We start from the raw sequence: 56,600 nt of genomic DNA on the forward strand, positions 1-56,600 counted from the left end.
CCGCCGCGATCGTAACCCCCAAGGCGGCGGATATTCGCCGCTGGCATTCCCCCCGGGACCAGCGGCCATTCTTTTCGCCTCGCCGGCGGCCGTGTCGGGCGGATGCGACGGCGATTGCGGGCGCGCGGACGCGGCCCGCGGCCGGCGACGAGTTTCGCCGGCGCCGATGAGTGGAGGCAAGATGCGAAGCGGTAACGAGTCCGAGCCCGTCGGCTCGGGCAGGCAGGATCACCAGGGCAGCAGCCGGTGGATCGCGCTGTCCGACGCCGAATGGGCGCGAGTGGCCCAGGTCGTCGCGCAAGTCAGCGCCAAGAGCGACAGCGAGCGGGCGCAGGCGCGCAGGTTCGTGGATGCGGCGCTGTCGGTGATGATCGGAAACTGCGTCTGGAGCCGGCTGCCGGCGGAACGGTTCGGCGATTGGCGGGTGGCTTACAACCGCAACGAACGCTGGATCGAGCGCGGCGTGTGGACGGTGTTGGCGAACAGCGGGGTGATGACCGAGGCGTGGTCGCTGCGGATCGCGCGCTGCGTCGAACACCGGGTTCGCGAAAAGCGCTTCCGCGCCAAGCGCGGACGGCGCGGGTCTGTCGCCGGCAGCGTGCGCGCGACGGACCTCGAGGAGGGGCCGGCCGATGTCGGCGCCGGGCGATGAGCGCGCATCGCCCGGCACGCCGCGGCGCGCGCCGCCCACGCGCAACGGTCGGGCTAGAACTGGCGCTGTACCGAGAACGTGCAATAACGCCCGGCCACATCGGCATCGACGACGCTGTAGCCGCGGCCGTTGAAGTCGGCGTTGGCCGGCGCGCGATCGGCGATGTTGTCCATGTTCAACGCCAGCACCCAGCCGCGAAAGCCGGCATAGGCGACGTCGATGCCGGACAAGGTCGAACTGGGCACGCGGCGTTGTTGGTCTATCTGCGTTTCGACCAGGAACGTAGCGGTTTTGGCCGGGACCAATACGGTGCTGCTGCCGCTATGGCGCAGATTGAACGTCACCGTCCAGTCGTCGCGCTTCCAGCGCAGGCTCCCGGTGAGCGCGAGTTTGGGCACGCCGGCGACAAGCACGTCGGCATCCGTCTCGCCGCGCCGTTGCCGTCGTCTGAGCAGATCTTGGTAGTGGCCGGCCAGCCGGGCGGTGAAACTGCCCCAGGACGCGCTGTCGAAACCGCTTTGGACATCCAGCTGCCAGCCGCCGGCTTCGGTCGAGCCGATGTTGTCGAAGTAACGATCGACGCCGGTCACATAGCCTTGTTTGTCTTTCACCAGCGCTTCGGGATAGTCCGCCAGCGAGGCGATCGGATCGACTTCCAGAATCTCGTTGCGGCGACGGATGCGATAGCGGTCCAGCGCCACGCTGAGGCGGCGCGACGGCGTCCAGGTCAGGCCGAAGTTGCGGCTGCTCGAGGTTTCCGGGCGCAGTTGCTCGTTCACGCGCACGCCCAACCAGACCAGGCATCTGTTCTCGCGCTCGAAAGGCAGGCGGCAAGGCGCTGGAAGCTCGCTCAACGGCAGCAAGGCGTAACCGCGCGAACCGGGATGGATGAGCGGTTCGCGCAATTCGGCCAATGCCGGCGCGCGAAATCCCTTGCCGAAGGAACTACGAAGCACCAACGCCGGCCACGGCTGCCAGCGCATTCCGAGCATCGGCGAGGCCTCGCGTTCGTAGCCGCTGCTGCGGTCCAGCCGCCACGCCGCATTCGCCCACAGATTCTTGCGCAACGGCATGTCGATTTCGGCGAATACCGAGGCGATGTCCCGCGACAGATCGCTGGCGCGGAAGTTGTGGGCCAGGGCGACGTTGCCGTTGATCAGCGCCGAGTCCGGGGCGCTGTGGGCGTGTTCGTGGCGGGCCTCGAAGCCGGCCGCCATCCGCGCCGAACCGCTGGCAAGCGCGAACAGATCGGTTTCGACATTGCCCGACAGCGCGTAGATGCTCATGCCGCCATCCAGGCCGATCCGCGGCGACAGCGAATCGAGCACCTCGCGGGAGTTGCGGTCGATGCCGTTGAACCGATAGCTGCGCTTTTCGATGATCTTGTCGATGGCGTCCAATCCGATCAGCCCGTCGATCCGATTGCCGACCCGGTTGCGGCCGAACGACGCGTCGAGGGTCCACTCCAGCGCCGGCCGGCTGCCGCGCAAGCCGATGGCGTAATCCTGAGCGTGGGTATCGATTCTGTTGCGGACAGGACCCACGTCGTAAAACCAGTAACTCAACAGATGCTCGCCGGTGGGTTCGAAGCTGGGGCCGGTGGCGTCGGGATGATCGGGCGGCAGTTGCATCACGCCGTGGCTGGGCGCGGCGCTCATGTTCAGTTCGGTGCGGGTGTTGCGCACCTGCGCGTAGAACTCGGTGTGCGCGCTCAAGGAATGGCGGTAGAACGCGTACAGCGCGTTGCTGCGCAGCCCGGGCTGCAAACTGGTCCAGCGGCTGCTGTCGAAGCCGCAGTCCATGCCGCCGGGGGTGGTGTCGTCGATGCTGGCGCAGGCCGGAACCAACTCGGCGCGGTCGATGTTTTCCACAAAGCCGAACGGCACGCGATGGTCCGCGCCGCCGTAACGGCGTTGGTTCATCGAACTCCAGGATCGCTGGCGGCCGAGCAGGGCGGAGCGGTCGAAGCGTTCCAGGCCCAGATGCAGTTGGCCGCGGCTCGCGATCGGCACGCCCCAACTGGCGGATTGGCGCTGGGTTTCGCCGTCGCCGTGCGAGGACACGCCGTAACTCATGCCCACTTCACCGCCGAGGTAGTCTTTCTTGAGAATGACGTTGACCACGCCGGCCATCGCATCGGCGCCGTAAATCGCCGAGGCGCCGCCGCGAACGATCTCGATCCGATCGACCATGCTCAGCGGAATGCCGTTGAGATCGGCCAGGCCGCCCAGCGCGGAGGAGACCAGGCCGTAACTGGCCACGCGCCGACCGTCGACCAGGAACAACGTCGCCCGCGGTCCGAGCGAGTACAGGCTGGTCGATGCCGCGGCCGCCACCGGCACCTGGCTGGCGCCCTGTTCGGTGGCCACATCGAACGGGTGATGTCCGGCCATGCCGGGCAAATGGCGCAGCACGTCGAACAGGGTCTGGTAGCCGCTGGCGCGAATCTGCTCTTGGTCGATCACCGTGGTGGGCAAGGCGCTTTCCAGTTGCGCGCGCCCGATCCGGCTGCCGGTGACGTGGATCGGGTCCAGCTCGAACGGCGTCGTCGCCGGATTGCGATCGCCGGCCGGGGTTTTGCCGACGCGCGTCTTGGCGGCGGGGCGCGGCGCGGGCGTCAGCAGAAAGACGCCGGGACTGACCGCCACCGCGGCCAGGCCGCTGCCGCTCAGCAACTGCGCCAGGCCGCTGCGCGCGTCGGCGGCGCCGCTGAGTCCGGCGGTGCGCAGGCCGGCGACCTGGGCCGGCGTGTACATGATCTGCAAGCGGTAGTGCAGCGCGAATGCGGTCAGTGCGGCGTCCAGTTCGCCGGGCGCGAGACGGTAACCATCGCCGGAAGCCTCCGCGCCGATCGCTTCGCCTGCTGGAGCAATCCAGAGCGCTCCGACGATGGCAACGGCAAGGACGCGGATGAACGGGTGCATGCGGTGTCTGTCGCGAGTGAAGGCGTGCGGGCTGTGAACACGCTTGGTTTGCCGATTATGGCATCTCGCGCGCGTGCGGCGGGAGCCGCGGGATCGGTCCGGATGCGGGTCGATCGTTCATCGCGTTCAGACATGAACCATGCATGCCAAAGCAGCGATTTGTTTGCCGTGGGCGCGTGCGTGGGCGCGCCGTTTTTTTGCGATGGCGCATGGCCGCGCGCGGATTGCGCGGCGCAGGCCGCTGTCTGAGCTCGCACCGGCCGCCGCGCGACATCGCTGGTACGCGGTGTGACTGCCGAAGCGGGCATGGGCCGCGATCGGGGTAGGGGGTTCGGCGAATGGATCAAGAACGGGAGGACGCGATGCAATCGATTCAGACCGTCGAAAGACCTCTGGCCGGAACGCCGGTATCGGTCAGCGACGATCAATGGGCGGCGATCCGAGCGCTGGCGAATCGGTGGGTTCCGTTGCGGGCCGGCCGCGATGAGATCGATCGCCGGTTCGTCGAGGCCGCGCTGTCGGTGATGGTCGGCGATTGCCACTGGGTGTTGCTGGCCGAGGACCGGTTCGGCAACTGGCGGGTGAACTGGGCGCGCAACGCGCGCTGGGTGGAACTGGGGGTGTGGTCGCGGGTGGCCGCGGGCGGCGTGTTGAATGAGGATGCGGCGCGCCGGGTGCTCGATTACGTCGAGCGGCACCGCCGCAAGAAACGCCGGCGCGCGGCGCGCAGGGTCGAATGGATCCTGCATGAGGATCGTTGAATACGATCTTGGATTTGCGGCGGCCATCGCGCCGACGCCTGCGCTGCGCAGAATCGATTCGCGGGCGCGCATCGAATCCTTGCCCGCGCTTTCGACGCTGAGGCGCCGCGCCCTCGCACTGTGAAGGTTTGTTCGCAAAGTGTGAGTTTGTTCGAAGCTGTGCCGCAGGTCCGCAATGGGCCTGGCCGGACTATCGGCTTCCTTCTCCCGGCAATGGCATCAAGCAAGCGCAGCCGCGCGTGCGCGGCGGCCGAATCGATGCGCTCCCACAGCCGCGAAGCAGGCGCCAATCCGCGCAAAAACGTCCGGACGGCCTGGATTCGTTGCTGTCCTGCGCGGCGCCCGCGCCAGCGGCATGTTGCGCCATCGCAACAGCGACGCCGGAAACTGTGCGCGGGTTGGTGGATCGAGGGGTCGGAAACGACAGCCTGACGACAGGTTGTCGTTACCGATGTCACCGCGGGTATGCCCTATGTTGACGACGCGACGGCATGCGTTTTTAAGTGGTTGCCAACAGCCCGGCAGCAGCGCTCAGGCGCGCCGGGCTCCAGGCACTCTCCACTTAACGAGGCGGTCATGACGGACATCAGAAGTGCCAACGATGCGGTACGCGTGCTGTGGCAGCAGTTCGATACCATCGACGGCGCCAAGCAAGGCGTCAACGACGTCGCCGCGCAGGCCAAGCAAGACGCCCTGCTGGAAGCGATCAAGCAACACCAGGACGGCAAGATCAGCCACGAGGATCTGCGCGCGGTCGCCGGCGACAGCCGTTTCAGCGCCGAGCAGCGCGAAGCCGCGCAGTACTTGCTGGACAACCGCGACACCCTCGACGCCATCGACGGCGCCGACCGCGGCGGCGACACCGATCAGATCATCGGCCGCGAGGCGGCGGTGGCCTTCATAGGCCAGCACCGCGACGGCCTGCCGTACGACGTGACCGCCGCCGCCGACGCCGCGGATCTGCTCAAGGTCGGCGCGCGTTCGGGCCAGACCGACGACTACGATGCGCGCCTGACCGCGTTCGCCGACAAGCTGCAGGGCCTGCCCGAAGCCGACCGCGGCGCGCTGATGCGCGAGGTGTTGCGCCAGGACGAAGGCGCGCCGAAATCGTGGCTGGAAAGCAGCCGCCTGGACAAGCTCAAGGGCGATGAAATCACCCCCGAGGCCCACCGCACGGTCAGCGACGCCTTCGCCGCCACGCCGCAGGGCGTGAAGCAGTTCGTCGAAGGCACCGTCACCAAGGACGTCGACAAATACACCAAGCACGCCGAAGAGCTGAACTGGCTGATCGCCAACGAAGGCCCGGCGATGACGCCGCAGCAGTTGCAGAAGGCCATCGACGATTTCAGCAAGGACAAGGGTCCGGAATGGACCGGCAAGCTGGAGGAATATCAGGGCAAGGCCGCCGAACACGGCCGCGAGATCCTGCAGCGCCTGGGCCAGGACGACATCGGCAAGCTCAGCCCCGAAGAGAAGCAGGAGCTGCTCGACACTCTTGGTGAAGACAACCCGCAGGCGCAGACCGCGGTCGCCCTGGCGCTCGGCGAGAACGGCGGCGCGACCCAGGCCGAGATCAACGAGGCGATGGGCTTCTTCGACGGCGTCAAGGTCACCGGCAGCTCGGCCGACTTCGCCGGCAAGCTCGGCCAGAGTTATCTGAGCAATGTGCAGAAGGTGATCCAGGAGGTCGATCCCAACCAGCCGCAGACCATCCGCGACGCGCAGGCCGAGATCGGGAAATTCCGCGACTCCAACTACGCCAAGGCGATGGGGTTGCCGGCCGACAAGTTCGACAGCGTGCTCGATACCCTGGCGCGGACCTTGCCCGAAAGCGGCAACCGCATTTCGGTCACCGAGATGAGCAACCGCCTGGAAGCCTTCGGCACCCAGGTCGATGAGCTCAGCCGCACCAGCACCAACGCCGGCGCCGTGCAAGGCATTCGCTTGCTCGGTCTGAGCGCGGGCGCGATCGGCATGTATCAATCGGGCAGCGAACTGCTGGCCGATCCGGACCCGGAAAAGGCGATGCGCGGGCTGGCCGATCTGGTCGGTCTGTCCAGCGGCACCACCGAAGCGCTGGTCAGCGCCGGCGCGTTGGCGCCGGAAAGCAAGTTGGCCACGACCTTGGGCAATCCGGTGTTGGGCAAGGTGCTCGGCGGCGCCGGTCTGGTGTTCGGCGGCGTGGATCTGTATCGCAACATCCGCGACGGCGACGCCAGCCAGGCGACCCTGACCGGGATCGGCCTGGCCGGCGCCGCGCTGGCCACCTTCGGCACCACCGCCTGGGCCGGACCGGTCGGCGTCGCGGTCGGCGCGTTGGCGGCGATCGGCAGCATCGGCTTGAATCAGTGGCGGCGCGTGGACGCTTCCAACGAACACATGAATTCGACGTCGAAGGAATTCCTGCAACACGCCGGATTGAAGGAAGACGTGGCCGGCGCCTTGGTCGACCAAAGCGGCGAGGGCCACAGCCCGGTGCCGTTCCTGTTCGAATTCGCCGCCAGCCGCGATCTGACTCCGCAGCAAACGGTGCAATGGCTCAACGGCCTGAGCAAGGGCGATCTGGAATCGATCCGCGACCGCGCCCACGAGGCGCTGGACAAGGCCGGCGGCGATCTGAACAAGTTCGAAGGCAAGACCGATCAGGACAAGGTCGATTTCCTGAATTCGTTCGCGCGGATGCGCGAAGGCGGCAACCCGATGGTCAACGACGACGGTGCCGACTTCCGCGTCGGCCGCAGCAGCCGCGAAGTCGTCGCCGGCACCTGGGATGAGTTCGCGGCCTTGTTGCAGGCCAAGGGCCGGCCGTTGCCGAGCGCGGGCTGATCGCATCGACCCGCCGCGAATGCGGACGCGCATTGCGTTCGCATTCGCATGCGCGCCGCGGTCGCGGCGCGCGGATCAACGATCCAGGTAACGCACCTCGTAGGCGGCCAGCGCAACCTGCTTGCCGATCACCGCGACGTTCTGCGCCCGGTCGGTCTGATTGATCAGCGCCACGCAGCGGGCGCTGGCGTACGCGGCGACATCGGCGCTGGATACGCGGGTCGTATACAACAGCGCGCCGGGCGCGAAGCAGCGGCGGAACTCGCGCACGCTGGCGGCGAACGGGAACGGCGTGCCGCCGCTGCCGTCTTCCAGCAACGTATCGCGCCAGGTGCTTTCCTGATTGCCGCCGGGCGCGCGCGCGGCGTTGCCGTCCGGTGCCCAACGCAAGCTCACCGCGACATCCGGCGCCATCGTCAGCAGCGCCTTGCTCATCAACGCGTTCTGGTTCTTGTCGTTGAAATAGCCCGGCAAATAAGGCTTGTCGGCGAAGGTGTCGGTGACGTACCACTCCGCCCACCAGATCGGCAGGCTGCTGCGGTTGCGCAGCCAACGGTTGACGTCGGCGTAGTACTGCATCATCGCGAACGGGCTGGCCCGGGTCGGCACGGTTTCCTGTGAAGTGTTGTACAGGCCGCCGTCGACGGTCAGGAAATCGGCGCCGTGTTTGTTGGCGAGCCAATAGTCGATGGCGTCCAGCACCCGCTGATCGACATAGCCGTAAGGGCCGCGCAGTTCGGATTTATGGCCGACGTCGATCAGATTGAACGCGGTCACGCTGGTGTACGGGCCGCCGACCTTGATCGCCGGATTCACGCCCTTGAGCGCGGCGTAGACCAGGTTGTACAGGCGGGTATAACCCTCGTAATCCCAGCGGTTTTCGGCTTCGTTCCAGAAACCCTTGAACTCGTTCCAGACCTGATAGTGCTTGACCTGCGGGTAACGCAGCGCGACTTGCCGCGCCAGTTCGGCGAAATCGGCGAAGTGCTCGGGGATCGGCGCGTTGGTGAAGCGGCTCCAATCGGTCTGGCCGGCGGGATCGCCGCGCATCCAGTCCGGCGCGCAGCACAAGGTGATCACCGGTGTGCCGCCGGCGGCGCGGATCTGGGCGACGCGTTGGTCCAGCGTTTCCCAGCGGTAATCGCCGGGCGAGGGCTGCGGGTTGTCGGTGCCCCAGCCCATGAGGTGCACGTTCTTGTACGGATACAGCTGCTTGAGCAAGGCGGTGCCGCGCGCCAGCGCGTCCGGGTCGCCCCAATCGCGCAAACTGTTTTGCACCAGGGTGGCGCCGGGCGTCATTCGCACCTTGCCGTTCTGCGCGCCGATCTCCACCTGCACGGTGGCGGCGTGCGCGCTGGCGCAGGCGAGGGCGAAGGTCAGCAAGGCCGCGGCGCCGCGGCGCAGGCCGGACGACAGCGGCAAGGTCGGTTTGGATCGCATGGACGGTCTCTGCAAACGGAAAGGGCCTGCAGTGTGTTTTCGCCTCGGCCGCGCGGTTGTGCGCGCGTTGGCAGTGTGCGGCCGGCGCAGCGGTGCGGTTTTGTGCGAATGCGCAGTCGGTCGGAAAAGCCGGCGACAGCTTTTCGACAGAATCCGGTTGCGCGCGCGTGGCGCCAGGGGCTAGCGTGTGGCCGGTCCGCGCCGTGCGCGCGTCCGAGTCCCCGAGTCCGCCATGACCTCTCGCCGTCGTTTCCTGCAAAGCTCGCTGTTCGCCGCGGGCGCCGCCGCGTTGCCGTCGTTCGCCGCCGAATCGGCCTCAGCGGCCTCAGCGGCCGCGCCGCCGGCGCCCAAGGCTATCGAAGGTGCGCGGGTGGTGTCGACCTGGGACTTCGGCGTCGGCGCCAACCAGGCGGCGTGGCCGGTGTTGCAGGCCGGCGGTTCGGCCCTGGACGCGGTCGAGGCCGGCGCGCGCTGGGCCGAGGCCGATCTGTGCAACAGCACGGTCGGCCGCTGCGGCAATCCCGATCGCGACGGCGTGCTGACCCTGGACGCCAGCATCATGGACGGCGACGGCCGCTGCGGCGCGGTCGCCGCGCTGGAAGACATCGCCCATCCGGTGACGGTGGCGCGGCGGGTGATGGAGCGCACCCCGCACGTGTTGCTGGTCGGCGCCGGTGCGCAGCAGTTCGCGATCGAACAGGGTTTCAAGAAAGAGCCGCTGTTGACCGACAAGGCCCGCGCGGCCTGGAACGAATGGCGCAAGACCTCCAAGTACCAGCCGCAGATCAACGCCGAGCGGCTCGACAACGCCAAGCCCGGCGACAAATCCAATCACGACACCTTGGGCATTCTGGCCATCGACCGCAGCGGCAAACTGGCCGGCGCCTGCACCACCAGCGGCATGGCCTGGAAGCTGCACGGCCGAGTCGGCGACAGCCCGATCGTCGGCGCGGGGCTGTATGTCGACAACGAGGTGGGCGCCGCCACCGCTTCGGGCGTGGGCGAAGAAATGCTGCGCAATGCCGCCAGTTTCCTGGTGGTCGAACTGATGCGCCAAGGCCGCAGCCCGGACGAAGCCTGCCGCGAGGCGATCGACCGGCTGGTGCGCAAGCGGCCGCAGGCCAGCAAGACCTTGCAGGTGTGTTTCCTGGCGATCAACAAACACGGCGAAGTCGGCGCGCATGCGCTGCATCGCGGGTTCGTATACGCGGTATGCGATGCGAACAAGCGCGACGCCTTGCTCGATTCGCGTTCGGTCTACACGACCGAACAAACCTGAGTGCGGCGATGAGCGAAAAACTGCTGGAAATCTCGGCCAATTCCCTGGGTTCGGCGCTGGCCGCGCAGGCCGGCGGCGCCGACCGGGTGGAACTGTGCGAGAACCTGGGCGAGGGCGGCACCACGCCGTCGTACGGCACCCTGGCGGTCGCGCGCGATCGCCTGCGCATACCGCTGTACGTGTTGATCCGCCCGCGCGCCGGCGATTTTCTCTACGACCGCGACGAACTGGCGGCGATGCGCGCGGATGTCGAAGTGTGCGTGCGGCTGGGCTGCGACGGCGTGGTGATCGGCGCGCTGGATGCCGACGGCGATGTCGATGTCGCGCTGTGCCGGGAACTGATCGCGGCGGCCGGGTCGCTGGGCGTGACCTTCCATCGCGCCTTCGATGCCGCGCGCGACCAATCCGCGGCGCTGGAAGCGGCGATCGGCCTGGGCTGCGAACGCATCCTCACCTCCGGCGGCGCCGCCGACGCGTGGCAAGGCGCGGACCGGATCGCCGCGCTGGTGCGGCAAGCGGCCGGGCGGATCGAACTGATGGCCGGCGCGGGCGCGACCGCGCAGAACATCGCCGCGCTGGCGCAGCGCGCGCAAGTGCGCGAACTGCACGCCTCGGCCAAGCAAGCGCGGCTTTCGGCGATGCGCTATCGCAATCCGGAGCTGACGGGTTTGCCCGCGGACTGGATTCAGAGCGACGCCGACACGGTGCGGGCGTTGGTGCAGGCGCTGCGCGGCTGAGCCGAGCGCCGACGAATACCGAGCGTCCCCGCCGATACCGCCGCGGCCGCACCCCGACCGTTTGTCGCCGACCGGCGTCGCGCCGATCCGCGCCAAAACGTTTGACGGCCGCGGAAAAAACCAGAATCCTATAGCCATCACACCTGACGCCCCGCTTGGGGCCACCGTTCGATCATGGATGCATCGACGCCGCGCCGGATAGCGCGCACTGCCTGAACTCCCAGGCGCTCACACCCTTCGCCGCCACCACCGGCGGCTTGCTGCCAATCCTCTGCGTTCACTCGCTCAGCCCGGCCATGCCGTGCGCTGCGGCGGGTGTCGATTTCACCCGACGCGTCTGACGACGATCAATCCCATGCAAAACACTCCCGGCTGGACCCAAGACCGTTACATCACCCTGCACGACGACGACGACGCCCCGTTCGAGGGCGTGACCGAACTGCTGCGCCGCTGTATCGGCTTCGGCAAGGACAACGCGCGCGGCTGGGCGCGCCACATCGCGCGCAACGGCACTGCCCAACTCGGGCCGTGGGCGCCGGCCATCGCCGAATCGATTCGCGACGAAATGGTGCGGCTGGCGCCCGAATACGGCTGCCGCACGTTGCGCATCGTGCTGGAAGAGCAGACCCAAGCCGAGCCGCCGGCCAAGCCGAAACTGGCGCGCAAGGCGCATCACTTGCTCGGCGAATTGTTCGCCGCGTGGAGCACCGATGCGCTGGTGATCGTCAAGCGCGAGTTCCCCAACTACCTGCGCACCGATGTGCAGACCGCGGTGGATGCCTTGATGGCGGGCGCGCGCCGGGTCGGCGTGCATGCGCGCCACAGCTACGAAACCACCGACATGGCCACGCTGGTTGCCGAGCGCGACCAAGCCAAGCTGATCGGCGCGCTGCAATACGAAGACGTCGACATCGGCGAGGCGCGGCCGGCGCGATTGGCGACCAATTGCTTGTCGTTGCTCGACGATGAACGCACGCCGCTGGCGGTGTGGGTCAACCAGCGCTCGCCGTTCCACGGCGAATCCCAGCTCAGCGTGGAGATCATGGCGCCTCCCGGCGAAGAAGCCGCAGCCCGGACCAGCGCCATGCTCGAAGCGATCGAGGCCGCCGTCGCTCAGGGCCGCAGCTACCGCGGCAAGGTGTTGTCGCTGGAAAGCGGCGACAACTACCGCGGCACCGCCAACGGGCTGACCGTGCACTTCCGCACGCCGGTGGCCGAACACGAGCTGATCCTGCCGCAGCGGGTCAAACAGGCCTTGGACCGTCACGTCATCGGGTTCGCGGCGGAGCGCGATGCGTTGAAGGCGATGGGCCAATCCGGCCGCAAGGGGCTGTTGTTGTACGGCCCGCCCGGCACCGGCAAGACCCACACCATCCGCTACCTGGCCCAGCGTCTGCACGATCACACCACCTTTCTGGTCACCGCCGAGCAGATCGGCATGATCGGCGTGTATTTCCGGCTGGCGCGTTTGTTCGCGCCGTCGATCATCGTGATCGAGGACGCCGATCTGATCGCCCGTCAGCGCGACGACATGAACTCGGGTTGCGAGGAGGTCATGCTCAATCGCCTGTTGAACGAGATGGACGGTCTGCGCCCGGACACCGATGTGTTCGTGATCATGACCACCAACCGTCCGCAAACGCTGGAAGCGGCATTGGTCCAGCGTCCGGGCCGCATCGATCACGCGATCGAAGTGCCGGTGCCGGATGCCGATGGCCGCGCGCGATTGCTGCAGTTGTATTGCGGCGCCCTGAGCATCGACCCGCAGGCGCAGGCCGCGCTGATCGAACGCACCGACGGCGTCAGCGCTGCGTTCATCAAGGAGATTTCGCGACGCCTGGCCCAGCAATCGATCAGCGCCGGGCACGCCGGACGGATCGGGCCGGACGATCTGAAAACCGTGCTCGACGAAATGCTCAGCGAACACGACGGCTTGAACTTGCGTCTGCTCGGCGGCGCGACGGACGCGTTGTCCGATCCGGACGCGCGCTCCGGCGGCTGATCGAAGCCTGCGCGATGCGCCATCCAGGGCTGCGAAGAGCAGGTGGCCTCGCACCGGTGTCGTTCGCACGCCGGCCAGGCCATGGGCGGCAGCGGCGGCGCTCTGGCTGCCTGTCCGGGTAAACGCGGGCCCGGGCAGGTTTGTCGGCGCGGTTCGCGGGAACCGCGCTCGACGCCGGCCGCCGGGCCGAAACCGGCGGCCGCGCTGTGTTTTGGGGGGGGCGCCATGCGCTCGTGCGCTCACCCCGGCCGATGCGATGGCCGGCCACCAGGCCGCGCTGCCGCCCCGATCCGCGCGGCCATCGTGCGTTGCAGCGCCCGCAGCCTTCCTCAGCGCAGGCCGCCACGGCCCCGACCCTGCGGGCAGACTCGGCAAAACAAGCACTTGCCGCAATCGGGCGCCAGCCGGCGCCCCTAACACAGCTCCATTGCTGCGCCGCGTCATGCATGCCGGCGGTTGATTGTGGTTAATTTAGATCGATCCAATTTGGGGATTGGACCAGCTTGAGCGGTATTCCACGCCCGCTCAGGCCATTGCTTAGATCGAGAGAAATGTGTTTCGAGACAGTTTCGGGACCACGGATCGGTCGCCATTGCAGTCCACTTTTCCACTGGGGAGCACCGCGAGATGAGCCATTCCACTTTCAGACGCAGCGCGCTGACATGCGCTTTGTTGTCGGTCCTGTTCGCGCCGCTGGCGCAGGCCGCGCCCGAACAGGCGCAAGCGTCGGCGGGGGCCGACGCCGAGCCTGCCGCCGCCGCGACCGGCAAACCGACCGATATCGACAAGGTCACCGTGACCGGTTCGCGCATCAAGCGCGCCGAGATCGAAGGCCCGGCGCCGGTGTTCACCATCACCGCCGCGCAGATCGAAAAAGAAGGCTTCAACACCGTCTACGACGCGCTGACCACTTTGACCGAGGCCATGGGCACGGTCGAGTCCGACATCGCCTGGGGCCAGCACACAGTCAACGCCAGCCCGCTGAACCTGCGCAACATGGGCCCGGGCCGCAGCCTGCTGCTGATCAACGGCCGCCGCGTGGTCGATTACCCGCTGCCGTACCAGGGCAAGAGCAACTTCGCCAACTACAACAACATTCCCACCGCGATCGTCGAGCGCATCGAAGTGCTGGCCAGCGGCGCCTCGGCGATCTACGGCTCCGACGCCGTCGCCGGCGTGATCAACGTGATCTTGAAGAAGGAATTCCAGGGCGATCAGATCAAGGTCCGCGGCGGCACCGCCACCCGCGGCGGCCGCGACGCCATCGACCTGTCCTGGGCCGGCGGCCGCAGCGGCGACAACTGGAGCCTCACCTACGCGCTGCAGTACTTCAAGCGCGAAGCGATGCCGGCCAGCGCCCGCGAGTTCATGGATTCGGAGTTCGACGCGCCGCCGCTGTCGCTCAATCCGCAGGACCGCGCCGTCGGCATCCTGCCTTCGGTCGGCATCCGCATGCTCAACGCCGGCACCGGCCAGCGCATGATGCCGCCGCCGGGCGCCTGCGATCAGTACGGCGATGAGTTCTTCCTGCAGAACCGCCGCACCTTCAACCGCAACACCGGCGCGATCACCAACACCGGTTGGCAGTGCGGCCAGAACGCGGCCTTCCAGCACTGGACCCTGCGCAACGGCAGCGAAGACCGCTCCGGCTATCTGTACGCCAATTACGACTTCGCCAACGGCATGAAGGGCTGGGCGAGCCTGGGCGTGTGGAGCTCGCGCGGCACCAACATGACCTTCATGCCGGGCTGGAGCTCCAACGGCACCTATCACGACGTCGGCCTCAACGCCGATCTGGACCTGTTCAAGCGCTTCACCCCGAAGGAAATCGGCGGGGTCGAGAACGGCTATACCCGTTCGGACGAATTGTCCTGGGATCTGTCGGCCGGTTTGAGCGGCAAGTTCGGCGATCGCTTCGACTGGGATTTCAGCATCGGCCGCGCCGAGTACACCGTCGACGAAAAATTCCCGGCGATCCTGCGGGCCGAAGCCGACCGCTACTTCCTCGGCCCCAACCGCGACCGGATCGATCAGGGCCGCTTGTGGAACCCGATCTCGCCGCAGGATTACGCCTCGATCAGCACCCGCGGCAAGAACCGCGCGGAGTCCTGGCTGACCTCGGCCAACTTCATCGTCAGCGGCGATCTGTTCGAAGGCTGGGCCGGCCCGATCGGTTTCGCCGGTCAGTTGGAAGCGGCCAAGCAGGGCTATCGCCTGGAGCCGGATCCCAACACCATCAACAACCCGATGTACGAACAAACCGCCAATCTCGACCGCGGTTCGGGTTCGCGCGATCACTACGCCGCCGGCGTCGAATTCAAGATCCCGCTGCTGAAGTCGCTGACCGCATCGGTGGCGGGCCGCTACGACAAATACGACGCGGTCTCGGGCGATGCCGCGACCACCTACAACGCCGGCCTGGAATGGCGCCCGTTCTCCAACCTGCTGGTGCGCGGCACCTACGCCACCAGTTTCCGCGCGCCGGACATGCACTTCGTCTACGCCACCCCGAGCACCTCGGTGGCCGATCAGACCGATTACCTGAACTGCCTGCGCGCCGGCCAGCAGGGCAATTGCACCTGGGATTCGGGCTTCAAGTCCGAGGACGTCGACATCGCCCGCGAAGGCACCCCGAATCTGAAGTACGAGACCGGAAAATCCTGGACCGTCGGCTACGTGTGGGACATCGCCGACGGCCTGTCGGTGTCGACCGACTACTGGCGGATCGAGCTGGAAGACGAAATCGACGACATCGGCGCCAACGATGTGCTGCTCGATGAAGCCTTCTGCCTGACCGGCAAGACCCCGACCGGCGAACCGCGCGTCGGCGCGCCCAGCGCCGACCGTTGCCGCCTGCAGATCGGCCGGGTCACCCGCGGTCCCGATCCGGACGGCGCCGGCCCCTTGGTCGGGCAGGTCACCGACATCCGCACCGGCCCGATCAACCGCGCCGCGCGCAACGTGCAGGGCATCGACGCTTCGCTCAAGTACCGCTTCAACACCGAGCGCTGGGGCGATTTCAGCCTGGGCTTGAACTACACCAACCTGCTCAAGCTGGAAACGCGCACCGACGACAGCGAACAAATGCAGAACAAGCGCACCGACGAGCCGCGCAGCAAGTTCCGCGGCAGCGTCAACTGGCAGCGCAACAAGTGGAACGCGACCGTCTACGCCGACCGCGTCGGCAGCGTGCCCAGCGTGCGCTTCCGCGGCTGCCGCAGCTTCGCCGACGGCTATGCGCCGGGTTCCGACGATTGCAGCGATACCGATCCGGCCAGCCCGACCTTCGGTCAGAAGACCGAGAAGTACTGGGGCCGGGTGGGGCCGGCGATCACCTGGAACATGAGCGCGGGTTACCGCATCACCGACAACGCCAAGGTCAACTTCTACGTCAGCAACATCTTCGACGAAGTCAACGAAGAAAAAGACCCGTACAAGAAGGATTTCGCCTTCATCGCCGACCGCATCTTCAGCCCGGTCGGACGCGAGATCGCGCTCGAGTACGTGTTGGATCTCAAGTAAGCCGCAGCACGCATCGCGGCGGCGGCCGACGCCGCCGCGATGCTTCCACTCTCCAACCAAGGGACGCGACAAACGATGACTGGCAATCCGCTTCGACGCAGGCACGGTACGGTTTCCGGCAAGAGCGCCAAGCTCTGGCCCCTGGCCGCGGCGTTGAGCGTGGTACTGCTGGGCGGGCCGCTCGCGCACGCGGCCGAGGCCGCGCGCGATCCGGTGCGCGAGGTCAATACCTTCATCGGCAGCAAGGACGACGGCAACACCTTTCCCGGCGCGTCCGCGCCGTTCGGCCTGATCCAGGTCAGCCCGATCGGCGATCACTACTCGGGTTGGCGCTACGACGATCCGAAGATCCGCGGCTTCGGCCATTCGTTCCTGTCCGGCGCCGGTTGCTGGGAGCAGGGCGGTCTGTTGTCGGTGCTGCCGACCACCGGCGAGATCGGTCCGGGCAAGCGTTTCGATACCAAGGAATTCAAATCCTTCGATCACAAGACCTACGCCTCGACCTACACCCACGACGGTGAAGTCGGCCAGGCCGGTTACTACAAGGTGCGTCTGACCGGCGAAGCCGCCGGCCCGATCGACGCCGAAGCCACCGCGCTGACCCGCGCCGCGGCCGAGCGCTACACCTTCCCGGCCGGCGCCAGGCAGGGCACGGTGCTGGTCAACACCGGACAGGCCAACGAGCGGCATCTGGTGGTGGGCAGCAACATCCAGGTGGTCGGCGACCGCGCGGTCGAAGGCAAGATCGTCACCAAGAGTTTCTGCGGCGGCCAGCAATACACCACTTGGTTCCGGATGGAATTCGACCGACCCTTCGCCAGCCACGGCACCTGGGACGAAACCGGCGGCCATCCCGGCGGCAAGGTCAGCATGCAGGGCGACACCCGTCCGCACGGCGCCTGGTTCACCTTCGACACCGCCGGCAACCGCGCGGTGACCGCGATCAGCGCGATCTCGCACGTCGACGCCGAAGGCGCGCGGCGCAATCTGCGCGATGAGGGCACTAAGAGCGGCAAGCCGCTGAGCTTCGAGGCCATGCGCACCCAGGCCCAGGCCGCGTGGCGCAAGGAACTCGATTCGGTCAAGGTCACCGGCGGCAACGGCGACGACCGCACCGTGTTCTACACCGCGCTGTACCACTCGCTGCTGCAGCCGCTGACCGGCAGCGACAGCGACGGCCGCTACCGCGGCTACGACACGCAAATCCACAAGGCCGAAGGCTGGACCTACTACGAGTATTTCTCGCTGTGGGACACCTATCGTTCGCAGAACCAATTGCTGGCGATGCTGCGTCCGCAGCGCGCCCGCGATATCGCCAACTCGGTGCTGAAGATCCACGAGCAGAACGGCTGGCTGCCGCGCTGGGGCTACGCCAACTACGACAGCAACGTGATGACCGGCGATCCGGTGACGCCGTTCATGGTCGACCTGTGGCGTTTCGGCGCGCTGGAAGGCCGCGAACAGCAGGCGTATGCGGCGCTGCGCGAGAACGCTTACGGCATCCCGCCGGCGTTGGTGCGCAGCAACGGCCGCGCCGGCAACCCGAGCTACCTCAAGGACGGCTTCGTCCAGTACGACCGCGCGTTCCCGGCCAAGAGCATGGACGTGGACCCGCATCACGGCGGTTCTTCGACCCTGGAATACGCGCTCGGCGATTGCTCGCTGTCGCAGATGGCGCAGGCCCTGGGCAAGAGCGAGGACGCCGCGACCCTGCGCGAGCGCGGCCGCAACTGGCGCAAGGTCTGGGACAGCGACGCCACCGATCCCGAATTGGGCTTCAAGGGCTTCCCGCGTCCGCGTCTGGAAGGCGGCGCGTTCTACAACGAAACCGACGGCAGCTACAGCCCGCGTTCGCACCATGGCTTCCACGAAGGCACCGCCTGGCAGTATCAGTGGCTGACCCAGCAGGACGTGCCCGGCGTGGTCGCGGCGATGGGCGGCGCGGAGCAGACCGGCAAGCGTCTGGACGCGTTCTTCGCCTACGACGCGTTGTTGGCCGACCCGCTCGGCGCGGCGCGCAAGCAGTGGGTGGTCGGGCCGTACAGCTACTACAACCAGTACCGCTACAACCCCAACAACGAACCCGATCTGCACAGCCCGTGGATGTACACGCTGATCGGCCAGCCGTGGAAGACCGCGACCGTGTTGCGCTCGGCCCAGGCGCTGTTCACCAACGCGCCCAACGGCGTCACCGGCAACGACGATCTGGGCACGATGTCGGCCTGGTATCTGTTCAGCGCGATCGGCCTGTATCCGGCGGTGCCGGGCAGCGGCGAACTGCTGCTGCACACCCCGCGCTTCGAGAAGGTGGAACTGGACCTGGGGCAGGGCAAGACCTTGACCATCGAGGCGCCGGGCGCGGACGGGCGCGGTTTGCAATACGTGCAGTCGGCGAGTTTCGACGGCAAGCCGCAGGACAAGGTGTGGCTGGATTGGAGCGCGCTGCGCAACGGCGGCAAGTTGCGTTTCGAACTGGGCAAGACGCCGGCCGAGGGCGGTTGGGGCACCAAGCCCGAAGCGCTGCCGGTTTCGGCGTGCGCTTCGCCGCGCTGAGTCGGGCGGCGCTGGTGGCCGAGCGAGGAAGCAAGGCAGCGCGATGAAGTAACGCTGTGTGACGACGTGAAGCAGTGCGACGAAGCAAGGCAGTGCGACGAAGTCCGACCCGGGGCGCATCACTCCCGGCCGTCATCCCCGCGAAGGCGGGGATCCAGAGACTTCAGAGTCATGTCGCGATGAAGCCCTGGATCCCCGCCTTCGCGGGGATGACGAACCAAGAGCGAAGCAATCCGAGCTGAAGCATCCGAGGGAACCCGATTCGATGAAAGACGCACTGGCAAAGATGGGACGCTCCAAGCTGCGCGGCGCGATGCTGAGTCTGGTCGGCGCCGCGATCGGCTTCGCCCCGTTGCTGCACGCCGAACAAACCCCGGCTGCGGGCAGCGCCCGCGCCGCCGCCAATGCCGGCACCGCGGTCGCCGCGCCCGAACTGGTGCCGCTGCCGGCCAAACTGCAGCGCGGGCAGGGCGAGTTCGCCCTCGGCCCGGATGTCACCGTCTTCGCCAACAACGCCGAAGCGCGCGCGGTCGCGCAACTGCTGCGCGATGAGCTGAATCTGGTGCACGGATTGTCGCTGCCGCTGCGCAACGGCGCGCCGCGCGCCAGCAAGGGCCGGGCCGAACCCGAGCGTTACCTGCAACTGGTCGCCGAACCGGCCGCGGCCGGCAGCGACGCGCGCGCCAACGAACGCTACACCCTGGAAATCACCGAACGCGGCATCCGTCTGGCCGGCCCGCCGGCGGGGCTGTTCTACGGCTACCAATCGCTGCGCCAGTTGCTGCCCGCCGCGCGCGGCGCGCAACCGCCGCGGTTGCCGGCGATGACCGTGGAAGACCAGCCGCGCTTCGTCTATCGCGGCATGCACCTGGACGTCGGCCGGCACCTGTTTCCGCTGGATTTCATCAAGCGCTACGTCGACATGATGGCGCGCTACAAGCTCAACACGTTCCACTGGCACCTGACCGAGGACCAGGGCTGGCGCATCGAGATCAAGCGCTATCCCAAACTCACCAGCGTCGGCGGCCAGCGCAAGGAAACCGTGCTCGGCCGCAACATCGATCCCTACGTCGGCGACGGCAAGCCCTACGGCGGTTTCTATACCCAGGACGAAGTGCGCGAGGTGGTGGCCTACGCCCGCGCCCGCCACATCACCGTGATCCCGGAAATCGAAATGCCGGGGCATTCGCTGGCGGCGTTGGCCGCCTATCCGGAACTGGGCTGCACCCCGGGCCCGTTCGAGGTCGGCACCAACTGGGGCGTGTACGACGACATCTACTGCCCGAAGGAAGAAACCTTCAAGTTCCTGGAGAACGTGCTCGACGAAGTGGTGGCGCTGTTCCCCGCGCCGTATGTGCACATCGGCGGCGACGAAGCGCCCAAGACCCGCTGGAAATCCAGCGACGTCGCCCAGGCGGTGATGCGCCGCGAAGGGCTGAAGGATGAGCACGAGCTGCAGAGCTACTTCATCCAGCGGATGGAGAAGTTCCTGCACTCGCGCGGCAAGCGCATCATCGGCTGGGACGAAATTCTCGAAGGCGGCCTGGCCGCGGATGCGACGGTGATGTCCTGGCGCGGCGAGTCCGGCGGCATCGCCGCCGCGCAACAGGGTCACGACGTGATCATGACCCCGACCCAGTGCTGCTATTTCGACTACGGCCAAGGCCCGGCCGCCTACGAGCAATGGAACCGCGGCGGCGAGCTGACCCTGCCCAAGGTCTACGGCTACGACCCGGTGCCGGCCGCGCTCACCGCCGCCCAGGCGAAGCATGTGCTGGGCGTGCAGGGCAATGTCTGGACCGAATACCTCAAGACGCCGGAGATGGTCGAGTACATGGTGTTCCCGCGCCTGCTGGCCCTGGCCGAAGTGGCGTGGACGCCGCAGGCCGACCGCGATTACGCCGATTTCGAACGGCGCCTGCGCGGCCAGTTTCCGCATCTGGATCGCGACCAGGTCGGTTATCGCATTCTCGAACCGCGTGGGCTGACCGATGTGGTGCAAGTCCAGCAAGGCGACGAGCGCGAGTACAAGCACGTGTTCGAACTGACCGCGTCGGTGCCCGGGGCGAAGATCCTCTACACCCTGGACGGCAGCGAGTCCAACGACGCTTCGGCGGTCTACGCCGGGCCGCTCGAAATCGTGGTGCCGCTCGGCCAGAGCCGCCAACTGCGCACGGTCACCGTGCTCGCCGACGGCCGCCGCAGTGGGGTGCACAGCGCCCAAATACGTTATCGGAGTTATCTGCCGGCGATCGCCAAGCCGGCGCGGACCGCGGCGGGACTGGGGTATCGGGTGTTCGAGGGCTTGTTTTCCGATCTGGAGGCGTTCGCCCGCGCCGACGCGCCGGTGGCGCAGGGCGCGGCCTTGTCGCTGGACGTGCGCGGGTTCGGCCGGCAGAACCGCTTCGGCGTGCGTTACGAGGGTTACATCGAAGTGCCGGCCGACGGGGTGTATCGCTACGCGTTGCAGGGCGACGACCGCTCGGCCTTGTACATCGACGGCGAACGGGTGATCGGCAACGACACCTACGATCAAACGGTGCAAGCCTCGGTGCCGCTGCGGCGCGGCTGGCATCGGCTGCGGGTGGATTGGTATCAGCGCGAAGGCGGGCTCGGATTGAGCCTGAGTTCGGCGGCGCCAGGGCAGGCGTTGCAGGCCTTCGACGCGCGCGGAGCGGTGCATTGAGCGCCGCCTCGCGCGGCATTGGGATGAGTGAAGCGACGGGTTTTTTTTGAAATGATTTTAGATCGATCCAAATCGGCCGGCGCCGAGTACGCCGGTCCGCACCACAAGAACGCAACCTTGGCCGAGGGTTCGGCCGCGATTGGGAGGGGTAGCCAAGTGAGCCAGCATCAGAACCGCAAGCCGAACCAAGGCCATGCGCAAGCACCGATTTCGAACCGTTCGCCCGGTGCCGCCGCGCGCCGCAACGCCTTGACCGCGGCGATGCTCGCCGCGCTGTACTTGCCGCTGATCGCGCAGGCGCAAGACGCCGCGCCCGGCGGCGAGGTCAAGGCGATCGACAAGATCACCGTCACCGGTTCGCGCATCAAACGCGCCGAAATCGAGGGCCCGGCGCCGGTGACGGTCATCACCACCGAACAGATCAAGCGCGAAGGCTTCGCCAACGTGTACGAGGCGCTTAGCTCGCTGACCGAAGTCACAGGCTCCGTCCAGGCCGACGTCAACAAGGGCCCCACGCCCAACGCCAGCCCGCTGAACCTGCGCAACCTCGGCCCCGGCCGCACTTTGCTGCTGATCGACGGCCGCCGCGTCGCCGATTACCCGCTGCCGTATGAGGGCCGCGGCAACTTCGCCAACTTCAACAACATCCCGATGTCGGCGGTGGAGCGGATCGAAGTGCTGGCCAGCGGCGGCTCGGCGATCTACGGCTCCGACGCGATGGCCGGCGTGATCAACATCATCATGAAGAAGAACTTCAATGGCGATGAGGTCCGGATCAAGGGCGGCACCACCACCCGCGGCGGCGGCGATTCCTACGACCTGTCGTGGACCGGCGGGCGCACCGGCGAGAAGTGGAGCGCCACCTACGGCGTGCAGCTCAGCGGCCGCGAAACCATCTTCGCCGGTCAGCGCGGCTTCCTCGCCTCCGACCTGGAACCGGCCGCGACGGTCAAGCCGCTGGTCAACGACCCGTGGCCGTGGGTGTGGGGCGTGGAGCTGATCGACGCCGGCGCCAAGCGCCGGATCACTCCGCCGGCCGGCGCCTGCGACAAGTTCCAGGATCTGCCGCTGCACAACTTCCTCGGCAACGACGGCAACGCGCCCGAGTTCCCCGGTTACAGCTGCTCGCAGTCGCGCGGCAACGCGCTGTGGAGCCTGCGCAACGGCAACGACAACCGTTCCGGCTTCGGCAACTTCACCTACGACTTCGACAACGGCATGCAGGCCTGGGTCAGCGCCTCGCTGTGGGACAGCGACGGCGAGTCGCGCCAGGACGAAGCGCTGCGCTTCGAACTCAACCGCGGCGGCGCGTTCTACGACCAGAACACCGGCCAGACCCTGCAGGCGCGCCGCGCCTTCACCGTGCCCGAAGCCGGCAGCCGCGATCCGTTCCTGTTCAACACCAGCGAGCGCTCCTGGGATCTGGCCGCCGGCCTGCGCGGCCGCTTCGGCGAACGCTTCAACTGGGACGCCACCATCGGCCGCACCGAGTACAAGGTCGACTTCAGCTTCCCGGGCATGCTGCAGGGCGCGGTCGACAACTACTTCCTCGGCCCGCAACTGGGCACCAACAACGGCTTGCCGGTGTACGCGCTCGACCAGGGCCGTTTCTGGTCGCCGATGTCGCCGGAGACCTTCCGCCAGCTCACCACCCGCGGCAAGAGCAGCGCCGAGTCGTGGATGAATCAGGCCCAGTTCTCGGTCAGCGGCGAGCTGTTCGACTTGCCGGCCGGCCCGGTCGGTTTCGCCGGCGTGATCGAAGCCGGTTCGCAAGGCTATCGCCTCAATCCCGATCCGCTGACCTTCGGCGCGAGCAAGCTCTACGACCAGCCCGGCGGCACCAATCAAGGCGGCGGCGACCGCAAGCGCTATGCCGCGGGCGTGGAGTTCAAGCTGCCGGTGCTCAAGACCTTGAACCTCACCACCGCCGGCCGCTTCGACCGTTACGACGACGACGCGCGCAAGGAAAGCAACTTCACCTGGAACGCGGGCATCGAGTGGCGCCCGATCCAGAGCCTGCTGGTGCGCGGCGCCTACAACACCACCTTCCGCGCGCCGGACATGCACTACCTGTTCGCCACCAGCGGCACCGGCACCCAGGAAGACAACGACGTCGCCACCTGCATCAAGCGCAACCTCGGCCCGGATTGCGGCTCGCAGTCGCTGTACTACCGCCACAACATCAGCCGCACCGGCAACCTCAAGCTCGACAGCGAAACCGGCAAGTCCTGGAGCGCCGGGCTGGTTTGGGACGCGGCCGAGAACCTGTCGTTCAGCGCCGACTACTGGCGCATGACCATCGACAACCAGGTCCGCGATTTCGACATCGCCGACATCCTCGACCTGGAAAGCCAGTGCATCAACGGCGTGACCCGCCGCGCCAGCGACCGCATGCAGGTGACCCCGGGTTCCTCGACCTGCGCCGGCATCCTCTCGCGGGTGACCCGCAGCGCGCCGGGCACCAACGCCTTCGGCGTGGCCGATCCGAACTATCCGATCGGGCAGGTGGTGTCGGTGTTCAGCGGCCCGATCAACATCGCTTACCGCGAAGTGGCCGGCGTCGACTTCACCGCGCGCTACAAGATTCCGGAGACCCGCTTCGGCGATTTCAGCTTCCAGTTCAACTACACCAACCAGCTCAAGAACAACGAGCAGCGCGATCCGGGCTCGCCGATGCAGGAAAACCGCGACAAGGAAGTGCGCACCTTCGCCCGCGCCAGCGCCAGCTGGAGCCGCGGCCCGTGGAACGCGACCTTGTTCGCCAACCGCATCGGCCACGTCAACGGCGACAGCTACAACGATTGCGCGCCGATCCTGCCCGGCCAGACCGATCTGACCTGCCGCCGGGTCGGCAAGCTCAAGGCGCCGGTGTACTTCAACCTGACCGCCGGCTACCAGCTGACCGAGCAGGCCCGGGTCAACCTGTACATCGACAACCTGTTCGACGAAGCCGATTACAAGGATCCGTACAAGAAGTTCTTCGCCTACGCCAACGAACGCGTGTTCAGCCGCGTGGGTCGTGAAATCTCGGCCGAATTCGTTTACAAGTTCGACTGATCGCTGCATCGAATCGGATGCGCGGGCCGCCCGGGCCCGCGCGTTCGGCGGTAACCCCGTCACCGGGCCGGCGCGCGCGTCCTCCAGTCTCGCGCACCGGTTCGGCGGCGGAACCTCCCGGGCAAGGCGGTGTACCCCCTCGCGATGCGTTTGGAATGCGCCATTGCGAGGTCTTGTCCGAAATCGGAACGGGAGCGCGGGAATCGCGCTCCCGCTTTTTCGTTCCCGGCGGCCGCCGCAAATGCCGACCACTGAACTTGCCTGCGTCGTGGCTGCGTTTTCGCGGTCGCGGCTCGCGCCGCTCCTACAGCGGGCCTGCGGCGGCGGAGTTCGTATTGGCCGCAGCCCCTGTAGGAGCGGCGCGAGCCGCGACCGCGAACCACCCGCAACGACGCAAGCCGCAAACACCCGTCATCGCCCAGGTGCCCACCATGCCCGCAACCCGGTTCTCCCCGACCTCCGTCTCGCGCCTGCGCACCGCCGCCGCGATCGCCTTGATGCTGTTGGCGGCGCTGATCGCCTTCACCACGCAAGCCGCGCCGCTGGGCAGCCGCGATCTGCACCAAGGCTGGGAGTTCCGCTTGCTGCCCACCGATCCGCAGGCCGCCGCGCATGCCGACGCGACCCAGTGGCATGCGGCCCAGGTGCCGGGGCATGTGCACACCGACCTGTTCGCGGCCAAGCTGATCGAAGACCCCTACGTCGGCGCGCGCGAAGCGCAGTTGCAATGGATCGGTCTGGCCGGCTGGGAGTACCGCACCCGCTTCGACGTCGACGCCGCCACGCTCAAGCGCGCGCGCAACCAACTGGTGTTCGACGGTCTGGACACCTTCGCCACCGTCTACCTCAACGGCCGCGAGCTGCTGCGCGCCGACAATAATTTCCGCACCTGGCGGGTCGCCGTCGACCGGCGCCTGCGCGAGCGCGGCAACGAGCTGCGGATCGTGTTCGAGTCGCCGATCCGCAAGCTGCTGCCGAAGGTGCAGGCGATGCCGCACAAGATCGCCGGCAATTATCCCTCGCCCTACGGCGACGAACCCAAGGACGCGATGACCGGCAACTTCGCCCGCAAGCCCGGCTATCACTACGGCTGGGACTGGGGCCCGCGCTACGTCACCGCCGGCTTCTGGCGCGGCGTGCGCCTGGAGAGCTGGGACCGCCTGCGCATCGCCGATCTGCATGTGCGGCCGGGCGAGGTGAGCCGCGAACGCGCGCAGGGCTCGGTGGAGTTGCAAATCGACAGCGTGCGCGCCGGCAAGGCCCGGGTCGAAATCGAATACGCCGGTCCCGACGGCCAGCCGCGCGCGCTGGCGCAAGACGCGATGTTGAAGAAAGGCGGCAACCGCGTGTCGGTTCCGTTCGATATCGCCAACCCGCGGCTGTGGTATCCGGTCGGTTACGGCGAACAAGCCTTGTATTCGTTCCAGGCCAAAGTCAGCGACGGCGACGGCGTGCAAGCCCAGGCGCAGCGCCGCACCGGTTTGCGCAGCGTGGTGTTGAAGCGCGAGAAGGACGCGATCGGCCAGGGCTTCGCGTTCGTGATCAACGGCATCGAGGTGTTCGCCAAGGGCGCCAACGCGATTCCGTTCGACGCGTTCCCCGCGCGGGTCACCCGCGAGCGCCTGCGCCGCGACCTGCAGTCCGCGCGCGACGCCAACATGAACATGATCCGCAACTGGGGCGGCGGCTATTACGAATCCGACGACTTCTTCGAACTGACCGATGAGCTGGGCCTGCTGGTGTGGCAGGACTTCATGTTCGGCGGCGGCATGCCGCCCGGTTACGACCCCGCGTTCCGCGCCAATGTCGTGGCCGAGGCGCGCGACAACGTGCGCCGTCTGCGCAATCACCCCAGCATCGTGCTGTGGTGCGGCAACAACGAAGAAGAAACCGCGTGGAAGGATTGGGGCCACAGCAAGAAACTCATCGAGGCCGATCCGAAGTTCGCCCAAACCGTGTGGGACGGCTACGTGGCCCTGTTCGGCAAGGATCTGCGCGCGGTGGTGGCCGAGGAGGGCGCGGGCGTGCCGTATTGGTCCAGTTCGCCGAGCAACGATCTAGCCGAGAAGGCCAACGACTCCAATAACGGCGACAAGCATTACTGGGACGTGTGGGGCGGCCCGGCGCTGCCGGCCACCGCGTACCTGGACGAAACCCCGCGCTTCATGTCCGAGTACGGCCTGCAGGGCTGGCCGTCGCTGCGCACCATCGGCTCGTTCGCGACGCCGGCCGAGCAGGGCATCGATACGCCGGTGATCCGCGCGCACCAGAAATTCCTCGCTGGCGACGGCAACACCCGCCTGCTCAAGTACATCCGCGGCGAATACGGCGAGCCGCGCGATTTCGCCGACTTCGTCTATCTGAGCCAGCAAGTGCAGGCGGAAGGCATCCAGTTGGCGGCGCTGCATCACCGCGCCTCGCGGCCGCGCACGATGGGCTCGCTGTACTGGCAATTGAACGATGTCTGGCCGGGTGCGTCGTGGGCCAGCCTGGATTACTTCGGCCGCTGGAAGCCGCTGCATTTCCACGCCAAGCGCTTCTTCGCCGAACTGGCGATCGCGCCGCTGCGGCGGCCGGCGGCCAAGCGCACCGAGCTGACGTTGATTTCCGATCGCCAGCAACCGGTCAGCGGCGAATGGCGCTTGCGGGTCATGGATTTCAACGGCCGGGTCCATCGCCAGGAACGCAAGCCGGCGACGCTGGCGCCGCTGGCGGCGACCGCGGCCGGGGCGTGGAGCGATGCCGAACTGCTCGGCAAGGCCGATCCGGCGCGTACCGCGGCGGTGTTCGAGTTGATCGTCGATGGCCGGGCGGTCTCGCGCAATGTGGTGTATTTCGGCGAGTCCAGGACCCTGGCCTGGCAGAACCCCAAGCTGAAGGCCGAACTGCGCCGCGATGGCGAGGGTTATCGGCTGAGCCTGCGCGCGGCCTCGTTGGCGCGGGCGGTGTGGGTCGATTTCGGCGATCTGGATGTGGAGCTGGCCGATAACGCGTTGACGGTGTTGCCGGGGGAGACGGTCGAGATCGCGGTGCGGTCGAAGGCGGAATTGGCCGATTTGCGGCGGGTGCTGAGTTTGCGGTCGTTGTATCGGAAGTGAGGGGGCGGCTGCCTGGGCTGGGGGTAATCCCCCGCGCGGTGCGGTCTGCCGCGACATCGAAGGTCCGTCGGCGCTTGCCCCCTTTTGCAAAGGGGGCACCGAGTCACGCGCGCCTGTCCGCTGTTGCTTTTCCCCCCTTTGAAAAAGGGGGGCAGGGGGGATTTGCTCTTCCCACCCCCGATCCCGTCCCCCCAGCACCCTGCTAGAATCGCCGGTTCATCCGCATCCACACACCCGGACATGATCGAACTCAATCCCGTCCGCCAGCGAATCGCCGACCTCAAGGGCCGGCTGGATTCGCTCAGGGGGTATCTTTGACTACGACGCCAAGGTCGAACGTCTCGAAGAAGTAAACCGCGAGCTGGAAAGCCCGGACATCTGGAACAACGCCGAGCGCGCCCAGGGCCTGGGCCGCGAGCGCGCGGCGCTGGAAAAAGTGGTCGACGGCATCCGCCGCCTCACCGAAGGCCTGCTCGGCGGTCTGGAACTGCTGGAACTGGCCGAGATGGAGGACGACGAGTCCACCGCCCAGGCCGTGGTCGAGGACGTCGAGCGCTACGCCAAGGAAGTCGAGGCCCTGGAATTCCGCCGGATGTTCTCCGGGCAGATGGACGCCGCTTCGGCCTTCGTCGATATCCAGGCCGGCGCCGGCGGCACCGAGGCCCAGGACTGGGCAGAAATCCTGCTGCGCATGTACCTGCGCTGGGCCGAGTCGCGCGGCTGGAAGGCCGAGCTGATGGAAGTCAGCGGCGGCGACGTGGCCGGGATCAAGTCGGCGACCTTCCGGGTCGAAGGCGATTTCGCCTACGGCTGGCTCAAGACCGAAACCGGCGTGCACCGGCTGGTGCGCAAGTCGCCGTTCGATTCGGACAACCGCCGCCACACCAGCTTCACCTCGGTGTTCGTGTCGCCGGAAGTCGACGACAAGATCGATATCGAGATCAATCCGGCCGACCTGAAGACCGACGTCTACCGCTCCTCGGGCGCCGGCGGCCAGCACGTCAACAAGACCGAATCGGCGGTGCGCATCACCCACGTGCCCTCGGGCATCGTGGTGGCCTGCCAGACCGAGCGCAGCCAGCACGCCAACCGCGACCGCGCGATGAAGATGCTGGCGGCCAAGTTGTACGAGCTGGAAATCCAGAAGCGCAACGCCGAACGCGACGCGGTCGAGGCGACCAAGTCCGACATCGGCTGGGGCAGCCAGATCCGCAACTACGTGCTCGACCAGAGCCGGATCAAGGACCTGCGCACCGGCATCGAACGCAGCGACACCCAGAAGGTGCTCGACGGCGACCTGGACGAATTCGTCGAGGCCAGCCTCAAATCGGGCCTGGAAGCGGGTTCCAAACGCAGCGACGCGGTGTAAGCCGCGTCGGTTCGCCGGATCGGCCGGATCGGCCGGCGCTGCCGTATCGCTAGCCGTCGCACCGCGTCGCTCTGAAGTCGTCATCCCCGCGCAGGCGGGGATCCAGAGACTTTAGAGCCCTGTCGCGGTAGAGCCCTGGATCCCCGCCTTCGCGGGGATGACGAAGTGAAAGGGCGTCGCGACGGCGATCGCGTCGGGCGCCCGGACGGCGCGGCGAGCGCCGGCGAATCCGGACCTCGTCAGCCAAACCGCGACCCGCGCAACCCGATCCCGCCGCCCGCGCGAGCGCCCGCGCCGCGACTTCAGTACTCTCCACTCCTCAAGCTTTCCCAAGCCCTACCCAAACGCCACGACCATGACCGACGATTCCAACCTGCCGCCCATCGACGAGAACCATCTGATCGCCGAGCGTCGGGCGAAACTCAAGGCCCTGCGTGGCGAGGGCATCGCCTTCCCGAACGATTTCCGCCGCGGCGATTACGTCGGTGACCTGCAGTCGCAATACGCCGACACCGAGCACTGGACCCAGGAGTCGCTGGACGCCGAGGCGCGCCGGGTCGCGGTCGCCGGGCGCATCCTGCTCAAGCGGGTGATGGGCAAGGCCAGCTTCGTTCAGATCCAGGACGAGTCCGGCCGGATCCAGTTGTTCCTGCAGGCCAACGCGCTGGGCGAGACCTACGACAAGTTCAAGGGCTGGGACGTGGGCGACATCGTCGCCACCGAAGGCACCGTCACCCGGACCAAGACCGGCGAACTGTCGGTCCGCGCCGATTCGCTGCGCTTGCTGACCAAGTCGCTGCGGCCGCTGCCGGACAAGTTCCACGGCCTGGCCGACGTCGAGCAGCGCTATCGCCAGCGCTATGTCGACCTGATCGTCTCGCCCGACGCGCGCGAGGTGTTCGTCAAGCGCTCCAAGATCATCCGCTCGATGCGCGCCTGGCTCGACACCCGGCGTTTCCTGGAAGTGGAAACGCCGATGATGCATTACATCCCCGGCGGCGCCGCGGCCAAGCCGTTCGTGACCCATCACAACGCCCTGGACCTGCAGCTGTACCTGCGGGTGGCGCCGGAGCTGTACCTCAAGCGCCTGACCGTCGGCGGCCTGGAGCGGGTCTACGAGATCAACCGCAATTTCCGCAACGAGGGCGTGTCGACCCGGCACAACCCCGAATTCACCATGCTCGAGTTGTACGAGGCGTACGCCACCTACAACGAGATCATGGACCTGACCGAGCAGCTGATCCGCCACGCCGCCCAGGACGTGCTGGGCACCACCCAGAGCGAGTGGGACGGCAACGCGATCGATCTGGGCCCGCCGTTCCGGCGCTGGTCGATGACCGAGGCGGTGCTTGAGCTCAACCCGGAAATCAAGCGCGAAGACCTGCGCAATCTCGACGCCATGCGCGCCCACGGCGCGCGGCTCAAGGTCGCGGTCAAGCCGTCTTACGGCTGGGGCAAGCTGCTGCTGGAAATCTTCGAGAAGACCGTCGAGCACACCCTGATCCAGCCGACCTTCATCACCGACCACCCGGTCGAGGTGAGCCCGCTGGCGCGCGCCAACGACATCGATCCGGAACTGACCGACCGCTTCGAGCTGTTCGTCGGCGGCAAGGAACTGGCCAACGGCTTCTCCGAACTCAACGACCCCGAAGATCAGGCCGCGCGCTTCCAGGCCCAGGTCGAACAGAAGGCCGGCGGCGACGACGAAGCCATGCACTTCGACGCCGACTACATCCGCGCGCTGGAAGTCGGCTTGCCGCCGACCGGCGGCCTGGGCATCGGCATCGATCGGCTGGTGATGATGCTGACCGGCTCGTCCTCGATCCGCGACGTGCTGTTGTTCCCGTACATGCGCCCGGAAGGCGGCGGCTGAAACACCTCGCCCAGGCAGGGCGCGGTACCGGCGCGGCTGGGCCCAATGGGCGAGCCGCGGCGGCGTCGCGCTCGCGCGCTGCGGCCGGTTGCGGCCCGATGCCAGCGATCGTTTCAAACGCCGGCCGCCGGCGCCGACCTGGGCCACCACAGGCCCAGAGCGCGGTCGCTCAAACGTGGCTTACACTGCATAACGGCCGGGCGGTTCTGGCCGTTTTCGCGCGGCGTTTGCGTCTAAACCGTGATGAACAGCGCGCATTGCGCGCGATCGTTCTAATGGATGCCGGTCAAAGCGACATCGCGCCGATACTTTCGGCGGCTGTCTTGGGCAACGCGGCGGAGTATGCTCCCAGGTCGGCCGCCGCAGGGGGCGACCTCACTACGGGTACCGGTGTGTGAACGTCGTTATCGTCGATGACCAAACGTCCGCGCGGACGATGCTGCGCCACATCATCGAGGACATCGCGTCCGAGTTGTCGGTGCACGACTTCGGCGAGCCCGAAGCCGCGCTGGCCTGGTGCGAAAGCCACCAGCCCGATCTGCTGCTGCTCGACTACCGCATGCCCGGCATCGACGGTCTGGAGTTCGCGCGGCGCTTCCGCCGCCTGCCGATGCACCGCGACATCCCGATCATTCTGGTCACCGTGGTCGGCGACGAGCCGGTGCGCCAGGCCGCGCTGGAAGCCGGGGTCATCGATTTCCTGGTCAAGCCGGTGCGTCCGCGCGAACTGCGCGCGCGTTGCCGCAACCTGCTGCAGCTGCGCCAGCAGTCCGAGAACGTCAAGCAACGCGCGTTGTCGCTGGAACAGCGGCTGCTGTCGAGCATGCACGAGGTCGAGGAGCGCGAGCGCGAAACCCTGTCGCGGCTGGCCCGGGCGATCGAGTTCCGCGACGCCGGCACCAGCGCCTACCTGGAGCGGATGGCCCACATCGCCGGGCTGATCGCCGAGCAACTGGGCATGTTCGAGGACGAGATCCGGGTCATCGAAATGGCCGCGCCGCTGCACGACATCGGCAAGATCGCCATCCCCGACGCGGTGCTGATGAAGCCCGGCCCGCTGACCGAGGAGGAGACGGCGATCATGCGCCGCCACCCCAAGATCGGCTATGAGCTGCTCAGCGGCAGCCAGAACCGTTTCATTCAGGCGGGCGCCCTGATCGCGCTGCGCCATCATGAACGCTACGACGGTTCCGGCTATCCGGATGGCTTGATCGGCGACGAAATTCCACTGGAAGCGCGCATCGTGGCTGTCGCCGATGTGTTCGACGCGCTGATTTCGCCACGTCCCTACAAAAAAGCCTGGGACGTGGACGCCGCCTTGGGGTATATGTACGCCCAACGCGGGCGCCTGTTCGACCCGCGCTGCGTGGACGCGCTGATCCGCAGCCGCGCCCGGCTCGACGAAATCTGCCAACGCTATTCGACGAGTTCCACCCGCCCCGGCTTGGAGTAGCCGATGCTCGCGATCCTGGACAAGGTCAGAAGGCGCCTCTCGCAGCGGCCCGACAGCGAACACGCGCAGAATCTGGTGCGCGTGGTCATCACCGCGCTGTTCATCGCTTACCTGGGCTGGCGCTACCTGGGCCAGGAGGTCGGCGACACCCTGCCGGCGACCTGGCTGATCCTGATCGGCGAGTTGACCGTCTCGGTCGGGCTGATGGTCGCCATCCTGATGCGCCCCGGCGTCTCCCACGTCCGCCGCTGGATCGGCATGCTCACCGATTACAGCGCCATGGGCGCGATCATGTGCATCGAAGGCGAGCCGGCCTCGCCGCTGTACGCGGTGTATCTGTGGGTGACCATCGGCAACGGCATGCGCTACGGCAACCGTTACCTGCGCATCGCCACCGCGCTGGCGTCGTTGTCGTTCTTCAGCGTCATCATGATCTCGCCGTACTGGCGCGCCAATCCGTATCTGTCCTGGGGCCTGCTGATCGGTCTGGCCGCGGTGCCGCTGTACTTCGATTCGCTGCTCAACGCGCTGACCCGCGCGGTCGAGGACGCGCGCCGCGCCAACGAGGCCAAGAGCCGGTTCCTGGCCAATATGAGCCATGAGTTCCGCACTCCGCTCAACGGCTTGGCCGGGATGTCCGAACTGTTGGCGACCACCCGCCTGGACAGCGAACAGCGCGAGTGCCTCAACACCATCCAGGCCTCCACCCGCAGCCTGTTGTCGCTGGTCGAGGACGTGCTGGACATTTCCGCGATCGAGGCCGGCAAGCTGCGCCTGGATCTGGTCGAGTTCGATCCGCGCGAATTGGTCGAAGGCATCGGCCTGATTCTGCAACCGCAGGCGCGGGCCAAGCAGTTGCGTTACGAGTCGCGGGTGGCCGACGACGTTCCGCGCAGTCTGCGCGGCGACGTGGTGCATCTGCGTCAGGTGCTGATCAATCTGGCCGGCAACGCGGTCAAGTTCACCGACGAAGGCCTGGTGCAGATGGAGGTGATGCTGGCCGGCCGGGTCGACGGCGGCGTGCGCCTGCGCTTCACCGTGACCGACACCGGGATCGGCATTCCCGTGGCGGTGCGCAAGCGCCTGTTCGACGCGTTCGAGCAGGCCGATGTCGGCCTGTCGCGGCGTTACGGCGGCACCGGCCTGGGCACCACCATCGCCAAGGGCCTGACCGAGGCGATGGGCGGCAGCATCGGTTTCGAAAGCACCGAACAACGCGGCAGCCGGTTCTGGGTCGAGCTGCCGTTCGACAGCATCGTCGCCCCGGCGCTGGGCCGGCACGAGGCCGATGCGCTCGCCGCCGACGCGCCCTCGCGCGACAACCCGGAGAACGTGATCGCGTTTTCCGACCCGTTCCTGCGCCACCGCGCGCGGGTGCGCAGCCTGTCGCTGCTGGTCGCCGACGACCACGAAGCCAACCGCATGGTCATCACCCGGCTGTTGCAGAAGGCCGGCCACCGCGCGATCTGCGTCGACGGCGGCGAGGCGGTGCTGGAAGCGTTGGCGGCCTCGGACTACGACGGCGTCATCGTCGATCTGCACATGCCCGGGGTCAGCGGCCTGGACCTGCTGCGCGAGCTGCGGGTGATGGAAGCCGGCAGCGGCGGCCGGCGCACGCCGGTGGTGGTGTTCAGCGCCGACGTCACCCCCGAATCGATCCAGGCCTGCGAGCGCGCCGGCGCCCGCGCGTTCCTGTCCAAGCCGGTGTCGACCTCGCGCCTGCTCGACACCCTGGCCGAGATCGCCTCCAGCGCCCGCCTCAACGGGCCGTTGATCGCGCCGCCTACGCGCACGGCCTATGCCGGCGGCGACGAAGTGCTCGACAGCTCGATCCTCGACGAACTCAGCGCCTTGGGCATGGGCGAGGGCTTCGAACGCGAGTTCGTACGTCAGTGCCTGCGCGACGCCGAAGGCTGCGTGACCGCGCTCGGCGCGACCGGCGCGCTCGGCGATTGGGAGCGCACGCGCGAACACGCCCACGCGCTCAAGGGCGTGGCCAGCAATCTGGGTTTGGTCAAACTGGCCGCGGCCAGCGGCGAACTGATGCGTCTGGCCGATCAGCAGATGCCGCGCGAATGGCAGGCGCGGGTGGCGGGATTGGGCGAACGGCTGGCCCAGGGGCGGGCGGCGCTCGACGCGCGCGAGCGTACCCGTCACGCTCGCGACGATAGCGAGCGTTCCCCCTGATCGTCCCCCTGATGCGGTAGCGCCCGGACACGGCGCCGCCGTCGACCATCAGGCGGCTTCGAACCCCGTGCGGCGCGATTGCGCGCGGACCAGCCGATCCATCGTGCGCAGCGACTTGTCGCCCAGTTGCAGCGCGGTGTCGACCCAGATCTCGGTGATCCGCATCATTTCCTCCAGGCCCACGCCCTGGGCCAGCTCGCGCACCTGGTGCATGGCCGCGCGCGCGTGCGGGATCCTGCGGTTGGCGCGGATCACGTCCTCGACCGCCTGGCGGCCTTCGCCGCGCGGCACCACCACGTCGACCACGCCGATCGCGTGCAGTTCTTCGGCGGTGTACATGTCGCCGTCGAGCATCAGTTTTTCCGCCACCCGTGGGGTCACCCGTTTGCACAGGAACGAGTACGCGCCCATGCCCGGGAACAGATCGAACAGCACCTCGGGCAGGCCCATCATCGCGCCCTGTTCGGCGACGATGGTGTGGCAACTCAACGCCGCCTCGAAGCCGCCGCCGAGCGCGCTGCCCTGGACCAGGGCGATGCTGTGCACGCCCGCGCCGAGGCCGGCGTGGAAGGCGTGCACGCCGCGCACGCACTGGCGGGCGTAGTCGAGCAGGCCCTGGCGGTCGCGCGCGCGGATCAGCTTGCAGAACAGCTCCAGGTCGCCGCCGAGGTTGAACACGTCGCTGTCGGAGGCCAGCACCACGTGGGCGATGCCGTCGCGTTCGCTCTGGCGCATCCGTTCGCCGAGGTGACGCTGGTAGGACAGGATGTCGTCGATCAGGGGCAGGGTGAAGCAGGCGCGTCCCGGCGCGCGCGCCAGGTTGGCGTGCATGTGGCACCAGTACACGTCGCGATCGAACTCTTCGACGATGCGCAGGGTCCGGCCCGACTGCGGGCGGGGGAAAGGTTGTACGACAGACATGGCGGTATCTCCGGTAAGAGCCGTCCCGCCGGCCGCATCAGGACGGCTTGTGTGTTGTGGTGGGCTGCGTCCGGGACCAAGGATTCTATGCACCTAAAATGAAGCCCCCGCAAGGAGTCGATCCTTGCGGGGGCCGGATAAAGCGCCGACCGGCGTCCCGAAGGCGCCGGAAGGTCGGGTTCAGTGACCGGGCGAGGGGTCGCGCAGCTCCCGGCGCAGGATCTTGCCGACGTTGGTCTTGGGCAGTTCCTTGCGGAATTCGACGAACTTGGGGTGCTTGTAACCGGTCAGATTGGCGCGCGCGTGGGCCTTGACCTCATCGGCGGTCAGCGCCTGATCCTTCTTCACGATCACCACCTTGACCGCTTCGCCGGACTTGTCGTCGGGCACGCCGACCGCGGCGACTTCCAGCACGCCGGGCATCATCGCGATCACGTCCTCGATCTCGTTGGGGTACACGTTGAAGCCGGAGACCAGGATCATGTCCTTCTTGCGGTCGACGATGTAGAAGAAGCCCTTGTCGTCCATCTTGGCCATGTCGCCGGTGTGCAGCCAGCCGTCGTCGTCGATGACCTTGGCGGTCTCTTCGGGCTTCTGCCAATAACCCTTCATCACCTGCGGGCCCTTGATGCACAGCTCGCCGACTTCGCCCAGCGGCAGCATGCGGCCGTCCTCGTCCTTGACGCAGGCGTCGGTGGAGGAGATCGGCAGGCCGATCGAGCCGTTGTACTCGGGCAGATCCATCGGATTGATGCACGCCGCCGGCGAGGTTTCGGTAAGGCCGTAGGCCTCGACCAGGGTGATGCCGGTGACCTGCTTCCAGCGCTCGGCCACCGAGCGCTGCACGGCCATGCCGCCGCCCAGGGTCAGGTGCAGCTTGGAGAAATCGACCTCGCTGAAGCCCGGGGTGTTGAGCAGGCCGTTGAACAGGGTGTTGACGCCGGTGATGGCGGTGAACGGAGTGTTCTTTAGCTCTTTCACGAACGCCGGCATATCGCGCGGGTTGGTGATCATGTGGTTGAGGCCGCCGAACTTCATGAACACCAGCCCGTTCGCGGTCAGCGCGAAGATGTGGTACAGCGGCAGGGCGGTGATGATGATTTCCTGGCCGAGCTTGGCGTTGGTGCCGACCCAGGCCGCGGCTTGTTGCATGTTCGCAACCAGGTTGCGATGGGTGAGCATCGCGCCCTTGGCCACGCCGGTGGTGCCGCCGGTGTATTGCAGGAAGGCGATGTCGCCGGAGGAGATCTCGACCTCGGGCAACTTGTGCATCTGCCCCAGCGTGAGCGTGTCGCGGAACCGCACCGCGCCGGGGATGTCGTAATCGGGGACCATCTTCTTCACGTACTTCAGCACGAAGTTCATGATCGGGCCCTTGAGCCCGCCGATCATGTCGCCCAGGCCCGTGCCGATGACCTTGATGTCGGTGCCGGCGACCACGTCCTGCACGGTCTTGCCGAAGTTGTCGAGCACGAAGATCACCTTCGCGCCGGAGTCGTCGAGCTGGTGCTTGAGCTCGCGCGGGGTGTACATCGGATTGGTGTTGACCACGGTCAGGCCGGCGCGCAGCACGCCGAAGGTCGCGATCGGATACTGCAGGCAGTTGGGCATCATGATCGCGACGCGATCGCCCTTCTTGAGCTTGAGTTCGCCGAGCAGGTAGGCCGCGAACTGGGCGCTGAGCCGGTCGATGTCGCCGTAGGTCAGCTGCTTGCCGAAATTGGAGAAGGCGGGACGGTCGCGGTAGTTCTCGATCGCGTTTTCAAGCACCGAAACGACGGACGGAAATTCGTCGACATCGATCTGGGCTGGTACGCCTTGCGGATAGTGGGCAAGCCACGGACGTTCGAAACTCATCGCGATCCCCTCTTTAAATCGCTGCGATTCTGGCCGACCGGCCCGCTGTGTGCGCCGCCGTACGGTGTTTTCTCGATTGGAGCATAGGCTCTACTGACTGGCAAGGCGGCGCGGAATCGCGCGGCCCCGGCGTTGTTGGCGCGGCGGCGAACCTGTCAGGATGCGTTCGAGCTACCACCCGAACGGTCGTTCCAAAGCCGTCGCCAGCCCACAGGATCGCGAATGCTTACATTGCCTATCACGGCCCCCAGGCGGGCGGTCGGCCAGCGGTGCGTGCGGATCGGCCGGACGGACGCGGGGCTGCGATGGGCGGCGTGAGTCTGGCGCTGGGAACGCTCGCGGCGGCTGTGGCGGCGGGGATCGTGGCGCTGCGCCGTCGCCGGCGCGATCAGGCCGAAGCGGCGTTGCGGGCGTTGTTCGCGCCGCACGCCGGCTTGATCGGCAAGGACTACGCCTACGTGGTCGAGCGCGCCGGGCCCGCGTATTTTTACGGCGGCATGGATCACGGCCGCGATGTGGCGCAGTGGCGGGCTGGTGGTTTGCTCGCCGAAGTCTGGTTCCAGAATGGAGTGTGTACCGATGTCGAAATTCGCTAGCGTCGCGCGTGGCCGGGTGTCGAGTTCGCGGAGGCCGGGCGAGGGCGCCGGGATGGGCGGATGCGGGTGGTTCGCTGGCGGATTCGGTTCGGCCCGGCGCTTGATCGGCGCGCTGGCCTTGCTGGCCTGCCTGGCGGCGTGCAGCCGGCCCGAAGCGCCGGAAGTGCGCTTGCGCGCGGCCATCGATGGCTTGAATACCGCGATCGGTCAGCGCGATTCGGCGGCGGTGGAAGAGATGCTGGCCGAGGATTTCGTCGGTCCCGACGGGCTCGACCGGAAGGGCGCGCGCCGGCTCGCGGTGGCGAGCTTCATGCGCTATAGCGATTTGAGCGTGACCTTGGGGCCGCTGGATCTGCAGACGTCGGCCGGGCATGCGACGGTGAACTTCAGCGCGGTTTTGACCGGTGGGTCGGGGCAGGTGTTGCCCGACGCGGCGCGGATGTACCAAGTCAGTACTGGCTGGCGCGAAGAGGACGGGGAATGGCGGATGACGTCGGCGAAGTGGACGCCGGGGTTGTAGCAGGGGCGATGACGTGTCCTTCTCCCGCTTGCGGGAGAAGGTGCCCGACAGGGCGGATGAGGGCGCGCGAACTATCGAGCTACGACGCAGGCTGGATTGCCCTCACCCCAACCCCTCTCCCGCAAGCGGGAGAGGGGCTTCAAAGCCCATTGCTCAGGCGGCTTTCTTCGCCGCAAGTTGCCGCAACACGTAATGCAAGATGCCGCCATGCCGGAAGTACTCCACTTCCTTCGGCGTCAACAGCAACACCTTCACCTCGAACTTCGTCTCGCTGCCGTCGGCCTTCTTGGCCACCACCGTCGCGGTCTTGGCCTTGCCGTCGTCCAGCCCGATCACGTCGATCGCCTCCGAGCCGTCCAGCCCGTGGCTCTGCGCGTTCTCGCCGTCCTTGAACTGCAACGGCAGCACGCCCATGCCGACCAGGTTGGAGCGGTGGATGCGCTCGAAGCTCTCGGCGATCACCGCCTTCACGCCCAGCAGGTTGGTGCCCTTGGCCGCCCAGTCGCGCGAGGAGCCGGTGCCGTATTCCTTGCCGGCGAACACCACCAGCGGCACGCCGTCGGCCTTGTACTTCATCGCCGCGTCGTAGATCGCCAGCTTCTCGCCCTGGCCGCCGTTCTTGGAGAAGTACAGGGTGTTGCCGCCTTCCTCGCCGCCGAACATCAGGTTCTTGATGCGGATGTTGGCGAAGGTGCCGCGCACCATCACATCGTCGTTGCCGCGGCGGCTGCCGTAGCTGTTGAAGTCGGCCGGCTGCACGCCGCGCTCCTGCAGGAAACGGCCCGCGGGCGAGTCCTTCTTGATGTTGCCGGCCGGCGAGATGTGGTCGGTGGTGATCGAATCGCCGAACAAGCCCATCACCCGCGCGCCATGGACATCGTCGATGCTGCCGATGTCCATGGTCATGCCGTCGAAATACGGCGGGTTCTTGATGTAGGTCGAGGATTCGTCCCACTGGAAGGATTCGCCGTCGGGCGAGGCGATCTGGTTCCAGCGGGTATCGCCCTTGAACACGTCGGCGTAGTTCTGCGCGAACAGCTCCGGACCGACGGTGGCGGCGATCATGTCGCCGATTTCCTTATTGGTAGGCCAGATGTCGCGCAGGAACACGTCGCGGCCGTCGTCGCTCTTGCCGATCGGCTCCTTGGTCAGATCGATATTGACCGTGCCGGCGATGGCGTAGGCCACCACCAGCGGCGGCGAGGCCAGGTAGTTGGCTTTGACTTCCGGATGCACGCGGCCTTCGAAGTTGCGGTTGCCCGACAGCACCGAGGCCACCACCAGCTCGTTCTCGGCGATGCCCTTGGACACTTCGTCGGGCAGCGGGCCGGAATTGCCGATGCAGGTGGTGCAGCCGTAGCCGACCACGTAGAAGCCGAGCTTCTCCAGATCGTCGAGCACGCCGGCCTTCTTCAGGTAATCGGTGACCACCAGCGAGCCCGGCCCGAGCGAGGTCTTCACCCACGGCTTGGACTTCAGGCCGAGCTTGGCCGCGTTGCGCGCCAGCAGGCCGGCGCCGAGCATCACCGCCGGGTTGGAGGTGTTGGTGCACGAGGTGATCGCGGCGATCACCACCGAGCCGTCGGACAGTTCCGCGTCCTGTTCCTTGATCCGGATCTTCGACACCGGCTTGGCCGCCAAATGATTGGCCTGCGGCTGGTCGCCGCCTTCGCCGTTGAGCTCTTCGATCGCGCAGCCGACCTTGGGCTTGCGGTTGGCGATCAGCGGGCCGAGGTTTTCCTGGAAGTTGGAATGCACGTTTTCCAGCAGCACCCGGTCCTGCGGACGCTTGGGACCGGCCAGCGACGGTTTGACGTCGCCCAGATCGAGCTCCAGCGTGGTCGAGTAGGTCGCGTGCGCGGCGCCGGGCTCATGCCACAGGCCCTGGGCCTTGGCATAGGCTTCGACCAGCGCGATCTGCTCTTCCGAGCGGCCGGACAGGCGCAGATAGGTCACCGCCTCGGCGTCGATCGGGAAGATGCCGCAGGTCGCGCCGTATTCCGGCGCCATGTTGGCGATGGTGGCGCGATCGGCCAGCGGCAGGTGCTGCAGGCCGTCGCCGTAGAACTCGACGAACTTGCCGACCACGCCGAGCTTGCGCAGCATCTGGGTGACGGTCAGCACCAGGTCGGTGGCGGTGGTGCCTTCGGGCAACTGGCCGCTGAGCTTGAAGCCGACCACCTGCGGAATCAGCATCGAAGAGGGCTGGCCCAGCATCGCCGCCTCGGCCTCGATGCCGCCCACGCCCCAGCCGAGCACGCCGATGCCGTTGATCATGGTGGTGTGGCTGTCGGTGCCGAACACGGTGTCCGGGAACGCCTGCAGTTCGCCGTCGACTTCGCGGCCCATGACCACGCGCGCCAGGTTCTCCAGGTTGACCTGATGGACGATGCCGGTGTTGGGCGGCACCACCTTGAAGTTCTCGAACGACTTCTGGCCCCAGCGCAGGAAGCTGTAACGCTCCTTGTTGCGCTGGAACTCGATCTTGCCGTTGAGGTCGAGCGCGTCGGGGCTGCCGAACACATCGACCTGGACCGAGTGGTCGATGACCAGTTCGGAGGGGATCAGCGGGTTGATCTGCTTGGCGTTGCCGCCGAGCTTGCCGACCGCGTCGCGCATCGCCGCCAGATCGACCACGCAGGGCACGCCGGTGAAGTCCTGCAGCACCACCCGCGCCGGCATGAAGGCGATTTCCTGGTCGGGTTCTTTTTTCGCGTCCCATTGCGCGACCGCTTCGATGTGTTCCTTGCCGACCGTCATGCCGCCGTCTTCGTGGCGCAGCAGGTTCTCCAGCAGGATCTTCATCGAGTAGGGCAGGCGGCCGATGTCGAAGCGCTCGCCCAGGGCCGGCAGGCTGAAGTAGGTGTAGTCGCGGCCGTTGACGGACAACTGGCGGCGGGTGGAAAACGAGTCGCTCATGCGGTGAACTCCTATGAAGGTGCTGGCTCGCGCCTCGCGCCGGGCGAGGAGGCTGCTTGCGTTGGACCGGGCGGCGCGGTGCGTTGCGGGTCCTTGGTCGGATTATCTACCAGTTGCGCAGGGCCCGATGTGCAGACGGTGTCGACATAGTTCGAGTCCGGTGACGGGCGGAGTCCCGGGACATGTGCGGGCTGTCGGGGTTTTATGCGCGTTTGCGGCGGTTCTCTCGACGATCGTGCCGTTCCCGCGGCAACGCAGTGTTGCGTGGAGATGACGCTCGCACATGTTCGTAGGTTCGAGCGCGCCTGCGTGCGTTCGGCGATGACGCCGCGTTCGAAGCGCTAGTAGGGGCGATTGCCGAGTCGGTGCGCCGGCTTCGCTCGGCGACGCGCAAGGATCGGGCGAATGCGATGACTGGCGCTCGGCCAACTCCAGACTCGTACGGTGCATCGTCTTGTTCGCATGCGGTTGCGTCGTGGCTGCGGTCCGCATTCGTTCGAGGCAAGCGAGCGCGCTCTAGCCGCGCGCCAGGGCTGCCTGGTCGCTGGTGGCCGCTCGGGCGATCTGGAGCGTCGCCGCCCTGCAACCCGCGCCAGGGACAATCGTGTCGCGATGACGGCGCATCCGCGGGGCCTGCCGGTAAGACTCGGACCTGCCGGACGCCGATGCATACCTGAACGGCGGCGATCCCATGAAGCTGGACGGACTCGCCAGCGGTCGCCCGTCCGGGCCTGGAGGCGTTGGCTAAGTGTCTGTATTAACGGTGGTTATTGCTCGGTAGGCGAGGGCTGGTCAGCGCCAACCGGCCCCTCGACCGAGGCAGCCGCACCCATCGCCATTGGCGGTATGACCGTCCAGGTATGTATAATGCGCGCATACTTTCGGGAGCGTACCTATGGAAGCCACTGTCGCCGAGCGGGGTCAGATCACCCTTCCCAAGGCGGTGCGCGATGCGCTCGGCCTGACCAAGGGCACGCTGCTGAAAGTCGAGTTGGACGGCAGCCGCATCATCCTGCGCAAGAGCGTCGACGACGCGATCTCCAAGGCCCGCGGCAAGTTCGCCCTGGACGGCTTCGGCTCCAGCGAAGAAGCGGTAAGCGCGGTGCGCGAGCAGGAGTGAGCCGATGATCGCGGTCGATTCGCCGGTCCTGATCGAACTGCTGAGCGACGGCCCGCAGGCGGACGCGGTCGAGTCCTGCCTGCGCCAAAGCCTGGTCGGCGGCCGCGTGGTGGTGTGCGACATCAGCCTAGCCGAGATCTGCGCGGCGCTGCGCGGCGGCGCCGAGGTGCAGGAGGCGCTGGAAGAAATGGGCATCCATTTCAGCGCGCTGGAAGCCAAGTCGGCGTTGCGCGCGGGCGAGATGCACCGGCGCCACCGCCAGCGCGGCGGCGGTGCGCGGCGGCTCGGCGAATTTCTGCTCGGCGCCCACGCCTTGCTGCAGTGCGACGGCCTGATCACCTGGAACGACACGTTTTATCGCGACTACTTCAAGGGCTTGAAGTTGATCGTGCCGCAAGCCTGAGCCCACGCGACACCGGGGTGCCGCAAACGTTTCTGCTCGGACCGAGCGCGTTGAACGACCCGGTTCGCTCCACCCGTTTTTAGCCACACCCTTAGTGTTTACCCCGACTTTTTCCACCCAGATTCACGCGGAGATTTTTCATGTTGGAAGCCTATCGCCACCACATCGCCGAGCGCGCCGCGCTGGGCATTCCGCCGCTGCCCCTGACCGCCCAGCAGACCGCCGACGTGATCGAGCTGCTCAAGGCTCCGCCGGCCGGCGAGGGCGAGTTCCTGCTGGACCTCATCACCCACCGCGTTCCCGCCGGCGTCGACGACGCCGCCAAGGTCAAGGCCTCGTACCTGGCCGCGGTCGCGTTCGGCACGGAGAGCAACGCGCTGATCTCGCGCGCCCGCGCTACCGAACTGCTGGGCACCATGCTCGGCGGCTACAACATCCATCCGCTGATCGAACTGCTCGACGACGCCGAAGTCGGCACCGTCGCCGCCGAAGCGCTCAAGCACACCCTGCTGATGTTCGACGCGTTCCACGACGTCCAGGACAAGGCCGAGAAGGGCAACGCCAACGCCAAGTCCGTGCTGCAGAGCTGGGCCGACGCCGAGTGGTTCACCAGCAAGCCGGAAGTGCCGCAGAGCATGACCGTCACCGTGTTCAAGGTGACCGGCGAAACCAACACCGACGACCTCTCGCCCGCGCCCGACGCGACCACCCGTCCGGACATCCCGCTGCACGCGCTGGCGATGCTCAAGAACAAGCGCGACGGCATCGAGCCGGAAGAAGACGGCAAGCGCGGTCCGATCGCCTTCATCGAATCGCTCAAGGACAAGGGCCACCTGGTCGCCTACGTCGGCGACGTGGTCGGCACCGGTTCCAGCCGCAAGTCGGCGACCAACTCGGTGCTGTGGTTCACCGGCGAGGACATCCCCTTCATCCCGAACAAGCGCTTCGGCGGCGTGTGCCTGGGTTCGAAGATCGCGCCGATCTTCTACAACACCATGGAAGACGCCGGCGCGTTGCCGATCGAACTCGACGTGTCGCAGATGAACATGGGCGACGTGATCGAACTGCGTCCTTACGAGGGCAAGGCGTTCAAGAACGGCGAGGTGATCGCCGAGTTCGCGCTGAAGTCCGACGTGCTGCTCGACGAAGTCCGCGCCGGCGGCCGCATTCCGTTGATCGTCGGCCGCGGCCTGACCGCCAAGGCGCGCGAAGCGCTGGGTCTGCCGGCCTCGACCCTGTTCCGCCTGCCGAGCAACCCGGCCGACACCGGCAAGGGCTATTCGCTGGCGCAGAAGATGGTCGGCCGCGCCTGCGGTCTGCCGGAAGTCGACGGCAAGCAGGCCGGCATCCGTCCGGGCACCTACTGCGAACCGAAGATGACCTCGGTCGGCTCGCAGGACACCACCGGCCCGATGACCCGCGATGAGCTCAAGGATCTGGCCTGCCTGGGCTTCAGCGCCGACCTGGTGATGCAGTCGTTCTGCCACACCGCCGCCTACCCCAAGCCGGTCGACGTCAAGACCCACCACGACCTGCCTGCCTTCATCAGCAACCGCGGCGGCATCGCCCTGCGTCCTGGCGACGGCGTCATCCACTCGTGGCTCAACCGCATGCTGATGCCCGACACCGTCGGCACCGGCGGCGACTCGCACACCCGTTTCCCGGTCGGCATTTCGTTCCCGGCGGGTTCCGGCCTGGTCGCGTTCGCCGCGGCCACCGGCGTGATGCCGCTGGACATGCCCGAGTCGGTGCTCGTCCGCTTCAAGGGCGAACTGCAGCCCGGCGTGACCCTGCGCGATCTGGTCAACGCGATTCCGCTGGCGGCGATCAAGAGCGGCCTGCTCACCGTCGCCAAGCAGGGCAAGAAGAACATCTTCTCCGGCCGCATCCTGGAAATCGAAGGCCTGCCGCAGCTCAAGGTCGAACAGGCCTTCGAACTCTCCGACGCCTCGGCCGAACGCTCGGCCGCTGGTTGCACGGTGAAGCTGGATGCCGAACCGATCATCGAGTACCTGACCAGCAACATCACCCTGCTCAAGTGGATGATCGCCGAAGGCTACGCCGACCCGCGTTCGCTGCAGCGCCGGATCAAGGCGATGGAAGGCTGGCTGGCCAACCCGCAGTTGCTGGAAGGCGACGCCGACGCCGAGTACGCCGCGGTCATCGACATCGACCTCAACGAAATCGTCGAGCCGATCGTCGCCTGCCCGAACGACCCGGACGACGTGAAGACCCTGTCCGACGTGGCCGGCGCGGTCATCGACGAAGTGTTCATCGGTTCGTGCATGACGAATATTGGTCATTTCCGGGCAGCCGCCAAGTTGCTGGAAGGCAAGCGCGACATCCCGACCCGTCTGTGGGTCGCGCCGCCGACCAAGATGGATGCGTCCGAGCTGACCAAGGAAGGCCACTACGGCACCTTCGGCACCGCCGGCGCGCGCATGGAAATGCCGGGCTGCTCGCTGTGCATGGGCAACCAGGCGCAGGCGCGCGAGGGCGCGACGGTGTTCTCGACCTCGACCCGCAACTTCCCCAACCGTCTGGGCCGCAACACCAACGTGTACCTGGGTTCGGCCGAACTGGCTGCGATCTGCTCGCGTCTGGGCCGCATCCCGACCCGCGAGGAGTACATGGCCGACGTCGGCGTGCTCAACGCCAACGGCGACAAGATCTACCGCTACATGAACTTCGATCAGATCGAAGACTACAAGCAGGTCGCCGACACCGTCGCCGCCTGATTCGGCTCGCCTATAGCGGCAAACAAAAACCCCGGCTTTCGCCGGGGTTTTTCTTTGCGCTGGCGCGATGTGGATCGGACAATCGCGCCGGCAACGACGGAGGCGTGGGGGATCGCTCCGCCGTCGTTCGTCTTCAACTCAATCAGACACGGATTTCGCTATGAAACGATCGCTGTTCCGCCTCGCCTCGACCGCCGCTTTGACCCTCGCGCTGGGAGTGCCGTTGGCCGCCGTCGCCGCCGACGACGATGAACCCTATCGCGACGCCGCCCAGGTGCGCGCCGAACTGGCCAAGATCCTGACCTGCCAGGCCAAGCGCGCCGACTTCATGCGCATGGGTAGCGCCTTGACCCCGGTCTACTACGAACAAACCGCGCAGCCCGCGCTGGCCGGATGGAGCCGGGTCAAGGACGACAACGCCTTCGTCGGCGTGTTGAGCATGCCCGAGGCGATCACCGTGTACGGCCACTCGACCAAGCAGCTGATGATGGTGGGCGAGGGCGTGCTGGCGGTGCTCGACGGCGATCTCGCCGACGCGCTGTCGAAGCAGTTGAAGCTCGCGCCCAGCGACCAGCCGCTGGCCGGCCACATCCGCGTGCGCGAAGTCAGCCGCGAAGCGCTGGGCGACGGCGTCCAGGCCACGATCACCCAGACCGTCAGCACCATCACCAGCCACCCGGGCAAGACCTTGGTCGGCTGCGAATACCGGATGATTTGGTAATCCGTTCGCGGCGGCTGCCGCGCGGCCGAGGTCCGCGTTGCGCTTGCAGTTAGCGGCCGCAGGCGCAGTTTCTGATCGCGTCGCAATCACGCGATCAGACTGCAGGAGCTGCGCGAGCTGCGACCGCGACACCACGCCTGTTCGGCAAGTATCGACCGCGCAGAGGTCTACCGCCCGCTCGGCACCAACACCGCCACGATCTCCGCCAGCGCACCAACCGCGGCATCGCCAGACCCGTCGCAGGCGGCGCGCACGATCGCGCCGTCTACCGCCATCGCCAGCGCCGATGCGCGCGCCTCGCGGCGTCCATCGTCGGGCAACAGTTCGGCGATGCGTGCCTGCATCTGCCGCTTGTGTTCGCGCGAGCGCTGCACCGCTTCGGGCAAGGCCGGGCCGATCTCGGCCACCGCGTTGATGAAAGCGCAGCCGCGGAACTGCGGATGGGCGAACCACTCGGCCATCGCCGGCGCCAACGCCGCGACATCCGCGCCGAAGCGAGTCAGCGCGCCGTCGAACCAGGTCATCCAGCGTTCGTGCCGGTAGTCCAGGAACGCCAGGATCAACTCGTTCTTGCTCGGGTAGTGCCGGTACAGCGTCACCTTGGTCACGCCCGACTCGGCGATCACCCGGTCGATGCCGGTGGCGCGGATGCCTTGCAGATAGAACAAGTCGTGCGCGGTCTGCAGGATGCGCTCGCGCGCGCTGGCGGGCGCGGCGACGGGCGGGGCGGTTTTGCGGTTCATGGGGCGATGGTAGACCGATTCGTCTACCTATTCCATCGATGTAGACAGGTCGTCCTACATGGGCTAGATTGGCGACGTAGACAGATCGTTCTACTCATCCCTTGGAGCCGATATGGAACCCCGTCCCCCGTTGCCGCCGTTCACGCGCGAAACCGCGGTGCAGAAAGTGCGTTTGGCCGAAGATGCATGGAACTCGCGCGACCCCGAACGGGTCGGGCTGGCGTACTCGCTGGACACGCGCTGGCGCAACCGCGCCGAGTTCGTCCAGGGGCGGGAAGCGGCGGTGGAGTTTCTGCGGCGCAAGTGGAGCCGCGAGCTGGAGTACCGCCTGATCAAGGAACTGTGGACCTTCGAAAGCCATCGCATCGCGGTGCGTTTCGCTTACGAGTGGCGCGACGATTCCGGCCAGTGGTATCGCAGCTACGGCAACGAGAACTGGGAATTCGGCGACGACGGGCGGATGGCGTTGCGGTTGGCGAGCATCAACGACAAGCCGATCGCGGAAAGCGAGCGCAAGTTCCATTGGCCGCAGGGGCGGCGGCCGGACGATCATCCTGGGTTGAGCGAATTGGGCCTCTGAGTCCGACGCCGGCGCAATCCCGACAGCTTCCTGTAGGAGCTGCGCGAGCTGCGACCGCGAAACACGCTTGCGTCGTAAGCCGGGTTTCGCGGTCGCAGCTTGCGCAGCTCCTACAGACGGGACTTCGTTTGTTCGCGCGGTGGCCCGGCAGATCAGGGGCCGATGAGCGCGTCCAAACCCGCATACACCGCATCGCGCAGATCGATGGTGAACTCGCCGTTCATGCCTTCGATGGCGGTGTTGGTCAGTGCGACCACGCTCAGTTTGCGCGCCGGGTCGACGAACCAGGAATGTCCGTACACGCCGCCCCAGGCGAAGGTGCCGGGCGATTGCGGCGTGTGGGTGGCGAGTGGGTCGTTGAGCACGGCCGCGCCGTAGCCGAATCCCCAACCCGGGTCTGGGCCTTCGGCCGAGGCGGGCACTCGGTCGCGCAGCATCGCCGCCACCGATTCGGGCCGCAGCAGGTCGCCGCCGCCTTGGCGCAGGGTTTCCAGCAGACGCAGCACGTCGCCGGCGCTGCCGGCCATGCCGGCGCCGCCTGAGGGATAGGAGTTCGCGTTCTCCAAACGGCCCGGCGCATAACGCAGCACGCCGTCGTAGAACGGCAGCTCGGTGTGTTCGTGCATGCGCGCCGGCCGATGCGAACCGTCGGCAGCGCGTCCGTCGGTGTAGGGCGTGGCGGTGCGCTTGTAGTCGGCGATGGCGAAGCCGGTGTCCTTCATCGCCAACGGCGCGAGGATCAGTTCTTCGATCAGCTTCGGCAGCGGCGTGCCGGTGGCGAGCGCCATGACGTGGCCGAGCACGTCCAGCGAGATGGAGTATTTGAAGCTCTGGCCGGGCGCGAAGCGCAACTGGGTCTGGCTCAGGCGCTGCAGGTTTTCTTCGATGCTCAGGCCCGGTTGATCGAAACCGTCGGAGACCTCGAAGCGGTCGTAATCGTTGCCGCTGGCTTCGCCGAAGCGGTAGCTCAGTCCGGAGGTGTGGTCGAGCAACTGACGCAGGCTGATGACCGGCTCGCTGCCGTCTGCAAGGCGCGGGCGGAACTGCGGCAAATAGCGCGTGACCGGTGCGTCCAGATCGATCCGGCCCTGTTCGGCCAGTTTCACCGCCGCGGTTGCGACGATGGGCTTGGTCACCGAAGCCAACAGGAAAATCGCGTCCTCGCGCATCAGGCGGTCGGATTCGCGATCGGCCAGGCCGGCGGCGCGGCGGTAGACGGTTTCGCCGTCGACGGCGACCAGGATCACCGCGCCGATCAGGCGGCGCTCGACCAGCGCGCGATCGATCGCGGCGTCGATGCGGTCGCGCAAGGCGATCGGGGCGGGGTGCGCGGTGAGCGCGGCCGAGGCCACGGTGTCGAGAACGGGCAGATTCATGCTGGGGCGCCTGTGTCTTGGCTTGGGTGGGGCCAAGCTGGGCGCTTATGATGCAGTGCACAAGTGACGGTGGCGAAACACTGCGGTGCCGCGGCCGGATTGAGTTTTCGGGCGGTTCGGCGCAGGCGTGGGAGTCCGGTGGGGCGGGGTGTGCGGGCTTTGCGCGCGGGCTTTGCCGATTGCGTCGGCCCGGCCGATCTGCCCCTGATTTCGCCCGATCCCGTGTCCTTTCAAACCGTCATCCCCGCGAAGGCGGGGATCCAGGGACTTATCCAGGCAGGGCTCTGAAGTCTCTATTCCTTTGACTTCTGACCTCGCCAGATCCCATGCCCTCTCAAACCGTCATCCCCGCGAAGGCGGGGATCCAGGGCTTTATCGCGACATGGCTCTGAAGTCTCTGGATCCCCGCCTTCGCGGGGATGACGGGCAAAAGCGCTTGCGACTAGGGATTGAGTTGGCGCAGCCGAGAATAGGCACTGGCCAAGAAGACGCCGGCCAGCAATCCTTTTCCCCTGTCCGCAAGCTGCCGCGCCCATGTCCATCAGCGCTTACATCGCCATCGAATTCGCCGACCCCATCGCCATTCGCGGACAAAGATCGCCCGATTATCCGCGCACGATGCACTTCGACTTATCGTCATGCGGATTCGACTTGCCCGGCGGCGCCTTGGGGCTCATCCACCGATTCGAACTGCCGCAAGTGTCCGCGCCCTACGCCTTGCTGGACTGGGCCCGCCCCATCAGCGAGGCGCAATACCTGCAACTGATCGGGCCGCCGGACCTCGACACGCTGGCGGCGAAGCATCGCAGCCTGCGCTTCATGCTCGATTGGCGCAAAGAGCCTGGACACGAAAACCACTACGGCCAAGTCGAAACCGTGTTCGCGCTGATCGAAGAATTCCGCTCCGGCAATCGCGCGCTGGCGTACACGCTGACCGTCTCGGACATGGGCTGACACCGCGCCCCGCAAACAACGACGGCGGCCCATGGCCGCCGTCGTGTGGTTCAAGCAAGCCGCGCGCTTACCCCGCCGCGACCACCCGCATGCCCGCCTTCGCCGCCAAGGCCTCGAAGCCCGGGAACGAGGTCGCGACATTGGCCACATCGCCGATGCGCACGTCGCCCGACGCCAGTTGCGCGGCGATCGCCAGGCTCATCGCGATCCGATGATCGCCATGGCTGTCGGCGCTGCCGCCGTGCAAGGCGCCGCCGTCGATGATCGCGCCGTCCGGGGTTTCTTCGATCCGCGCACCCAGCGCGCGCAGACCCGCGGCCATGGTCGCGATGCGGTCGGATTCCTTGACCCGCAACTCGGCCGCGCCGCTGACCACCGTGCGGCCTTCGGCCACCGCCGCGGCGACGAACAACGCCGGGAATTCGTCGATCATGTCCGGCACCAGCGCTTCGGGCACTTCGAGGCCGCGCAAACGCGCATGGCGCACGCGCAGATCCGCGACCGACTCGCCGCCTTCGCTGCGCGGGTTTTCTTCGACGATGTCCGCGCCCATCAAGCGCAGCGCGGCCAACAGCCCGGTGCGGCGCGGGTTCATCCCCACCGCTTCGAGCAGCAGATCCGAGCCCGGCACCACGCTGGCGGCGACCAGGAAGAACGCGGCCGAGGAGAAGTCCGCCGGCACCGCGACGTCGGTCGCGCGCAAGGCGTGGCCGCCGCTGAGCTTGGCGTACCCCGGCGAGAATTCGATCGGCCAGCCGAACGCGGCGAGCATGCGCTCGGTGTAGTCGCGGGTCGGGTGCGGTTCGTGCACGACGGTTTCGCCGCGCGCGTACAGACCGGCCAGCAACAGCGCCGACTTCACCTGCGCGCTGGCGACCGGCAAGGTGTATTCGATGCCGGTGAGTTCGCGTCCGCCGTGGATGCGCAGCGGCGGCAAGCCGCCTGCTTCGGTGTCGATGCGCGCGCCCATCGCCGCCAACGGCTCGGTGACCCGGCGCATCGGCCGCTTCGACAAGGACGCGTCGCCGATCAACACGCTGTCGAACGCCTGCCCCGCCAGCGCGCCGGCGAGCAGGCGCATGCCGGTGCCAGCGTTGCCGCAGTCCAGCGGCGCATCGATCCCGCGCAGTCCGCGCAGGCCGACGCCGTGGACGATGCGCTCGCTCGCGCTCGGCGTTTCGATGCGCACGCCCAGGCGCTCGAACACCCGCGCGGTGGCGCGGGTGTCTTCGCCTTCCAGAAATCCGGTAACCCGGGTGACGCCTTCGGCCAGCGCGCCGAGCATCACCGCGCGGTGCGAGACCGACTTGTCGCCGGGCACCCGCAACGAGCCGCGCAATGGCGTGCCGGCGCTCGCGACCCAGGCCTGTTGCGCTTGCGCGCCGTGTTCGGCCGCCGCCGCGCTCATGCCAGCACCTCATCGAGCGCGGCCAGCAGACGCCGATTCTCATCGGGCGAACCGACGCTGATGCGGATGCAATCGGCCAACCCGTAACCGCCCATCGGACGCAGGATCACCCCGCGTTCGACCAGCGCCGCTTCGATCCGCGGCGTGCGTTCGCCGAATTCGACCAGCACGAAATTGGTCTGCGACGGAAACACCCGCAAACCGCGCTGGCTCAGCGCTTGAGTGAGCGCCGTGCGTTGCTCGGCGTTGCGCGCGCAGGCCCAGTGCAGATGCTCGGTATCGCCGAGCGCGGCTTCGCACGCGGCCAAGGCCGGGCCGTTGACGTTGAAGCTCTCGCGCAGACGCTCCATCACCGCGATCAGCCCCGGCTGCGCCAGCAGATAGCCCACGCGCAGACCGGCCAGGCCATAGGCCTTGCTGAAGGTGCGGGTGACGGCCAGATTCGGATAGCGATCGAGCAGGCTCAAGGCGCTGACGTAATCCGGCGCTTCGGCCATTTCGGCGTAGGCCTCGTCCATCACCACGATGACCTCGCTCGGCACCCGGTCGAGGAATGCGATCAAGGCATCGCGGCCGAACCAGGTGCCGGTCGGGTTGTTGGGATTGGCCACGAACACCAGCTTGGTGTCCGCGCCGATCGCCGCGGCGATCGCGTCCAGGTCATGGCCGTTGGGCATCGCCGCATCGCGCGGCAAGGCCTCGACGATGTTCATGCGCGCGCCGGCCGCCTGGGTCGACAGCGCGAACACCGCGAAGCCGTAGCGCGAGAACACGATCTCATCGCCGGGGCCGGCGAACACCTGCCCCAACTGCATCAACAACTCGTGCGAACCGTTGCCGAGCTGGATCTGCTTGACGTCCACGCCGTGCCGCGCAGCCAGCGCGCGCTTGAGATCGGCGCCGAGCGGATCGGGATAACGGTGCAGCGCATGCAGCGAATTCAAAATCGCTTCGCGCGCGGCTGGCGAGGGCCCATAAGGGTTCTCGTTGGAACCCAGTTCGGCCAGATTCGCCACGCCGAAACGCTTGCGCAGGGCCACCAGATCGTGGCCCGGATCGTACGCCTTCAGCCGTTGCACGCCCGGCTGCGCGCGCGCGGCGAACCACGCCTCATCGAAAGCCGGCGTTTGAGCCGACTGCGCCGCCTGATTCATGCGATCGCCACCGGGTAAGAACCGAGCACCTTCACTTCATGGGCGAGCTCTTGCAGTTCTTCCAGCGCTTCGCGCATCGCCGGCTCTTGCACGTGGCCGCCGATGTCGACGAAGAACGCGTACTGCCAGCGGCCGGTATGGCCCGGACGCGACTCGATCCGGTTCATGCTCAGCCCGCGCTTGGCGAACGGCGACAGCACGCTGTACAGCGCGCCCGGCTGGTCCTTGATGAAGATCAGCAGCGAGGTGCGGTCGTTGCCCGACGGGGTGAACAATTCGCGGCCGATCACCAGGAAGCGGGTGGTGTTGTCGGGCCGGTCCTCAATCGGGCCGGCGACGGTGCGCAGGCCGTAGACGTTGCCGGCGCTGGCGCCGGCGATCGCGGCGGCGTCGTCGGCGTTGCGCGCGCGGCGCGCGGCCTCGGCGTTGCTGGAAACCGCGATCTTCTCCGCCTTGGGCAGGTACTGGCGCAGCCAGGCCTTGCACTGGGCGAACGACTGCGGGTGCGAGTAAACCCGTTCGATGTCCTCGATCCGGCCGCTGCGCGACAGCAGGTGCTGATGCACGCGCAGTTCCACTTCGCCGCTGATCTTGAGCTTGGAAGTCAGGAACATATCGAGGGTGGACTGGATCGTGCCCTGGGTGGAGTTCTCCACCGGCACCACGCCGAAGTCGGCGCTGCCGGCTTCGACTTCCTGGAACACTTCCTCGATGCTCGCCAACGGCAGGCCGTGGATCGAATGGCCGAAGTGCTTGTACACCGCCTGCTGCGAATGGGTGCCTTCCGGGCCGAGGAAGCCGATTTTCAGCGGCTCCTGCTGGGCCAGACAGGCCGACATGATTTCGCGGAACAGCCGCACCAGCACTTCGTCGTTGAGCGGGCCGTCGTTGCGGTCGACCACCCGGCGCAGCACCTGCGCTTCGCGCTCGGGGCGGTAGTAATCCACCGCCGCGGCGAGCTTGCCCTTGGCCTTGCCGACCTGATTGGCGAACTGCGCGCGCTCGCCTATCAGTTGCTGGATGTGGCGGTCGATGCCGTCGATGCGCTCGCGCAGCGTGGCCAGATCCGGCACCGCCGCGGCCGGCGCGGCGTCTTCGGCCTTGGCGGCTTTCGGCTTGGCGGCGCCGCTCTTGGCAGCCGCGCTCTTGTCCGCAGCGCCCTTGGCGGCGGCCGATTTCTGTTTGCCGGGCTTGGCCGGCTTCTTGGTATCTTTGCTGGCCATCTCAACCGTGCCGTTGTTGGAAGTCTTGCATGAAGCTCGCCAACGCCTGGACGCCGGCTTCCGGCATCGCGTTGTAGATCGAAGCGCGCATGCCGCCGAGGGCGCGGTGGCCCTTGAGCGAAATCAGGCCGGCGGCTTCGGCCTGCTTGAGGAAGGGCTTGTCCAGCGCTTCGTCCTTGAGGAAGAACGGCACGTTCATGCGCGAGCGCGCGGCCGGCGCGACTTCGTTGCGGTAGAAGCCGCCGGAGTTGTCGATCGCGCTATACAGCAGCGCCGACTTGCGCGCGTTGCGCTTGGCGAACTCTTGCACGCCGCCCTCGGCCAGCATCCACTTGAACACCAGCCCGGCCAAATACCAGTTATAGGTCGGCGGGGTGTTGAGCATCGACTCGCCCTTGACGTGGGCGCGGTAGTCGAAGATTTCCGCGCGCGGCTGGCCGGCGCGTTCGAGCAGCTCGCGCTTGACGATCACCACGCTGACGCCGACCGGGCCGAGGTTCTTCTGCGCGCCGGCGTAGATCACTCCGAACTTGGACACGTCCAGCGGCTCGGACACGATCGAGGAGCTGAAATCGGCCACCAGCGGGACGTCGCCGACGTCCGGGATGTCGCGGAACTCGACGCCGTGGATGGTTTCGTTGGCGGTGTAGTGGACGTAGGCCGCGTCCTTGGACAGGTTCCACTCGCCGCGCGCCGGAATCTCGCGGAAGCCGTTGGCCTCGCCGTTGGCGGCCACGTTCGCGGCGACGTAAGGCTTGACCTGCTTCAATGCGGTCTTGCCCCAGTGGCCGCTGACCACGTAGTCCACGGTCTGGCCGGGATCGGCGAAGTTCAGCGCGATCAGCGCCTGCTGCGCGGTCGCCCCGCCCTGCAGGAACAGCACCGCGTAATCGTCGGGGATCGACATCAGCGAGCGCAGGTCGCGCTCGGCCTCGGCGGCGACCTGGATGAATTCGGAACCGCGGTGGCTGAGTTCGACGATCGAGGCCCCGGCGTTGTTCCACTCCAGAAGTTCCGACTGCGCCTGCAGCAAGACCGATTCGGGCAGGGTCGCGGGACCGGCACTAAAGTTGAAAGCGCGGGACATCGGAAGCTCCGTGGTAGTGGGGTGGCCCCGCAGTATGCCGCAGTGCAGCACCGTGTGTATCTGTCGTTACTCGCGCAACTTTTGCCCCGCCAGCTGCCTCTATGGAATTAAACGGTCCGTAGTGCGTCAAACATACGTACCGTCCACCGCGGCGACCCGCCGCCAAGCCGTTCCGGAGCCGTCTCATGTCGTTGCGCGAAGTGCTCAATCTGCCCGCCTCCCAGATCACCGATGAAGGGGTCTATCGCGACCGCCGACGCCTGCTCGCCGCCCTGGCCCTGAGCCCGGCGCTGGGCCTGTCGGGCTGCGCCGAGGCCGAAGCCCCGCCGCCGCCGGCCGCGGCGCCGCCGAGCCCGGAACAGCTCAAGGCCGGTTTCCGCACGGATGAAACCCTGACCCGCTACCAGGACGTCACCACCTACAACAACTTTTACGAATTCGGCACCGACAAGGGCGACCCGTCGGCGGCGGCCAAGACCCTGCGGCTGAGCCCGTGGACGGTCGCGGTGGGCGGCGCTTGCGCCAAGCCCGGCAAACTGGCGCTGGAAGACCTGATCAAGGGCCTGACCCCGCAGGAGCGGGTCTACCGGCTGCGCTGCGTGGAAGGCTGGTCGATGGTGATCCCGTGGCTGGGCGTGCCGCTGGGCGAGATCCTCAAGCGCTTCCAGCCGACCTCCAAGGCCAAGTACGTGGCCTTCACCACCCTGGCCGACCGCAAGCAGATGCCGGGCATCGCCTACCCTTCGATCGATTGGCCCTACCGCGAAGGCCTGCGCATCGACGAGGCCATGCATCCGCTGACCCTGCTGGCGACCGGCCTGTACGGCAAACCGCTGCCGCAGCAGAACGGCGCGCCGCTGCGGCTGGTGGTGCCGTGGAAGTACGGCTTCAAGAGCATCAAGTCGATCATCGCCATCACCTTCGTGGAAAAACGCCCGGTCACCAGTTGGAACGAACTGCAGCCCAGCGAATACGGCTTCTTTTCCAACGTGAACCCCGCCGTCGACCACCCGCGCTGGAGCCAGAAATCCGAGCGCCGGATCGCCGGCACCGGCAGCAAACTGTTCGCCGACCGCATCCCGACCCGGCTGTACAACGGCTACGGCGATCAAGTGGCCAGCCTGTATGCGGGCATGAACCTGCGGACGTGGTTCTGAGATGAGCGAAGGCGTTCCGAACAGCGTGGCTGCGGCCAAGACGGGTCGAGCGGACGCGGGCCCATCGCGCGGCAAGGTTCAACGCCGGACTCCGGTCGGCGTGGTGGTGGCCAAGGTCGTCGCCCACGTTCTCGCGCTGACCCCAGCCGCGATCCTGGCCTGGCAGATCCGCGAGGAATTCCTCACCGGCAGCGGCGGGCTCGGCGCCGACCCGATCGCCGAAATCGAACACCGGCTAGGGCTGTGGGCGCTGCGCCTGCTGTTGATCGCGCTGGCGGTGACGCCGCTGCGCCAGCTCACCGGCCAGCCGGTGCTGCTGCGCTTCCGGCGCATGCTGGGCCTGTACGCGTTCTTCTACGCGACCCTGCATCTGGCCGCGTACCTGGTCCTGGACCTGAAGGGCTATTGGACCCAGATCTTCGAAGAGATCGCCAAGCGCCCCTACATCACCGTGGGTTTCCTGGCCTGGCTGCTGCTGATCCCGCTGGCGGTGACCTCGACCCAGGCGATGATGCGCCGGCTCGGCAGCCTGTGGGGCCGGCTGCACAAGCTGGTGTACGCGATCGCCGTGCTGGCGGTGCTGCATTTCTGGTGGCTGGTGAAATCCGACATCCGCGAGCCGGCGTTGTACGCGGCAATCCTCGCGGTATTGCTGGGTTGGCGGTTGTGGAAACGCCTGTCCAAGCCCACACCGAAACAGCCGA

36 protein-coding genes and 1 pseudogene are annotated in these 56,600 nt (G+C 67.1%); 26 read left to right on the forward strand and 11 right to left on the reverse strand.

Annotation, left to right across the window (positions count from 1 at the left end):
* A partial coding sequence (locus V7787_RS32465) for a transposase (protein WP_336091480.1) occupies nt 1-652 on the forward strand: 652 nt, incomplete at its 5' end.
* A 53-nt stretch (nt 653-705) separates the two neighbouring features.
* On the opposite strand, the gene V7787_RS32470 is transcribed toward V7787_RS32465, so the two are convergent.
* Nucleotides 706-3,576, reverse strand: a complete 2,871-nt coding sequence (locus tag V7787_RS32470; protein ID WP_336091481.1) for a TonB-dependent receptor — start codon at nt 3,574-3,576, stop codon at nt 706-708.
* A 362-nt stretch (nt 3,577-3,938) separates the two neighbouring features.
* Here V7787_RS32470 and V7787_RS32475 point away from each other — a divergent pair, with 362 nt between their 5' ends.
* From V7787_RS32475 to V7787_RS32485, 3 genes are all read left to right on the forward strand, one after another.
* Nucleotides 3,939-4,337, forward strand: a complete 399-nt coding sequence (locus V7787_RS32475) for a transposase (RefSeq protein WP_336091482.1) — start codon at nt 3,939-3,941, stop codon at nt 4,335-4,337.
* Nucleotides 4,324-4,461: a hypothetical protein gene (locus V7787_RS32480; protein ID WP_336091484.1), complete on the forward strand. Its 138-nt coding sequence runs from the start codon at nt 4,324-4,326 to the stop codon at nt 4,459-4,461. Before V7787_RS32475 ends, V7787_RS32480 begins: the two co-directional genes overlap by 14 nt.
* A gap of 452 nt (nt 4,462-4,913) precedes the next feature.
* A complete protein-coding gene (locus tag V7787_RS32485) occupies nt 4,914-7,163 on the forward strand; it encodes a hypothetical protein (protein ID WP_336091486.1) in 2,250 nt (749 codons plus the stop codon).
* Between the two features lie 75 nt (nt 7,164-7,238).
* On the opposite strand, the gene V7787_RS32490 is transcribed toward V7787_RS32485, so the two are convergent.
* Nucleotides 7,239-8,603, reverse strand: coding sequence for a hypothetical protein (locus V7787_RS32490; protein ID WP_336091487.1), 1,365 nt, complete (start codon nt 8,601-8,603; stop codon nt 7,239-7,241).
* A gap of 232 nt (nt 8,604-8,835) precedes the next feature.
* On the opposite strand from V7787_RS32490, the gene V7787_RS32495 reads away from it, so the two are divergent.
* The 12 genes from V7787_RS32495 to V7787_RS32550 all read left to right on the forward strand — a co-directional run bounded on the left by V7787_RS32495 (nt 8,836) and on the right by V7787_RS32550 (nt 34,419).
* Entirely contained in the window at nt 8,836-9,882 is a 1,047-nt protein-coding gene (locus tag V7787_RS32495; RefSeq protein ID WP_336091489.1) for a N(4)-(beta-N-acetylglucosaminyl)-L-asparaginase, read from the forward strand.
* Between the two features lie 8 nt (nt 9,883-9,890).
* Nucleotides 9,891-10,619: a copper homeostasis protein CutC gene (locus V7787_RS32500; RefSeq protein ID WP_336091491.1), complete on the forward strand. Its 729-nt coding sequence runs from the start codon at nt 9,891-9,893 to the stop codon at nt 10,617-10,619.
* 355 nt (nt 10,620-10,974) lie between these two features.
* Nucleotides 10,975-12,621: an AAA family ATPase gene (locus tag V7787_RS32505; protein ID WP_336091492.1), complete on the forward strand. Its 1,647-nt coding sequence runs from the start codon at nt 10,975-10,977 to the stop codon at nt 12,619-12,621.
* Between the two features lie 627 nt (nt 12,622-13,248).
* A complete protein-coding gene (locus V7787_RS32510) occupies nt 13,249-16,143 on the forward strand; it encodes a TonB-dependent receptor plug domain-containing protein (RefSeq protein ID WP_336091494.1) in 2,895 nt (964 codons plus the stop codon).
* A gap of 75 nt (nt 16,144-16,218) precedes the next feature.
* On the forward strand, nt 16,219-18,696 hold the full coding sequence (locus V7787_RS32515; RefSeq protein WP_336091496.1) for a GH92 family glycosyl hydrolase: 2,478 nt from the start codon (nt 16,219-16,221) through the stop codon (nt 18,694-18,696).
* Between the two features lie 265 nt (nt 18,697-18,961).
* Nucleotides 18,962-21,382, forward strand: a complete 2,421-nt coding sequence (locus tag V7787_RS32520; protein ID WP_336091498.1) for a family 20 glycosylhydrolase — start codon at nt 18,962-18,964, stop codon at nt 21,380-21,382.
* 156 nt (nt 21,383-21,538) lie between these two features.
* On the forward strand, nt 21,539-24,439 hold the full coding sequence (locus tag V7787_RS32525) for a TonB-dependent receptor plug domain-containing protein (protein WP_336091500.1): 2,901 nt from the start codon (nt 21,539-21,541) through the stop codon (nt 24,437-24,439).
* A gap of 431 nt (nt 24,440-24,870) precedes the next feature.
* Nucleotides 24,871-27,537 carry a beta-mannosidase gene (locus tag V7787_RS32530; protein ID WP_336091501.1) on the forward strand — a complete coding sequence of 889 codons (2,667 nt, stop codon included), beginning with the start codon at nt 24,871-24,873 and terminating at the stop codon, nt 27,535-27,537.
* Between the two features lie 240 nt (nt 27,538-27,777).
* Nucleotides 27,778-28,906 (forward strand): peptide chain release factor 2 gene (prfB, locus tag V7787_RS32535; RefSeq protein WP_336091502.1). Its coding sequence is split into 2 segments (ribosomal slippage): nt 27,778-27,852 and nt 27,854-28,906, totalling 1,128 coding nucleotides; the frame shifts between segments, so codons are not numbered across the junction.
* Nucleotides 28,907-29,261: 355 nt separating this feature from the next.
* Nucleotides 29,262-30,779 carry a lysine--tRNA ligase gene (gene lysS, locus V7787_RS32540; protein ID WP_336091503.1) on the forward strand — a complete coding sequence of 506 codons (1,518 nt, stop codon included), beginning with the start codon at nt 29,262-29,264 and terminating at the stop codon, nt 30,777-30,779.
* 394 nt (nt 30,780-31,173) lie between these two features.
* A complete protein-coding gene (locus V7787_RS32545; protein ID WP_057942810.1) occupies nt 31,174-32,232 on the forward strand; it encodes a response regulator in 1,059 nt (352 codons plus the stop codon).
* Nucleotides 32,233-32,235: 3 nt separating this feature from the next.
* Complete coding sequence (locus V7787_RS32550) at nt 32,236-34,419, forward strand: ATP-binding protein (RefSeq protein WP_336091507.1); 2,184 nt, start codon at nt 32,236-32,238, stop codon at nt 34,417-34,419.
* A gap of 48 nt (nt 34,420-34,467) precedes the next feature.
* Here V7787_RS32550 and V7787_RS32555 read toward each other — a convergent pair whose 3' ends face one another.
* Nucleotides 34,468-35,340: a crotonase/enoyl-CoA hydratase family protein gene (locus V7787_RS32555; protein WP_336091509.1), complete on the reverse strand. Its 873-nt coding sequence runs from the start codon at nt 35,338-35,340 to the stop codon at nt 34,468-34,470.
* A 180-nt stretch (nt 35,341-35,520) separates the two neighbouring features.
* Nucleotides 35,521-37,197, reverse strand: a complete 1,677-nt coding sequence (locus V7787_RS32560) for a long-chain fatty acid--CoA ligase (RefSeq protein ID WP_336091510.1) — start codon at nt 37,195-37,197, stop codon at nt 35,521-35,523.
* A 305-nt stretch (nt 37,198-37,502) separates the two neighbouring features.
* On the opposite strand from V7787_RS32560, the gene V7787_RS32565 reads away from it, so the two are divergent.
* Both V7787_RS32565 and V7787_RS32570 read left to right on the forward strand, forming a co-directional pair.
* Entirely contained in the window at nt 37,503-37,793 is a 291-nt protein-coding gene (locus V7787_RS32565; protein ID WP_336091511.1) for a hypothetical protein, read from the forward strand.
* 100 nt (nt 37,794-37,893) lie between these two features.
* Nucleotides 37,894-38,313, forward strand: coding sequence for a nuclear transport factor 2 family protein (locus tag V7787_RS32570; RefSeq protein ID WP_336091512.1), 420 nt, complete (start codon nt 37,894-37,896; stop codon nt 38,311-38,313).
* A 153-nt stretch (nt 38,314-38,466) separates the two neighbouring features.
* On the opposite strand, the gene acnA is transcribed toward V7787_RS32570, so the two are convergent.
* The gene (gene acnA / locus V7787_RS32575; protein ID WP_336091513.1) at nt 38,467-41,232 is read right to left on the reverse strand and encodes an aconitate hydratase AcnA; all 2,766 of its coding nucleotides are present in this window, start codon (nt 41,230-41,232) and stop codon (nt 38,467-38,469) included.
* An 895-nt stretch (nt 41,233-42,127) separates the two neighbouring features.
* On the opposite strand from acnA, the gene V7787_RS32580 reads away from it, so the two are divergent.
* The 4 genes from V7787_RS32580 (at nt 42,128) to V7787_RS32595 (ending at nt 46,214) form a co-directional block, all read left to right on the forward strand.
* The gene (locus tag V7787_RS32580) at nt 42,128-42,352 is read left to right on the forward strand and encodes an AbrB/MazE/SpoVT family DNA-binding domain-containing protein (RefSeq protein WP_336091514.1); all 225 of its coding nucleotides are present in this window, start codon (nt 42,128-42,130) and stop codon (nt 42,350-42,352) included.
* Between the two features lie 4 nt (nt 42,353-42,356).
* On the forward strand, nt 42,357-42,755 hold the full coding sequence (locus tag V7787_RS32585) for a type II toxin-antitoxin system VapC family toxin (RefSeq protein WP_336091515.1): 399 nt from the start codon (nt 42,357-42,359) through the stop codon (nt 42,753-42,755).
* A 140-nt stretch (nt 42,756-42,895) separates the two neighbouring features.
* Nucleotides 42,896-45,493 (forward strand): bifunctional aconitate hydratase 2/2-methylisocitrate dehydratase, encoded by a 2,598-nt coding sequence (acnB, locus tag V7787_RS32590; protein ID WP_336091516.1) that lies wholly within the window; start codon nt 42,896-42,898, stop codon nt 45,491-45,493.
* 160 nt (nt 45,494-45,653) lie between these two features.
* Entirely contained in the window at nt 45,654-46,214 is a 561-nt protein-coding gene (locus V7787_RS32595; RefSeq protein WP_336091518.1) for a hypothetical protein, read from the forward strand.
* Nucleotides 46,215-46,381: 167 nt separating this feature from the next.
* On the opposite strand, the gene V7787_RS32600 is transcribed toward V7787_RS32595, so the two are convergent.
* Entirely contained in the window at nt 46,382-46,957 is a 576-nt protein-coding gene (locus V7787_RS32600) for a TetR/AcrR family transcriptional regulator (RefSeq protein WP_336091519.1), read from the reverse strand.
* A 112-nt stretch (nt 46,958-47,069) separates the two neighbouring features.
* Here V7787_RS32600 and V7787_RS32605 point away from each other — a divergent pair, with 112 nt between their 5' ends.
* Nucleotides 47,070-47,537 carry a nuclear transport factor 2 family protein gene (locus V7787_RS32605; protein WP_336091520.1) on the forward strand — a complete coding sequence of 156 codons (468 nt, stop codon included), beginning with the start codon at nt 47,070-47,072 and terminating at the stop codon, nt 47,535-47,537.
* Nucleotides 47,538-47,689: 152 nt separating this feature from the next.
* Here the strand turns inward: V7787_RS32605 and V7787_RS32610 are convergent, their stop codons facing one another.
* Nucleotides 47,690-48,913, reverse strand: a complete 1,224-nt coding sequence (locus V7787_RS32610) for a serine hydrolase domain-containing protein (protein ID WP_336091521.1) — start codon at nt 48,911-48,913, stop codon at nt 47,690-47,692.
* Nucleotides 48,914-49,447: 534 nt separating this feature from the next.
* Here V7787_RS32610 and V7787_RS32615 point away from each other — a divergent pair.
* Nucleotides 49,448-49,867, forward strand: coding sequence for a hypothetical protein (locus V7787_RS32615; RefSeq protein WP_336091522.1), 420 nt, complete (start codon nt 49,448-49,450; stop codon nt 49,865-49,867).
* Nucleotides 49,868-49,934: 67 nt separating this feature from the next.
* Here V7787_RS32615 and aroA read toward each other — a convergent pair.
* The 4 genes and pseudogenes from aroA to serC all read right to left on the reverse strand — a co-directional run.
* Nucleotides 49,935-51,230 (reverse strand): annotated as a pseudogene (gene aroA / locus V7787_RS32620) (3-phosphoshikimate 1-carboxyvinyltransferase); the annotation flags it as partial.
* Between the two features lie 41 nt (nt 51,231-51,271).
* Nucleotides 51,272-52,429 (reverse strand): histidinol-phosphate transaminase, encoded by a 1,158-nt coding sequence (hisC, locus tag V7787_RS32625; protein WP_336091523.1) that lies wholly within the window; start codon nt 52,427-52,429, stop codon nt 51,272-51,274.
* Complete coding sequence (pheA, locus tag V7787_RS32630) at nt 52,426-53,652, reverse strand: prephenate dehydratase (RefSeq protein ID WP_336091525.1); 1,227 nt, start codon at nt 53,650-53,652, stop codon at nt 52,426-52,428. Before pheA ends, hisC begins: the two co-directional genes overlap by 4 nt.
* Nucleotide 53,653: 1 nt before the next feature.
* Nucleotides 53,654-54,739, reverse strand: coding sequence for a 3-phosphoserine/phosphohydroxythreonine transaminase (gene serC / locus V7787_RS32635; protein ID WP_336091526.1), 1,086 nt, complete (start codon nt 54,737-54,739; stop codon nt 53,654-53,656).
* A 185-nt stretch (nt 54,740-54,924) separates the two neighbouring features.
* Between serC and msrP the strand changes: the two genes are divergently transcribed.
* Nucleotides 54,925-55,896, forward strand: a complete 972-nt coding sequence (gene msrP, locus V7787_RS32640; RefSeq protein WP_336091527.1) for a protein-methionine-sulfoxide reductase catalytic subunit MsrP — start codon at nt 54,925-54,927, stop codon at nt 55,894-55,896.
* Between the two features lies 1 nt (nt 55,897).
* On the forward strand, nt 55,898-56,600 hold a 703-nt coding region (gene msrQ, locus V7787_RS32645), incomplete at its 3' end, for a protein-methionine-sulfoxide reductase heme-binding subunit MsrQ (protein ID WP_336091529.1).

It is taken from the genome of Pseudomonas sp. CGJS7 (assembly GCF_036961695.1).

Coding starts and splice junctions, on each gene's coding strand:
- V7787_RS32510 (WP_336091494.1), top strand. CDS start 13,249: ATGAGCCATTCCACTTTCAGACGCAGCGCGCTGACATGCGCTTTGTTG.
- hisC (WP_336091523.1), bottom strand. CDS start 52,429: ATGAATCAGGCGGCGCAGTCGGCTCAAACGCCGGCTTTCGATGAGGCG.
- V7787_RS32505 (WP_336091492.1), top strand. CDS start 10,975: ATGCAAAACACTCCCGGCTGGACCCAAGACCGTTACATCACCCTGCAC.
- V7787_RS32475 (WP_336091482.1), top strand. CDS start 3,939: ATGCAATCGATTCAGACCGTCGAAAGACCTCTGGCCGGAACGCCGGTA.
- V7787_RS32480 (WP_336091484.1), top strand. CDS start 4,324: ATGAGGATCGTTGAATACGATCTTGGATTTGCGGCGGCCATCGCGCCG.
- acnB (WP_336091516.1), top strand. CDS start 42,896: ATGTTGGAAGCCTATCGCCACCACATCGCCGAGCGCGCCGCGCTGGGC.
- V7787_RS32530 (WP_336091501.1), top strand. CDS start 24,871: ATGCCCGCAACCCGGTTCTCCCCGACCTCCGTCTCGCGCCTGCGCACC.
- V7787_RS32615 (WP_336091522.1), top strand. CDS start 49,448: ATGTCCATCAGCGCTTACATCGCCATCGAATTCGCCGACCCCATCGCC.
- V7787_RS32585 (WP_336091515.1), top strand. CDS start 42,357: ATGATCGCGGTCGATTCGCCGGTCCTGATCGAACTGCTGAGCGACGGC.
- V7787_RS32520 (WP_336091498.1), top strand. CDS start 18,962: ATGAAAGACGCACTGGCAAAGATGGGACGCTCCAAGCTGCGCGGCGCG.
- V7787_RS32490 (WP_336091487.1), bottom strand. CDS start 8,603: ATGCGATCCAAACCGACCTTGCCGCTGTCGTCCGGCCTGCGCCGCGGC.
- pheA (WP_336091525.1), bottom strand. CDS start 53,652: ATGGCCAGCAAAGATACCAAGAAGCCGGCCAAGCCCGGCAAACAGAAA.
- V7787_RS32605 (WP_336091520.1), top strand. CDS start 47,070: ATGGAACCCCGTCCCCCGTTGCCGCCGTTCACGCGCGAAACCGCGGTG.
- V7787_RS32515 (WP_336091496.1), top strand. CDS start 16,219: ATGACTGGCAATCCGCTTCGACGCAGGCACGGTACGGTTTCCGGCAAG.
- V7787_RS32485 (WP_336091486.1), top strand. CDS start 4,914: ATGACGGACATCAGAAGTGCCAACGATGCGGTACGCGTGCTGTGGCAG.
- V7787_RS32560 (WP_336091510.1), bottom strand. CDS start 37,197: ATGAGTTTCGAACGTCCGTGGCTTGCCCACTATCCGCAAGGCGTACCA.
- V7787_RS32610 (WP_336091521.1), bottom strand. CDS start 48,913: ATGAATCTGCCCGTTCTCGACACCGTGGCCTCGGCCGCGCTCACCGCG.
- V7787_RS32600 (WP_336091519.1), bottom strand. CDS start 46,957: ATGAACCGCAAAACCGCCCCGCCCGTCGCCGCGCCCGCCAGCGCGCGC.
- V7787_RS32565 (WP_336091511.1), top strand. CDS start 37,503: ATGGGCGGCGTGAGTCTGGCGCTGGGAACGCTCGCGGCGGCTGTGGCG.
- acnA (WP_336091513.1), bottom strand. CDS start 41,232: ATGAGCGACTCGTTTTCCACCCGCCGCCAGTTGTCCGTCAACGGCCGC.
- V7787_RS32470 (WP_336091481.1), bottom strand. CDS start 3,576: ATGCACCCGTTCATCCGCGTCCTTGCCGTTGCCATCGTCGGAGCGCTC.
- V7787_RS32580 (WP_336091514.1), top strand. CDS start 42,128: ATGGAAGCCACTGTCGCCGAGCGGGGTCAGATCACCCTTCCCAAGGCG.
- lysS (WP_336091503.1), top strand. CDS start 29,262: ATGACCGACGATTCCAACCTGCCGCCCATCGACGAGAACCATCTGATC.
- serC (WP_336091526.1), bottom strand. CDS start 54,739: ATGTCCCGCGCTTTCAACTTTAGTGCCGGTCCCGCGACCCTGCCCGAA.
- V7787_RS32500 (WP_336091491.1), top strand. CDS start 9,891: ATGAGCGAAAAACTGCTGGAAATCTCGGCCAATTCCCTGGGTTCGGCG.
- V7787_RS32495 (WP_336091489.1), top strand. CDS start 8,836: ATGACCTCTCGCCGTCGTTTCCTGCAAAGCTCGCTGTTCGCCGCGGGC.
- V7787_RS32595 (WP_336091518.1), top strand. CDS start 45,654: ATGAAACGATCGCTGTTCCGCCTCGCCTCGACCGCCGCTTTGACCCTC.
- V7787_RS32555 (WP_336091509.1), bottom strand. CDS start 35,340: ATGTCTGTCGTACAACCTTTCCCCCGCCCGCAGTCGGGCCGGACCCTG.
- V7787_RS32550 (WP_336091507.1), top strand. CDS start 32,236: ATGCTCGCGATCCTGGACAAGGTCAGAAGGCGCCTCTCGCAGCGGCCC.
- msrP (WP_336091527.1), top strand. CDS start 54,925: ATGTCGTTGCGCGAAGTGCTCAATCTGCCCGCCTCCCAGATCACCGAT.